Below are 45,940 nucleotides of genomic sequence, written 5' to 3'. Positions count from 1 at the left end.
TTTTTACTACCTTCAAACTGTGGCAGTAGGGGCACTTGAGCTGAATAGTTATCTCGCACATAACTCTCAGCTAACACCTCTGCTGCCATTTTTATCCCACCATCATACATTCTAGACCACAACCAGCACCTGATCGGGGAGTGGGCGTAGCTGATAGCCAGCATCCCGCAGTCCGACAAGTACGCCATCCTAACCTGGTACCGAGGTTGCCGCAAGGAGCTGGAGCTGATCCCCAACTGGATTGTAGAGTCACCCAAGTACGCCAACCTGGTGGGCTACCTGGAGGCCGAGCGCCAAAAGGGCGTGAAAGCTTTTGCTGCTGGCGGCATGACGGTGGATGCGGCAAGCCCGGTGCCGGCAGATGAGAACAGGCCCCTGAGCAAGTTTGAGCAGCAACTGCTCCAGGAGGTCCGGGAACTGAAGGAGGAGGTCTTTAGCTGGCCACGCCAGCTGGAGGTGCACAACAACGTAGGCGACACAAGGGATAAAATGAAACAGCTAAACGACCTGGAGGCAAGAGCTTTTGTGTAGATTTTTGTATCTTTGANGGGAACTGAAGGAGGAGGTCTTTAGCTGGCCACGCCAGCTGGAGGTGCACAACAACGTAGGCGACACAAGGGATAAAATGAAACAGCTAAACGACCTGGAGGCAAGAGCTTTTGTGTAGATTTTTGTATCTTTGACTATCCGAAAAGAAGCTCTCCTAAGGGGTTAGGTTTGCCGGGCATAGGATGATGAGGTTTAACTCAGAGAAGGAGCGGACACTAGTTGTCCGCTTTTTTTATTTCCTCAGAAGTAGGGGATAATTGGAAAAATGGTGCCCAATTTGGTGCCCAGTAAAATAAAAATGCCCTTTAGAGTTATCTAAAGGGCATTTCCGTGATCCCGTTTGGATTCGAACCAAAGACCTACTGCTTAGAAGGCAGTTGCTCTATCCAGCTGAGCTACGAGACCATTGTTTGCCGGAAGAGTAGAACTTCCTTTAAACGAAAAATTTCGGAATTACTTCCGAAATTTTCTTGTCGGGGTGGCAGGATTCGAACCTACGACCTCCACATCCCAAATGTGGCGCGATACCGGGCTACGCTACACCCCGAACTATGCTTTCAACTCCGGTAAGCAACTAAACTGTGTCGCTGTTAATGTTGAACGCGGTGCAAAAGTAAGAGAAGTTTTTTAATAACCAAAATTATTATTAAAAAATTTTTTCTTGCGGAGGGGGGGGGATTCGAACCCCCGGTACCCTTACGAGTACGGCAGTTTAGCAAACTGCTGGTTTCAGCCACTCACCCACCTCTCCGGTGCCCCTTTCTGCTAAAGGGTATGCAAACTTACAACAATCTCCACGAAACACAATAGCTTTTGCAAAAATTTAGTTCCAAAAACTTTGCTTTCCTGCTTCTATGGGGGCTTTATTTGAACTAACTTATTGATTCTATTTATCTTCCCTCTTAACTGAATGCCTAAATTTTTTTCATTTTTTTTCAAAAACAGCTTGCTGTGCGGGCAAGCACGTTACTAGTTTAGGTTCCATTACTCAATCCACAACAAAATTCAGCTTTTGCTGAAAGTACTGTTCCCAAAATCGCTCTTTAATAGTAGCAAACCGGCTAATGAGTAAAATAATTTTTATAGCCGTGTTTTAGTATCTTTGTTCCCGGAGCTTATAGCCGTTTCGCTATTGCCGATGATTGCAGGTTATTTATTAAGCTCATAGATTTCTTTCCAATTTGAAGCATCCATGACCTGGTACCAAACTATAACATTTCTGGAGATCCTGTTCGGTGCTCTGTTTTTAGGAGTCTATATTGGCTACTTGATGCGGGTGCGGAAGGTGGCTCTTTTTTTTAAACAACGACCGCACATCGTATGGTTTAAATTTGTTCTTCGGCATGTCTATGTGCTGCTGCTGGTAATTGCTATACTGGGGCCCTCTTTTGGAGCCATGAAAAAAGAGATCAAGACCATTGGCAAAGACCTTTATATTGCCGTGGACTTGTCCGAATCAATGAATGCTACCGATGTGCAGCCTTCCCGCATCGAAAAAGCCAGGCACGAAATGCAGCGTCTTATTTCCCGGTTTAATTCAGATAAGATCGGCATTATTGTGTTTTCTTCTGAAGCATTTCTGCATACACCGCTTACCTTCGACCAGGAGGCTTTGCAGCTTTATACCAGAACACTCCGAACCGACTTGCTTCCCTCTTCCGGTACTGACTTTACTCCTGTACTCCAACTGGCACTCGAAAAGTTCACGCAAAACCAAACAGCCGACACAGAGCAGCAGAAGGCACGCGTGCTGGTGCTGATCAGCGATGGAGAAGATTTTGGGGAAAGACGCCAGAGACTGATAGACGAGCTGCGGGAACAAAATATACGGGTGTTTGCCCTGGGCATTGGTACACCAGATGGTGGTCGGATTCCGGTACCAGGCGGTTATAAAAAAGATAATAACGGCCAGGTGGTATATACCAGACTTAACCCAGAAGCCTTGCTTCAGCTAGCCGACCAGACAGATGGCGAATATTTTGAGGTAGATGACCGAGTGAGTGAAGTTAACCGGCTTATCAGCAGCATTAACAACATAGAAGGCGAATTGCGCGAAAGTAAAACGGTAGACGTAACGGCCAATAAATACATTTACCCACTAGCGTTGGCTTTTTTCCTTATTCTGGTTGATATCCTGATACCTGTTAAGCTCATTAGTGTATGAAACCGTTGCTTTTGCTTTTATTTCTGATCAGCGTGTTTGGTGGAGGACTGCAGTCTATCGCCACAATAAACCGCTATGCAAAGGAGGCGGCACAAGCTTATCAGCAACAGGATTACACTTTGGCTATTGTAGCCTACGAGTATCTTCTCAACGATCTGGAGGTGCAGGACGACCAGATAGGACTTAACCTGGCGCACGCTTATTTCAAATCTAATTTGCTCGATCAGGCGCTGCAACAGTATCAGCAACTAGCTAATCACCCGTTTCAGCACATACGTGCCGTGGCGGCCTTGCAGACCGGCAACATTGCCGTTCGCAAAAACAAGTACAAGCAGGCGCTGCATTATTTCAAAAAAGCCCTCATTGCTGAGCCCGCTAACGAAAGTGCCCGTTACAATTACGAATTGCTGAAAAAATACCTGGCACTCCATCCGGAGGTTGTAGATGCAGAGGATGAGCCGTTGGATTCTGAGCCTGAAAATGCTGATACAACGGCAGATGAGACGCCGCCGGCTACGACAGAGGAACTGGCTCCAGCACCAAAGAAAAAACCCGATAGCCAGGGCACTGAGCAGGAGGAAATAGAGACGCAGGAGCAATCGGAGACAGGTGCTTCAGAAAAGAGGAGTCGATCTGAAAATTCGCCACAACAGAATACTTCTGATATAGCTGAGCAAACGAACAAAGAACAGGAACAGGCAGCCGGGCAGATTTCCGGGGATACTGAAGGGGTTAACATGGATAATAACCCGGAGCAGACGCAGAGTAGCTCCAGAACAAGTTCAGAGAGTACATCGGACGAGGATCAGCGTGCCCAGACGCGTCGTAGCCGGCTGCAGCAAATGAACATTAGCCCCGAAAAAGCGCAACTCCTCCTCGATGCCATGCAAAGTGTAGAACTGCAATACATCCAGCAATTACCCAAAAAGTCAACTAAAAAGCCCGACACCTCTAAACCAGACTGGTAGCAAACGTAAGCGCCCACTAGATGGATGGTAGGATTGGAAGTTAGTATCTCGCTGTTGCCGGTATAAAACTGCACTGGGATTGAGGGAAGTTAAGGTAGCAAGCCCTTAAGTGATTTAGTAGAAAACTACCTCCGGAAGGCTCTTTTCATTAGAGAAATTTATGCGTTGTGCTGATAGGCTTACTTTTAAACTTCAGAAATTTAAGGATGGGCGAGTTTTTAATTTCCCTTTAGTGGATCTGAGTAACAATTGTTCCAAACATTAAGCATAAAGCGCTCTTGGTCTGATTTCTGCCAAAAAGCCTCCGGAAGGTCAAAATCATTAGCATAATTTCAGATGATGCAAAAACAGTGAAGCCGGTAAAGAATTTCTCCTCTGCCGGCCTCACTGTTTTTTTATTTGATACTAGAATCTATCTTCTATTGTTTCGGCTATGGGTTTAGCCGGGGATGAAGTGAAAACATATCTGAAGTCAAACAGGCGCTTGGTTCTCAGCAATTCCTCGTTTTCTTTAAACTCAGACCAGCTGGTGAGCAATACCAGCTCATCCGACTGCTCTACCAACGACTCCAGCGAATCTACATACGAGATCGGCAGGTTGTAAGAAGCTTTGAACACTTCATTCGCCATAGGGTCGTAAGCTACAATGTTGGTATAGCCTTTCTCCAGCAGCTTCTCTATGATAAACTTGCTCGGTGTAAAACGCACGTCATCGGAGTTGCTCTTGAAGGAGAGTCCGAGAATACCAATGGTGCTGTCTTTGGAGGCAACAGCGGCTATTTTCTCAGCCATGTGCTCCTTTATTTCTTCGTTTATCTGCAGGTTAGCATCCAGTATTTTAGCGGTAAAGCCGTTTTCTTGTGCAATGCTGCTAAGAGCGGCTGTGTCTTTTGGCAAGCAGTAGCCGCCATAGCCACAACCAGGGTACACGTAGCTCGACATAGCTGCAGGCTGTCCATGCCAGCGCTTGTCTTCATGAAGAATTTTAAAGGCTCTGGCTACATCTATATCACCAATATGATCTGCTACCATCGCCATCTCGTTCGAGAAGCTAATAAGGGTAGAAAGCAGCGTGTTGGAGAGGTACTTGATGAACTCAGCAGAGTTGTAGTTTACATAATGGATCGGCGCCTGGAAAGGTTGGTAAATCTGGTTCAGAATTTCCTTGCTTTGCTCATCTTCCACGCCAATTACCACTCTGTCGGGATTCATAAAATCATCCCAGGCATAACCTTCTCTCAAAAACTCTGGGTTAGAGGCCAGTCCTACCGGTTTGTTGTATTCTCTGTTCAGTTGCTCCACATACGGCTTTACCTGGCGAGATATAGTAGAAGGCGGAACAGTAGATTTGGTTACAATTACTTTAAAAGAGCCATCGCTTGCTTCAAACACATTTTTTACGGCGTCCAGCAGGTAAGTCAGGTCTGCGCTGCCGTCTTCTTTGCCTGGAGTACCTACGCAAATAATAATGGCTTTGCTGTTGTTCACAGCCTCTTCAAGGGAGGCATTTACTATAAAATTATTTCCCAGTTCATCGCGCAATGCCTCATCTAGGTGCGGCTCGTAAAACGGAACTTCGTAATTTTTTATTTTCTCTAGCTTCTGCGCGTTTACATCAACGCCGTAAACTTTAAATCCTTTTTTGCTGAAACCTAATGCTGTTGTCAGACCTACAAATCCTAAACCTAATACTGTAATCATTGCAGCTTACCGTTAAAAGTGTGTAAAAATTCTAAATACCTTCTGATGCCTTCTTCAACTGATATTTTTGGGTTATAATCCAGGATTTCCCGTGCCTTGCTGATGTTCGGGCAGCGTCTGTTCGGGTTATCTGTCAGGTATTGCTGATCGGCCGATACGCTGAACTTAATTTCGCCCTGGTAATCGAAAATAGCTTTGCCTTCGCGGTTAAAGATTTCGGCAAACTCCCGCACCGATAGCTCCGGCTTGTCCATGCCAATGTTAAACACATCGAACTTGCCGTGCAGCAGCACCTTCAGGTAACCGGTAATGGCATCGGTAATGTAGCAGAAGGTGCGGGTAGGTGTTCCGTCAGAAAGAATTTCGAGGTCGCGGCCTTCTACTACGGCTTTGGCAAAGTCAGCAGGTAGTCGCTTATCGTTTATGTTCATGCCAGGGCCATAGTTGTTGAATGGCCGGGCAATGCCAATGGTCATGTTGTGTTTCTCAGAGAAGAGGTAGCAAAGCGTCTCGCCGAAACGTTTGGCCTCGTCGTAGCAGGCACGTGGGCCGATGCTGGCCACATTGCCTCTGTAGTCTTCGCTAGTTGGTATAAACTCCGGGAACGGATCGCCGTAAATTTCGCTGCTTGAGAAGAACAGGAAACCTTTAAGTTGTTTCTCAGCATAAAAATCGAGCAGGCGACGCAGGCCGGTAATGTTGGCATCTACCGTTTCGATGGGGTGCTGACGGTAGAAGGTAGGGGAGGCGATAGACGCCATGTGAATTACAATGTCGGCTTCTGCAGCACCCGGAATGTCGGCTACATTATCTGTGATAACGTTGAAATAACGCAGCTCCACTTTTCCCTTGTTATTTTCTACGAGGGTGTCGAGCCAATCTTTGGTGCCAGTCAGGAAATTATCGAGGCCAATAATGCGCTTTAATTGCAGTTCCTCTGCAAAGTGAGAGAAAAAGTGCATGAAATAATATCCCAGAAAGCCGCCGCATCCGGTAATCAGAATAGTTGAATTTCGCAGTTTATCCTTTTCCGTGGTCGACAGCCCTTCGTAGATGGCCACCATATCCTCCTGCAGAATGCGATTCACTGTTTTTGACGCTATAGTATCACTTGTCATTTTCTGTTTATAGTTGGTTGTTAATAGCTATTTGTTTTTTGGTAATGATTGAAAGGTTGTATTGCTGTAGGAGGTTATAGTTAAAAAACCATCTATCAATTACTAAATCAGGCCAGTGCAGTTTTCTCCTGCAGTTTCGGAAAGAACATCTCCAACTGCTCTCTGTAAAGGCGCATCACCTGCGATTCTTCGTTTATTTCGACATCATTAAAAGTAAGTGGCTCGTCACGCTTCACATCACGCTTCAGTACAGATCCTTCTGCTAAGCCAATTGGTAGCAGGTTCTCTTGCCGCGCCACTTCAGAATTTTCGCATTGCCCGTAAGTATCGTAGCCTCCCAGGCCATCTAATTGCTTTCCTGCTTTCAGATCGGTTTTGGCAAGGGTTATAACATCTACAACTGGTCCGGCAATAGGTGCCATCACTACATCGTTAAATACTACCATTTTGCCAATAGAATGCGGAATTTCAAAATAGCACAGGTGGTAAGGGGTGTAGAAGCTGTAGAGCGGCCCTTTGCCCAGTTTGCCGTAGTCGAGGTACTTCTGTGTCATCGGGTCGTCGGCGGTGGCATATACGAAAACGCCCGGTCCGGGTTTTGGACCGACCACATAATCTACAATTCCTCCCATCCGCTTGAGCTCCTCTACATCATACATAGAAGTCATGTCGTCTATATGACCATCGTAGTTAATGCCAATCATGCCGCGCTTGGCCACTCCCATACCAGTTGCGTTGGCTACGCAGGCTTGTTCAAACGAGATTTTGGTTCCATCGGCAAACGAGGTTACCATTTCGGGCGTCATGTCCCAGGTAGCAGCAAAACCAGCTTGTGTAGTTGGGTTTCGGTAGTAGTCCTGGAGGCCTTTAATATTGCCGCACAGCAATGGGGTAAGGCCAATGCTTTTTACAAAGCGCACCAGGTTCATGATCACACCTGGTTGGTCACCGTCGCCACCGCTTATTAATACACCAGCCTTATCAGCATACACTTTTAATATAGGCCCGATAGTGGCATCTAGTTCGGCATTAAATAGCAATACATGCTTCTTATTCTCTATTGCTTTCATTACCACGTGCGTGGCATAGTGAATAGTGCCGGTCATTTCAACTATTATGTCGATGCCTGCTGCTTCACACACGATATCCGGGTTATCGGTAACGGCAAAGCCACCTGCCGACAAACATTTTTGCAGCGATTCGGCATCCTGGCAAACCTCTGGTGTGGTGCCGGCATGTTCAAAAGCATCTACAGCTTTGCTGATGGTCCTGTTCACGATAGCGGCTATTTCCATTCCGGGAGTATAGCGCATTACCTGGTTCACAACTCCTTTCGCCATAATGCCCGCACCAATAATTCCTACCCGGATTGGGTTTCCTTCTTTTTCGCGGGCCTGCAGATATTTATCTAATATAATCATGTTACTATTAAGGTTTAGCGGTGATCCTGTTCTGCCAAAGGAGCAAACCACCTGTATGTTAAGAAGTTAATGTTATCAGCTATTATTGTTGTGTGCAACGGCTTGGTAAGTGGTATAAACCGTGTTGCTGGTGATTGGTGCCGTATATCCGGTTGCTTAAGTGCAGATATTCACATTGGCTGTATATTAGAATCTTCAAATATATTTTTACCTGCATACGCTAATATTCGATTTCCGTTTACTGAATTTAGAAAATCCACTTTGAAAGGTAATCTGTCTTTAAATAACTGTTTGAAGATCAGAAGAATATTAATGATGAAAAGCTGTAGCTTCTTAATAACTTTAGCAACTACGTATTTATGCAGAAAGAAAAATGAGCTACCTGCCTCAGTAAGGAAGCTGACCAAGAAACCAGGTGCAACTGCAGAAGCAGGTGTTGAGTTTTTTAGGTAGAGCAGTAAGATTATTAAATTTTGGTAGCTAAACGTATTCATTGGCCAAAAGCGCAATATCTGGTTCATTGTATCAGCAAATTTTCGTGTTTCTAAGGTCCCAAGAATGCATTTGCCAATCTAAGTTAGGTTGTAAGAAGTAAGCGTATTTGGAAAAGAAAACAGTTGTATCGAATTGGATAACACGTCTGTTGATCCTATACTTAATTTGATACCTTGTACGGACATTCTCAAAATCTGTTATATTATTTTATTATAAATAAGCAATCAATAAATTGGATAAATATAATTCGAAGCAATTTGTAGTAAGCTCTAAAGGTATTATGAGCCGATGGAAAACAGAAATTTGAATCTAAACCTGATGAGAGGGAGGTCGTGAGTACAGGAAATGTTATAAAAGTGATTTAGCTTATTGATCTTAGGCTTTATTTGAAACCTTCTGTTTCTGCAAATTATATTTTTCGGCAGACCTTATCAGCTCAGCCTACTAATTGTACTTGTCAAATAATTCAGGTTGCTTCTAAAGCGAGGGCTAATATATTTCCATCAGTTCTTTTGAGCCAGATACCTTACATTTGTGTAAACAAGACATTATTTAGCCAATGCCCTTGCCAGTTTATGGCTGAAAGGGTATAAGAAACTAGCATGTATCTATGGAAATAGAAAGTCATTACCGTCAGTTGGAGGGGCTCTATCATACAGCCAATATACAAGACTTTTACAGCGGTAGCACAATACTGGTGAGTCGCGACCAGGCAGAAATCACTTTGCCAGCAGATTCAAAGTTCTTCCATGGGGCAGCGGCTGTTCATGGGTCAGTTTACTTTAAGTTGCTGGATGATGCTGCCTGGTTTGCCGCGGCCTCCATTGTACAGGATTATTTTATAGTGACAAGTTCTTTTCAAATCAACCTGCTTCGGCCAATTAAGGAAGGAATATTAAAGTCTAAAGGAAAAATTCGGTCGGCTTCGAGGCAGCTTATTATTGCGGATTCAGTTTTATATAACCAAAAAGGCAAAGAAGTGGCTTTTGGTACTGGTCAGTTCATGCGCACCAGCCAGCCTATTTCAGCGCTGGATGGCTATAAACAACTTTAAATTAAGATAAAAGTAAAGAGGGAGGCTGCTTTTGCAACCTCCCTCTTTACCAAACATAAAAATCACCAATTTATGTGAAATCTGATGTTTATTTGTTTATTTTACTATGCTACTGCTTTTCCATCTCCTTTCAGCCACCCTACTGTCTGTTCTGCAACAGGCTCCGGTAGTTCAGGTTTCATATACAATGGCAAATTATAATTTAACTCCTCATATAGCTTTCTAGCCTTTACATGCAGCGAAAAGCTATCGAATGAATTTTTAAAGGACATAAAGTTGGCGCCCTCTACAATGCCATGCTCACCTTTCAGGCGAAGGGCCTCCACCAGATTATCGTCTTTTACGTTGAAGGTTAGTTTTGCTAAACCATCTTTCATAAAAATACAATTTAAGGAGTTTCCATAGTCTTTGATCAGCAGGATATTGCCTACCGATAGCCCTTTGCGTAGTTTCTCTAATTCCTTCATGTTCAAATTAATATTCGTAATCAAACTCTTTATAAGGGCTCGAAGTAAAAAATTGCACGACAATAAAAATCATAGCTGTAACAGTTCTTCAAAGCTTTAAGAGTATATATATAAATTAATAGAATCCGAAGGTATTAGATATAGCACGGCAAAATGTGGGTGTGTCGCCGGTTTTGCTATAGCAAAGAGAGATTTTTTCTCTGAAGCTCTCTTGGTGTTTTATACTCTTAGTTGTTTTAAAATGTTTCTTTTCGGTGCTATTTTATTTTCATTTTTTTTCGGCTGTTTTCTGAAGAAGACTATATGAGCAAGAGAGTACATTGTAGCACCGATTTAAGTTTTATCTTACCAATAAATACTGTGCAAGGTCCTTTACTAAAAGGAAAATAAGATTTAAGCGTCTCCTTTACATTTTATAGGAGATTAAAAACATCTCTTCCATGTCACGTTTTCAAGCTTTTGTGCGGGCAAATAAATTACCAATAGTGCTTTTTAGGGGTTCCATTTCGAAATGCTTTTTTTAAAAGTCTGATATTTTAATACAATTTTAATATTTTATGAAGTTTTCACAGGAATGCTTAATAGCAGGATAATTCAATTTTTGATGCTTTGGCTAGCGAATTGTACTGCTTTTGTACCTGTTGTACAGTAATTTGTTCAAAATTGTAAATACCAGAAGGGGAAACATAATCGTTATGAAAAGGCAGTAGGGCAAGGGATTTTGAATTTTACTATCATTTTGCGCCTCAATTACCTTCACATTTTAGGGGTTACCAAATTTTTCTAATGAAATTACCCTTCTAGAGCCAATTTGGCTATTTTTGAGTTAGGGAGCCTGTTTAAATAGGATAGAGGGAGGCTAGATTAGGAGAAGTAAACCAACTGCTGAACCGTAACACAAACAATAGCCTTTCGTTAGGTAGTAACAGAACTTACTGCTTTTAGCACGTAAGGCACTGTGAACTCAACCCTAGATGATCTAGTACTTATACCATACATCTGTTGTTTTTGCTTACGTCTGTTTGTTAATAAGGTGGGATCCTGCTATTATCATACAACAAAACTTAGTTAAAGAGATTATGCAAATTAAAGAAGTTTATATCGTTTCAGCTGTCCGGACTCCTATAGGAAGTTTCGGAGGAGCGCTGGCTTCTCTTTCTGCCACGCAACTTGGAGCTGCTGCTATCAAAGGAGCACTCGAAAAAGCAGGCATAGATAAAGTGTTGGTGCAGGAAGTGATAATGGGGAATGTGCTGTCGGCTAACCTGGGGCAGGCTCCAGCACGGCAGGCAGCGATTTATGCCGGATTAGGGCATGAGGTGGAGTGTACAACAGTGAATAAGGTATGCGCTTCCGGGTCCAAAGCTATTATGTTTGCTGCACAGGCCATTATGCTTGGCCACAAAGACATTATTGTGGCAGGTGGCATGGAAAGTATGTCTAATGTGCCATTTTACCTCGACAAGGCCCGGTTTGGCTCTAAGCTTGGCCACGGCCAAATGATCGACGGCTTGATCAGAGATGGCCTTTGGGATGTGTACAATGATTTTCATATGGGCAGTGCTGCGGAAAACACAGCGCGTGAATTGAAAATTACCCGCGAGATGCAGGACGAGTATGCTATTAACTCTTACCGGAAGGTAGCTGAAGCTGCAAAAGCAGGTTACCTGAAAGACGAAATAGTGCCCGTAAAAGTGCCACAACGCGGAAAGGAAGCCCATGTAATCACAGAAGACGAAGAGTACCTGAAGGTAAATTTTGACAAAGTAGCCTCTTTAAAACCTGTTTTCGATAAGGCAGGCACTGTAACAGCTGCCAATGCCTCTACCTTAAACGATGGTGCCGCTGCAGTACTTTTAATGAGCAGAGAGAAAGCCGAAGAACTCGGCGTGAAACCAATCGCCCGCATACTAGGTTTTGCGGATGCAGAGCAGGACCCAGTTTGGTTTACCACCACACCGGCTTTGGCTATACCGAAAGCCCTAAAGAGTGCCGGAGTAGACCCTGCAGAGGTCGACTATTATGAGATAAACGAAGCATTCTCGGTCGTATCTATTGCAAATAATCAAAAACTTGGCCTGGAGGGCGGCAACGTAAATGTTTATGGCGGGGCTGTGTCGCTGGGGCACCCGCTGGGTGCCTCCGGAGCACGTATTTTGGTTACGCTTTGCAACGTGCTCGATAAAAAAGGCGGTAAGATAGGAGTAACAGGTATTTGCAACGGCGGTGGAGGTGCTTCTTCTATTGTAATAGAAAAAATATGAATTGCCCTTTGCGGCACACAATTTGTCAAAAGCCTTACATTATCCGTAAGGCTTCTTTTTTGCTTTTTCAGGTAAAAGAAACTGCTTATAGCCAGAACTTTGTTAGAAGGGGATAAGCAGGCAGCTGTAGGAAACCTGGTTGCCGATTCGCTACTTTTGCACCATTACCTATTTAAACCAAATGACACTAATACTCAGATTTCTTTCCATGTTCGCGGCTATGTGGCTTGTTTCAGGTGCCTTAGTTGCCCAAACGAAAGTTGTCACCTACCACAACGACGACCGTTCTTCTGTTAAAGAAGTTTATTATATAACCCCAGATTCTCTTATTGTTGGTAGCTACAACCGCTTTTACTCTTCAGGTGAGCGCGAGGCTGTGGCTAAATTTGTGGATGGGAAGAAAGACAGCACCTTTACTGAGTTTTACCCAAACGGGCGGGTAAGGCTGCAGGTAACGTATAAAGACGATGTAAAGCAGGGGCCATTCCGTTCTTATCACCCAGATGGAAAACTGCTGCAGGAGGGAAGTTTTGAAAACGATCAGCAGAGTAATGTCCTCAAAACCTATTTCCCGGATGGCACGCTGCGGCAGGAATCGGCTTTTGTGAACGGATTTCCGGAAGGTGTGGTGAAAGAGTATTACCAGTCTGGGAAGCTGAAATCGGAAATTACCTACAGCAACAGCAAGCAAAACGGCCTTGCTAAAACATTTTATCCTAACGGACAGCTAGAGACAGAGGCAAACTACCGCAATGGCATGCTGGAAGGTTCATATAAAACTTACTTCGATAACGGACAACTGGAAACTGTTGTGGAGAATGTGGCAGGGCAAAAGCAGGGGAGTTACAAAAGCTACTTCCGGTCCGGCAAGCTAAGCACCGAAGGCAGTTTTATGGCCGGTAAAATGCATGGACAGGCCAAAGCTTATTATGAGAGTGGCAAACCCAGAAGCATCATTGAATACCGCAACGGGGCTATACACGGAGCTGCCCAATACTTTTACGAAAAAGGTAACCTTCGGGAAGAAGGGATTTACAGCAACAACGGCGACGACCGCAAAGTGGTGCGCTATTACCCGTCCGGTAACGTGCAGTCAGAGGAGCAGTTTAAGAACAAACTCCGGACTGGTAACTGGAAAACCTATTTCGACGCTCCTGGCAGAAAGGTGAGTCAATCCGAAACATACGCTAACGATCGCCTAACAGGAGAAAAATTATCATTTCACGAAAACGGGCAAGTGAAGGAGAAGTACAAGTATGACAACGGCAAGATTATCGGTCCAAGCTTTACCTATCATCCTTCCGGTAAGCTAAAATCTGAAACTGCCTACAAAGACGGCCTCCGGTTCGGTCCTTTCAAGCAATTATTTGAAAGTGGCAAAACTGAAATCACCGGCCAGCACCGCAACAACAAAGCCACCGGCAACTGGAAATATTTCGATGAGCAGGGGAAACTGCTGAAGACTGTTGTGTTTAGAAATGGGGAGATAGTGGAGACGAAGGAGAAGTAAGCAATTTTCCTGATGTTCCTGACACTAAATATTCTAATGAAATAAACATTCTGGAGGTTTTTAGGAGAAAACTTTGAGGGTAGGAGGTCACTCCCCTGCGTGAGTTATTGTAATCATAAGACAGGCTCTGTTTCTGAATTAATGTAAATTTAAGTACTATTACGGATTAAGAGAATTTATTAATATTGCTTTGCCTGTAATGAACGATCTTTTATTCAGAGAATGATAGCCACAACTATCGGCAATAAAATTATTTTCGTCAATATGAATACTTATTAGTTTATAATTATATTTTCACGCTTATTACACAAATCCTATACTTCTGCAGGAGGTATACTTAATAGATTAACACAGAAAGCATGCTCATTAATAAGGTTTCGGACCAGATAAAGAAAAGTAAATTCATAAGCCGCGATTTAAGTTGGTTACGTTTTAATTACAGAGTGCTGGATCAGGGGCGCGATACAGACAAGAACTTTTTCGACAGGCTGAAATTTATTGCTATTACCTCTTCTAATCTGGATGAATTCTTTATGATAAGGGTTGGTAGTTTATATAATTATCTCGATTACGGAAAAGAGCGCACCGATTACTCCGGGCTCCGCGAAATACCTTTCCGCAAGAAGCTGCTCGACTACGCGCACCGTTTCGTAAACGACCAGTACCTAACCTTTAACAGTGAGTTAAAACCACTTTTCGGGAAGTTCGGCTTCGACATTCTTCGAGTGGAAGAACTGAATGAGGCGGAGCAGAAAAAGGCTGATACCTATTTTAAAAATACGATATTTCCGCTGCTTACGCCCATGGTGTACGATAACTACCATGGCTTTCCACTGCTGATGAACCAGTTGCTCACTTTTGGGGTGGTCACGCGCACCAAAGATGAGCAGAAGGAGCAAGACCGGGTAACCTTTGTGCAGATACCCCAGAACCTGGCCCGGTTTTATGAGATAAACCGAAAAGATAAACTTGTTTTTGTTCCTATCGAAGAGATCATTCGATGGAAAATCAAGAAACTGTTCCGGAATGTAGAAATAGTATCTGCTAACCTGTTCAGGATAACCCGTAACGGCGACTTTACTTTAGAAGAAAGCGACGACATAGATGCTGACTTTGTGCAGGAGATAAAGTCAAAACTGCGCACACGTAAAAAGGGGCGTGTGGTGCGCCTGGAGATAGAGCGTAACCCTTCGCCCTTTATGATGCGCCTGCTCAAAGAACGTTGGACGATCGATAATGCCAATGTGTTCACTATCAGTAGTATGATAGATCTGCGGAGCCTTTGGCAAATCATAAACCACCGGCAGTTCCGCGACAAACGACCTAAACAGCCTGCCTCGGTTATGCCCCTGAGTATGCCGAGCGATGGCGTAGACATGTTCGATTACCTGAAAGAGCATGATGTGTTGCTGCACCACCCGTACAACAGCATGGAACCAGTGGTGAACCTGCTGGAGCGTGCCGCTGAAGACCCTTATGTACTCGGCATTAAACAGACTATTTACCGCCTGGCCGACCAGTCGCGGGTATCGGCAGCTTTGCTGAAGGCGGCTGAAAATGGCAAGCACGTGTCGGTGCTGTTTGAGGTAAAGGCGCGTTTCGATGAAGAAAAGAACCTACGGGAGGGCGAAAGGCTGGAGAAAGCAGGCTGCTTTGTCATTTATGGCATAGGCAAGTACAAAACGCATACTAAAATGCTCATGATCATCCGGAAGGAAGGGGAGAAGGTAACGCGCTATGTGCACATTGGCAGTGGCAACTATAACGAGCAAACTGCCCGCCTCTACACCGATGTGAGTCTGCTTACAACGAACGAAGTGTATGCGCACGATGTGTCGGAGTTCTTTAATGTTATAACCGGGCACTCCCGTCCAAACCAGTACAAGAACCTTATTACTTCACCTAAAAATATGCGTGCTGAGCTGATTGAGCTCATCAGAACAGAGGCACGCAACGCAAAAAAGGGGTTGAAGAGCGGTATTGTTATTAAAATTAACTCCTTAGAAGATAGGGAAACCATAGAAGAGCTTTACAAGGCATCTAAAGCGGGTGTTACTATAAAGCTCATCGTGCGTGGCATCTGCTGCCTGCGCCCCGGCCGCGATGACCTGAGCGAAAATATTTCAGTTCGGTCTATTGTAGGCGAGAACCTGGAGCACAGCCGCATTTACTATTTCCACAACAACGGCGACTCCAAAGTGTACGGTGGCAGCGCCGATATAATGGTGCGCAGCTTCGACCGCCGTATAGAAGCCCTGTTTCTGATAGTGAACGAGGAACTGAAGCGGGAGGTCATCAACATACTGTACTACAACCTTCTCGATAACCAAAACTCCTACATTATGCGGGAAGACGGTACTTATACCAGAAAGCGGGTAACAGGGCAGGAGGAGATCGTGGATGTGCACAAAATGTTCTACACCAGAAACCTGCAAATAGAAGGAGAAGTAGAGCTGGTTTAACAGACGACCTTCTTCCAGAGCTGCGCTTCTTCTACTTCAACCTAAAGCAGCCAGTTAAAGAATTTTTATAGCTCTTTAACTGGCTGCTTTATTTGCCCCCGAACTCCTATTTAGTAACGTAACTCTTAGGCTGAGTTAAGCCTTTTAACCTCTGGAAGGGGTAATTCATTATAATAATTTAATTGGCAGTAGCCGCCTTTAGGGTAGAGGCTACAGAAATTTGTGGGAATATTTACACTTAAGGATACATATTTTCCTATATTTAAGTTATATTTAAATTCTATTTTACCTCGAAACAATCATCTATAACCAGGCGATCCGTTACAGCCTTGGTTCAAATTAACATAGCCTGTTTCTTTTCCGCTTGGAAAAAAGATAACCTGGCTTTTTCTTAAACCAGTGCCCGGTTATCTGCCGGAAGTGCCGGATTAAACATTTAGTTAACTATAAAAACTCCTCAATAAATTGATTATCAGTTTCATAAATCACCATCTGAACCGTATGCTGCTGCTGTCGGTTGGCCTCACCCTGAGCAGTAATTTTAGTAACTTCGCTTCGGCACAAGGCGATGCAGCCACAGTAGACGCCTTTGACAGCAACTATGTAAACTGGTTTAATCGAAATGCCCAGCAAGACAAAATACAGGGTGTTGGGGTGGATCGCGCCTATACTGAGCTGCTGGCCACACGCCAACCAAAGAAAAAAATTGTAGTAGCAGTAATAGACAGCGGGCTCGATATTGAGCACGAAGATCTGGCAGGCAGAATCTGGACAAACACAAAGGAGATTCCCGGCAACGGCATAGACGACGATAACAACGGGTATGTAGACGATGTGCATGGCTGGAGCTTTTTGGGCAACGCGCAAGGCGAAAACATACGCTACGAAACCTATGAGTATGTCAGAATATATCGTAAACTGGCCCCTGTTTACGAGCGATACCACTCTCCGGAAGAGGTGCCGGCAGACAAGCGGGCGGAGTATGCCACTTACCTGCGCTGCAAAAAGAATTATGAGAAAGAGATAGCCGAACAGCAGAAGACAAGGGAGAACCTGGCGCGCTTTGAGGAGGTGCTTAATGCCTGTGAAACCGTTGTTGGCCATTACTTGGGCAAAGAAGAGTTTACGGTGGCAGATATAAGGGCCATTTCTACCAGAGACCAAACCGTGATGCGTGCCAGAGGCTGGCTGCTGAGCCGTTACGACATGGGTTTCGAGAAAGAGTCTCTCCAGAAGTACAAAGAAAGAACAGAAAACTCACTAGAGAAGCAGCTGAACTTAGCGTACAACCCCCGCACCATTCTAGGCGATAACTACGAAGATATAAACGACACAGCCTACGGCAACAACGACGTAACCGGCCCCCGATCAGACCACGGTACTCCGGTGGCTGGTATTATCGGCGGTGTTCGGAACAATAACGTGGGCATAAACGGTATTGCCGAGCATGTAGAAATTATGGCACTTAGAGCAGTACCGGAAGGCGACGAATATGATAAGGATATTGCTCTGGCTATCAGGTATGCAGTAGACAATGGCGCCAATATTATTAACATGAGCTTTGGCAAGGAGTTCTCGCCTCATAAAAAATACGTAGATGAGGCCATAAAACATGCGGAAGCCAATAATGTACTAATGGTGCACGCTGCCGGTAACAGCTCCTATAATATAGATGAAATAGTACATTACCCGACCCGGAACTGCGACGATGGCAATACTGTAAAAAGTTGGCTTGAAGTAGGAGCTTCCTCTATGCACTCAGACAAGAAGATGACAGCCGAATTTACCAATTACGGTAAGCAATCGGTAGACCTGTTTGCTCCCGGCGTAGACATTGTTTCGTTGGCACCTGGCAATAAATACTCTAAAGTAGATGGTACCAGCTTCTCGAGCCCGGTCGTGTCGGGGGTGGCGGCGCTGGTATGGTCTTATTACCCGGAATTAACGGCCGTGGAGTTGAAAGATGTGCTGGTTAATTCCTGCTCCAACTATGGCAAACAGAAAGTTTACTTGCCAGGTAGAGAGTCTTCTAAAAAGAAAAAGACCAAATTCTCCAACCTATCCAGAACAGGAGGTATCGTGAATGCTTACGAAGCCCTTAAGATGGCAGAGAAGGTGGCGAATGAAAAGGCACGTGGCGCTTAGAACAACTGTTTTTTGAATATCCCAAAAATTGCATCAAACATTTCCTTTCAACCTTATAAAACAGTTAACATGAATTGGTACAAAATGGTATTAAGTAAGTACGCAGAGTTTAGCGGTCGTTCCAGACGCAGCGAGTATTGGTACTTTATGTTGTTTAACGTTATTATTTCTATGGTACTGGCCTTAGTCGATATGGCAGTTGGCTCGTTCGGTATTTTAGGAGGACTCTACTCGCTGTTTATATTCATTCCGAGCCTTGCCCTAACTGTAAGAAGATTGCATGATACCGGCAGAAGCGGCTGGTGGATGCTAATTTCGCTGATTCCGTTTATTGGCTGGATCGTATTACTTGTTTTTACAGTGTCTGACAGCCAGTACGGCGATAACCAGTATGGGCCGAATCCAAAAACGAACTACGAGTTTGGCATGTAAGAACTTTCTATATGCAGAAAAACCTCACATGCCCAGCGGGATGTGAGTTTTTTTATGCTTCTTTTATACACGCCATCGCAACACCCTACCTCCCAATAGGCTCCTTCAACCTCCAGAAGGCCATTTTCATTAGCAGAATTTGGATTGGCACTTCCTCCGATTAATGGTTAGCTTTAGGCAATCAAATATTGCTTTATGAATGTAAACCATACACTGGCTTGTCTGGTAGTGGCAAGTGGCTTACTGCTTTCTTCCTGCTCCACCAACCCTTATGCCGCTACCAATAAATCCTATAAGAAGCAGGTGAAGGCTTATGCCCGTTCGCTGAGGCAAGTCCCGGTCACTACGCCAGGCGAAGAAGCACTCCAGCAGGGCGACTATTGGGTGGGCACCACTAATTTCAACCTGCGTAAACCAAATTTTGTAGTTATTCACCATACCGAGCAAGATTCTACCGCCCAAACCCTTAAGACCTTTACACAACCCAAAACTCAGGTAAGCGCGCACTATGTAATCGGGCGCGACGGGAAAGTGTACCACATGCTTAATGATTACCTGCGGGCCTGGCATGGTGGCATGGGCAAGTGGGGCAATAATTCCGATCTCAATTCCTCCTCTATCGGCATAGAGCTCGATAATAACGGCATAGATCCTTTTCCGGAAGTTCAGATTAACAGCCTGCTGCAGGTCCTGGCTCTGCTGAAAAAGAACTACAACATACCAGATGCCAACTTTATTGGCCACGCCGATATCGCTCCCGTTCGGAAAGTGGACCCTAGCATACAGTTTCCGTGGAAAAGGCTGGCAGAGAACGGATTTGGCCTGTGGTACGATGAGGACCTGCTACTTCCCACCTTAATATTAGAGAGTATCCCCACTTCCGACTCTACAGTGGTGCTGGTAGAAAAGCACGTATACGACAGCATCCCTGCCTCTTTTAACCCACAAGAAGCGCTGCGAATTATCGGTTACGATACACAAGATATGGCTGCAGCTACCAGAGCTTTTAAAATCCACTTTATTCAGCGCGACGTGGAGAGTCCGCTTTCGGAGACGGACCGACGGGTTTTATATAATCTTTACAAAAAATATTTGTAGCGGCCGCAGTCTACAAGTTTCAGGTAACCATCTGAACCTTACCTAGTACGAAGGCAAGTGCAGCTCAGAAGGCGGTACAAAAGAGGATGGGGTAGGCAAATCTTCTAAAAAATTTGTACTTATAATTTGACTCCTGTTAATGTCTGTGTATATTTGCACTCCCAATAACGGTAACGTGGCCGAGTGGCTAGGCTCAGCTCTGCAAAAGCTGCTACAGCGGTTCGAATCCGCTCGTTACCTCATTCTTACAACAGCTCCTTAGATTATGGTCTAAGGGGCTGTTTGTTTTTAGCCACTTCCCGGCTGTTCCTGCCTTAAATATAACACTACCCCGGCATCTCCTCCTTATCGCTGCCAACCTCTAATCGCCCATAGTTCAAAAAGGCTCCGGAAGGTCATTTTCACTGGAATAATTGCTGCGTATTCTGGCAACTATAAATAGTCCGAATTGATTTTTGTGGTAATGCTTTATATAAAATTGATTATCAGGAAACTAAATTCTATTAGCAGATATTTCATTCCAGCCTAATCTTTTGCCCTCCTAATTGCGTAGAAAACCCTACTATCTGAATAAGGTTTAGCCATCATCCTAACGAATGAAAGCATCGGTAGTGCCTGCGCTACCACACAGAACTCAAACAAACCAGAAAGCTTTTCAGCATGCTCCTACGCAGAAGGCAAGGCCTGCGCCTAGGTAATTCCCGTTCCTACATAATCCTAATTCAGAAAAACTAGTAGCATCACACCGTTTCATCATCATGAAGATTATAGATTTACGCATCATGCGTGGGCCAAATTACTGGTCAGTCGTTCATTCTAAGCTTATTGTTATTAAACTTGCCCTCACCCAATTGCAGGGTACCCTTACAGATACGTGGCCTCACTTGCCATACCGCCTGCAGAAATTGCTTCCGGGTATGGCGCATTTCAAATCGGAAGAAGGCGAAGAACAGAGTTTTTATAAAGCAGTGGAACAAGGCATGCCTGCCGGGCAATTAGTGCAGTACGTGGCATTGGAACTACAGCGAATGGCTGGCATGGAAACGAGGTTCGGCTTTTGCAAGCCTGCTCACGATCCGGAGCAGGTGTTTGTGGTGTTTGAGTATCAGGAGGAAAGGGCAGGAGAGTATGCCGCCTACGCGGCGGTAAGACTGGTGCAGGCGGTAATAAATGGCGAAGCCTACAAACTTGCGCCAGACATTGCCAGGCTCCACCAGATCCGCGAAGACGAATATTTTGGGCCAAGTACCTATTCTATTGTATCGGAAGCTGTGAGCCGGGGCATCCCTTACATCAGGCTCAATTGCCACTCGCTTATACAACTGGGCTATGGCGTAAACCAGGAGCGCCTGCAGGCCACCATGACCTCGGGCACCGCCTGCTTTGCCGTAGAAATTGCCGGTGATAAAAAAGCTACGAAAGACATGCTGCAGCAGGCAGGCATTCCGGTAGCCAAAGGAGCTACCGTATACTCCTACGATGAACTTAAAAAAGTGCTGGGTTGGCTCCAATTCCCAATTGTAACCAAACCGCTCGATGGCAACCACGGCAAAGGAGCCACCATCAACATTACCAATTTAAAGGATGCGATAAAAGGCTTCGATGATGCCCGCAAATTCTCGGATGGGGTGATGGTGGAGGAATTTATTCGGGGTAATGATTTCAGGCTCCTGGTGATTAACGGAAAATTTGTGGCTGCTGCCAGGCGCACACCGGCTATGGTTACAGGCGATGGTGCTTCTACCATCAAACAGTTGGTAGACCGAGAGAACAAAGACCCTCGCAGAGGAATTGGCCACGAAAAGGTGCTGACGCAAATTGCTATTGACAAGCAGACCCGCCGTATTTTACGTGGCAAAGGACTTACCTCCCAGAGTGTGCTGCAGAAGGGGGAGGTGCTCTACCTGAAAAGTACAGCCAACATTAGCACCGGCGGCACTGCCACCGACGTAACAGACCTGGTAGACCCTTACAACATCTTAATGGCTGAACGGATAGCAGGCCTAATTGGTCTCGATATTTGCGGTATTGACGTAATGACTACCGATATTGCCATTCCGCTGAACGAGACAAGAGGAGCGGTGTTAGAGGTAAATGCGGCGCCTGGGTTCCGGATGCATACCTCGCCTACCTACGGCCTGCCACGCAATGTAGCGGAGCCGGTTATCGACATGCTTTTTTCGCACGGAAAGCCTTCTCGGATTCCAATTATTGCCGTAACGGGTACAAATGGTAAAACCACTACCACCCGCTTGGTGGCGCACATGGTTCGAAGCAAGGGTTATCAGGTTGGCTACACCACCACCGACGGCATTTATATACAAGATAAGTTGCTCGAGAAAGGCGACACCACCGGCTCTTACAGCACCGAGTTTGTGCTAAAAGATCCAACGGTAAACTTTGCTGTGCTTGAGTGTGCCCGTGGCGGTTTGCTACGATCTGGCTTGGGCTTCCAGCAATGCGATATCGGCATTGTGACCAATGTAAGTTCCGATCACCTGGGGCTAAACGACATCCATACGTTAGAAGAGTTGGCTCGTGTAAAAGCAGTTATACCGAAGAGTGTGAGCAAAGAAGGTTTTGCCATTCTAAATGCCGATGATGACTTGGTGTACGCTATGGCCAAAGAAGTGCACTGTAAGGTTGCCTTCTTTAGCATGGATGAAAACAACCCACGCATACTCAAGCATATTGCCAAAGGCGGGCTGGCCGCCGTGTTCGAAAACGGATACATCTCCATTTTCAAGAACAGCTACAAAATTAGAATAGACCGGGTGGCTGACGTGCCGCTGACTTTTGGTGGTCGTGCCAAGTTTAACATCGAGAACGTGTTGGCAGCTGCACTGGCAGGCTACATTTCGCACTTCGATATAGAAGACATTAAAACTGCGCTCCGCACTTTTGTGCCATCACCGGCAAAAACACCAGGCCGCATGAACCTGTTTAAATTTCCAAACTTTGAGGTGCTCGTAGATTACGCCCACAACGTAGGAGGCCTGAAAGCGATTGGTGAGTTTATGCAAAACTTGAGCGTAAGCCGAAAAACAGGCATAGTAGCGGGAGTAGGCGACAGGCGTCCGCAGGATATTTATGAACTAGGAAAAGTGGCAGGAGAGGTGTTCGACGAAATCATCATCCGGCTCGACAATGACTTGCGTGGCAAAACCCCCGATGAAATTGTGAACCAACTCATGCTAGGCATAGAAGAAGTGGCACCCCACAAACCAGTAAAAGTAATACCGGAAGAAATGCGAGCTATTGCCTATGCGCTCGAAAATGCCAAAGAAGGCGCTATAATTGCCATTTTTACCGAAGACGTAGCAGAATCGGTAAAAATGGTAGAGAACTTTAAGGTGTTGGAAGATAGAAAAATAATGTTGGAACAGGAAGCTCCTTCCTGATCAGAAAGATATCAATGTGAATGATGGACTAAGGCCCTTTCCGATGGAATGGGCTTTTTTAGTTTTTAAACCTAATGAAACAATATAACGCAGGGGGACTCGGATTTTGTTCAAAGTAATGCTATTTCTGCCAAACTAACTTCAGCCGAACGCTTCCCAACTTATGAATATGAGAAGTGGAAGTATGCGTTACAAGCTAATTCGTTGATTGATTTTGGACTTTTTGCCTGCAACGTTTGCCAATAAGCTTATAGGCCAAAGCTTCTTATCTTCGTTTAGAATAAAAAAAAGCCTCTGCTAATCCGATAGCAGAGGCTTTTTTTATTTAGTTCTGTTCGTGCTATTTCAGCACAAAAGAAGTTTTTCCTATTAAGAAACCGTCGGCGTATAGCTCCACGGTGTGTTCTCCTTTTTTATATTCGGCATCTTTGTCGTACACAAAGCTTACCTCTTGCTGCGTGTTGTCAAAAACAAGATCGCGTTTGGCTGTGTAGTACATGTCTTTGTCCTCGATCTGGAAGGAGCCGGATCCGGTGCTAAGGTTATACAGAGCGGCACCATCTGGCTCAATCATGCGCATGTAAACTGTTTTGGGTTCTTTAGATGCAACATCGTTCTTGCCAAACCGGAAGGCTATTCTTATTTTGTCTACTTGCCTGGCCCGGAATTCATTCGATTTATCCTCTTTGTCTTTGCCGCGCTGGTTAATAATATTGACCGCTATTTCCTGAGCTTCCAGCCTGGAGGCCAGTTTCACTTTTTCCGAAAGGTTCTGGTTCGTGGACTTAATAGTGGTTAAGCTGTCGCTGAGTTTGTTCTGAGTTGTTTTAAGCGTGGTGTTTTCGGTGAAGAGTACTTCGTTTTCCTGCTTCAGGCGTGCAATTTCCTGGTCCTTCACTTTCAGCTGCTTCTCAAAAACATCTGCTCTTTCTCTGAACTTACGCTGGTCGGCCAGCGTGAAGCTGCTTTTTCTGAAGCCACGAAGTTGGTTCAGGTCCGACATAATAACAGTAATACGTGCCTCCAGAGAGTCATTTTCCAGACCCATGGCTTGCAATTCCTGGCTCTGCCGCTCAAAGTCAGCTTTCAGGGCCTCGTAAACTTTAATCTGATTTTCTAACTCGCTGTTTTTAATGCGTATAACTTCTGCCTGCTCTTCTGTTTTCTCTTTTTTCTGATAGTTACTATAGAGCAGAATACCGTTAATACTCACAAGGATCACGAAAAGTCCGCCAATAAGCAGCTTTCTGTTACCTCTGTTTTCGGGAGTGTTAGTTGCCATAGAAAATGGTTTTAGTTTTGTTTAATGCTAACGTTCCAATGTAGGTTAATGGATTACCGCCAGATTTGAGCAAGTATCAAATATACGCGTTTTGCTTTATTAAATATATATGATAACTCAAGATTTTAACGCCAGTTACTGGCAGAGTCGCTATAAGGTTTCACAAACTGGCTGGGATGCTGCCAGCATAACGACACCACTTAAAGATTATTTTGCCCAGCTTACAGATAAGCACTTGCGAATACTTATCCCGGGCTGCGGCAATGCATGGGAAGCTGAATATTTGTTTTCAGCCGGGTTCGAAAACGTTTATGTAGCTGATTTTGCAGAGGCTCCTCTGCAGAACTTTGCCGCCAGGGTGCCTGCTTTTCCGAAGGAGCAACTCCTGCAGCAGAATTTCTTTGACCTGCATGGGGAATACGACCTGATAGTAGAACAAACATTTTTCTGCGCCATAGCACCAGCCCTGCGACCTGCTTATGCTAAAAAGTGTGCCGAACTGCTGGTGCCGGGCGGCAAGTTGGTCGGGCTACTGTTCGATACTGAATTTGAGATGCCCGGACCTCCTTTTGGCGGAAACAGAGAAGAGTACCAAAATTATTTTGCACCATATTTTAGCTTTAAACATTTCGACATAGCTTTTAACTCCATTTTGCCACGGCAAGGAAAGGAGCTGTTTATTTGTTTGGAGAAACGAAGGCTATAGGAGAATCCGCAGATTCGTCTTATTTTGTACCTTTAACACCTCTATACTAGCTCCACAACACAAACTATTTTATGATGTTCGAAATTCCTAAATTACAACATACTGCTTCAGGTAACTTTTTCCTGCTGGCTGGTCCATGTGCCATAGAAGGTGAAGACATGGCCCTACAGATTGCCGAACGGCTAAAAGAGATTACCGACAAACTCCGGATTCCGCTTGTATTCAAAGGGTCTTACCGCAAGGCCAACCGATCTCGCCTCGACTCCTTTCAGGGCATCGGCGACGAAAAGGCGCTTCGCATTTTACAAAAAGTAGGTGAGACCTTCGAAGTTCCGACTGTTACCGACATTCACGAAACCCACGAAGCAGCTATGGCAGCAGCATATGTAGATGTGCTTCAGATTCCTGCATTCCTATGCCGCCAGACCGATTTGCTGGTAGCAGCCGCTGAAACAGGCAAGGTGGTGAACATCAAGAAAGGCCAGTTTCTTTCTGGTGCCGCCATGCGCTTTGCAGTAGATAAGGTAAGAGAGTCCGGCAACGAAAAAATTATTCTGACCGACCGTGGTAACAGCTTTGGTTACTCCGACCTGGTAGTTGATTTCCGGAACCTGCCCGAAATGCAGGCCAACCAGGTACCTGTAGTAATGGACGTAACGCACTCGCTGCAGCAGCCTAACCAAAGCTCAGGTGTAACCGGCGGCAAACCAGCCCTCATAGAAACAATTGCCAAAGCGGCCATTGCTGTAGGCGCAGATGGTCTTTTTATAGAAACGCACCCACAGCCGGGCATCGCCAAATCAGACGGTGCCAACATGCTGCCCCTCGATCAGCTGGAAGGGCTTATGCAGAAACTGATTCGTATACGGCAGGCAATTATGTAGAACAGAAGGGCAGGAAAGGGAAGTAAGGCACCTTTAGCAGAAGCTCACCTCGCAGTGTCTGGTTTGGCCTGCGAGGTGAGCCCTTAACCAAAATAATGCTTTAAAGCTCCTGGAGGCCATTTTTATTAGCGTAATTTGAATGACGGTAGCAAGTTAAAAGCTAAGCGTAAAATGCTCTTTAGGTTGCGTGGTACGAAAAAAAACGAGGCCAATGTAAAACAAGTCTACTGTCTGGAGCACCTGTGGGTGATTTTTGATAGCCTGCCAGGCCCGCTTCATTTCTTTAGACCAGTATAAGTCATCAATCACAAACACGCTTAGCTCGTGGTGTTTCTGCAGACAGGCTTCAAAATACCGCATCGTGGGCTCATAGCGATGATTTCCATCAAAAAAAGCAAAGTCCAGCTGCTCGATTTGTTGAAGCTGCTTCTCTAGGGTTTCGTCAAGGTTACCAATTACCTGCTGTACATGTGTCAGGCCTAGTTCTTTAAAGTTATTGCCAGCAGCCTGGGCAATGGCAGGACATCCTTCAAAAGTGAACAAACTGGCCCTTCTACGGGCCTCAGCCAGATAAGCAGTGGTAATACCTAGGGAGGTTCCTAGGTCGAAAATGGTTTTCGGCTGAAAATGATTGACCAGCCGGTAAAGCAGCTGCCCATATTTAGCAGGTTTGGCGGAGGTTCGGGCAATGTCTTTTACTCTGCGTTCATTTTTTAAACCTGTTCTGGAGCCGGCTCCAAAGTCTGTCACCAATAACTTCTGATCGCTGTCGAGGAGCAGCTGTCGCAGTGTCTCTACGTGGTCGTAGGCGGTAAAATGCCCGTCGTGGCAAATAACATTGTGGTAGAGATCAAAAACAAAGGGCGAATGAACACCGTGCAATTTAAAGGCCCGAAGCCTGTAGAGCAGGTACTCAGCAGCAAAACGGAAAGGGAGCACTTTTTATTTTTAGGACTTAAGACATAGGATACAAGACACAGGATGGTGCCCTGATGGAAATAATGTTTCGTTAGTTACTTTACCATACTTTACAGAAAGTCTAGTATTTATAATCTAATTTCTAATTCAACTTGTAAGGCACAATCAGCACAAAATCGGGTATGGTAACATGGAACTGCTTGCCGTCCACCATGCGCTCCATCAGGTAAGTGCCACGCATCTTGCCCATTCCGGTCTTTAGGTTGCAGCCCGACACGTACTCGTGCGACTCGCCCGGCTCTAGGGTAGGCTGCTGACCAACTACACCTTCTCCTTCCACTTCTCGTACAACACCTGCAGAGTCGTGGATAAACCAGTGCCGCCGAAGCAGCTTTACCGTGAATTCGCTGTTATTTTCTATACTGATCTTATAGGCAAATACATAGTGCTGCTGAACCGGACTGGAATAATCTGGAAGGTAATTGGTAGTGACCGTAACTTTTACGCCTTCTGTTGTTTTTGCATCCATGTTTCAGAGTTTTTTGTATACTTGGAACCGTTTCTGATTGGTATTAGCTAATACCAGCTAAAGATTCCGAAATCGCAACCCACAATTCGAACCAACTCATGACCGTAAAGATAGAAGAAAGCTGGCAAAAAGTGCTACATGATGAATTTGAAAAGCCATATTTCAAGAATCTTGTCGCTTTTGTTAAAGACGAGTACACTTCCCAAAAAGTTTATCCTCCTGGTAATCAGATTTTCAATGCGTTTGAGATGTGTCCCTTCGACCAGGTAAAAGTAGTTATTCTGGGCCAGGACCCTTACCACGGCCCTAACCAGGCAAACGGACTTGCTTTTTCTGTGAAAGACGAAGTGCGCATGCCTCCTTCGCTAATTAATATCTTTAAAGAAATTAAAAGCGATCTTGGCAAAGACCTGCCAGCCACCGGAAACCTGGAGCGCTGGGCTAAGCAAGGGGTACTGCTCCTGAACGCCACGCTCACTGTGCGAGCCAGCCAGGCAGGTTCACATCAGAAAAAAGGCTGGGAGCAGTTTACCGATGCCGTGGTACAGCAGGTCAACGAGCAGAAAGAGCACGTGGTGTTTATGCTGTGGGGCGCCTATGCCCAGAAGAAAGGTGCATTCATCAATACAGCCAAGCACCTGGTACTGCAGTCGGCACACCCCTCGCCATTTGCCGCCGACAGGGGCTTTTTTGGTAACCGCCACTTTAGCAAAGCCAATGCTTACCTGCAGTCTAAAGGCAAGGAGCCAATAGAGTGGTAAGTTTTTGTAGAGATGGAAGAATGTCTGAATCAGAAGATGCAGAGTGAATTTTTATGCCGCAGAGCCTGGCTTACTTTTTAATCGCCCCTTCAGCAAGCAGCAATTATTCTAATAAAACCGGCCTTCCAGAGGCTTTTATCAGATATTAGATGCCAGACCTTTATGTAGCTGAGAGTTGAAAGTGAATGTATACTCTTCACACAACAATTCTGACATTTCACAATTAACCGCAGCCATCTCAGATTATGCTAATGAAAAAGCCCTTCCAGAGGTAAAATGCCTTTGGAAGGGCTTGGGGTTTATTATTTCATTTCTCTGTGTTTCCGCTTCATGATCTCCTGCACAGGTATGCCTTCTATTTTACTATCGAGCCAGGATATAATGTCGAGGTAGAGAAAAGGCCGGCGTTCGTATGGGTCGGCCGCTATAATGAGTAACTTCTCCCGCAAATTAATGAAAGCATCTTTGAGCTCATGCGGCGCAATGTTGCCCAGGTTGCGCAGGAACCGGAAAATCTCGATCTGCATTTGCTGCTGGTCGTTCATTTTGCCTAAAAATCGATACACAGACCGAATCTGGTACTCCAGCACCTCATCTTCGCCCGCTTCGTAGTGGGCTATCAGGTTTAGAATGCGGGCAAAGCACTGCAAATCTTCGCGAAGGCCAACATCCCTGAAGTTAATGATTTTGTTCAGGTACTGAATACAGGTGCTGTTGTCGCCACTGCCAAAGTAAAGGCTGGCAATTTTATAGTAAAAGATAAGCCGCCGGTAAGGGTCGAGCTGCGACTGGAAGTGCTTGAGGTTTTCGAGTATCTCCGGCACCAACTTCACACCTTCAGAAAAAGTGCCCCGCATAAAGTGGGTATTGATTCGGTCGGCGTAAATGTACTGGAACAGCAGTAATTCTGTATTGGAACTGCGGCGCCGGTTCTCATCGGCAGCAAAGGCTTCCAGCTTCTTCAGTACCTCTGTAAATTTGCTGTAATACAACATATTATAAAGCGCGGCCAGGAGGTTGTGCAGCCCTTTTATATACTGCGTACTCTGCCTGTCTTGCATGCCGGGGTTAGCTTCGAAGAGATCTACCCACTTCTGTGCATACCGATAACAAGCCCTAAAGTCCTGAATGATGTAGTAATACCACACATGCGACTGATAGTAATAGAGCTTTTCAAAAAAACCTGCACCACGCATGTCGGTGTCGGGGAGGGTGGCATGAAAGAAAGCCGTGATCTGGTCGTGTTCCTCCTTGTTACGGGCATGACCTACTTTAATGTACAGCCCGTAAAGCCGCAGCGAGGCATTCGACAGCGCGTGCATCTGCGATACGTGGCGTGCCGTATCCATGGCCTCGTCGGAAAGCGCCTCTGCACGGCCCTTAAGACTACGGGTAATGTACTGCGACTCTATGAGCTTCTCAAAGTCAAGCGCCCGAAGTGCAATGTGCAGCATCTCGGCCTGGCGGGCAGCTGTTTTTACCTTCTCCAGCATTTTCAGGCTCTGTTGGTAAAAGCCTTTGTTATATAGCACCCGCGCATAATCGAGCTGCTCATGCAGCTGAATGTCCTGGTTTTGGTTGGCCTGGTAAACGCGGAGGCTGGAAAGTAACTGCTTGTACAGGTTGGCTTTGAGGTTTGCGAGCTGCACCTTTTTAATGGCAGGTACCTGCTTCAGAATCTTTTCTTCATCAAATTTATCCTGACTCTCAATGGCATCAAAAAGTTGAAGAAATTTTAGTCCATCGCTGGAGCCTTGCCTATTGGTAAACAGGCGAAAGTGCCGCTTCTCAGATCGGGTTAAAGATTTAACTAATTGAAAAACCGGATCGGTATTGGCGTTAGGCATTGTATATTTTGGTAAGTTAACTTATTTATTATCAATAATATGTAATAAATAAAATTCTGATTAGAAATAGTAGATAAACTTAATAATTGTTTTTAGAGCAACAGATAAACTCTGTTCTTGTGAGAAGAAAAATAGACTATTTCTGCTTTAATGACCAAAGTAACAATGTCGGTTCAAAAAATACAAATATTTGATACTACGCTGCGCGACGGGGAACAAGTGCCTGGCTGCAAGCTGAATATGGAAGAGAAGTTGGTTATTGCAAGTCAGCTGGAATTGCTAGGTGTAGATGTGATAGAAGCAGGCTTCCCTGTTTCGAGCCCCGGCGATTTTGAAGCCGTCAGAGCAATTGCGAGGCAAACCAAAAACGCTACGGTCTGCGGACTGACTCGTGCCGTGGAAAACGACATAAGAGTTGCCGCGGATGCGCTGAAGGGTGCCGCGAGACCAAGAATACATACAGGCATAGGCACTTCTGAACTCCATGTTAAGTATAAGCTGCGCACCTCGCAGGAAAATGTAATAGAACGTGCCGTAGCAGCCGTTAAACTGGCTAAATCTTTTGTGGAAGACGTTGAGTTTTATGCGGAAGATGCAGGCCGTACCGATAATGTATTTCTGGCAAGGGTTTGCGAAGAAGCCATAAAAGCAGGTGCTACCGTCCTCAACATTCCGGATACAACAGGTTATTGCCTGCCGGAAGAATACGGCGCTAAAATTAAATATTTGGTTGAGAACGTGAGAGGTGTAGACAAGGTAACTCTTTCTACCCACTGCCACAACGACCTTGGCCTGGCCACTGCAAATTCTATTGCCGGCGTAATAAACGGTGCTCGCCAAATAGAGTGTACAATAAACGGAGTAGGGGAGAGAGCCGGGAACACAGCGCTGGAAGAAGTTGTTATGATCCTGCGTCAGCACCCGTACCTTAACCTCGATACTAATGTTAATACCAAGTTACTTACCCTGACTTCGGCCATGGTATCTGATATGATGCGGATGCCGGTGCAGGCGAACAAGGCCATTGTCGGATCAAATGCTTTCTCACACTCCAGCGGAATTCATCAGGATGGTGTAATCAAGCACCGCGAGACTTATGAAATCATTGATCCGAAAGAGGTAGGTGTAAGCGACTCTTCTATTGTGCTGACGGCAAGGTCAGGACGGGCTGCGCTGGCATATCGTTTGCAGAAATTAGGTTACGCTTTTGATAAGCCAACACTGGATAAGGCCTATGCCTCGTTCCTGCAGATGGCTGACCAGAAAAAAGAAGTTGTAGACGCAGACCTGCACGAGATTGTTGAACAGGAGAATTTGGTAGCTGCTAATTAATTTATGGCAAAATCATTATTTGATAAAATTTGGGATGCGCACGTCGTGAAGTCGATCCCGGGTGGTGGCTTGGATGTGTTTTACATCGACAAGCATTTAATTCACGAAGTAACGAGTCCACAGGCTTTTGATGAACTCGAAGCGCGTAACCTGCCGCTCTACCGCAAAGAGCAGATTGTGGCTACCGCTGATCATAACGTACCAACAAAAAATCAGCATCTGCCAATAGAGGAACCTCTTAGCAGAATGCAGGTAGATAAACTTACCGAAAACTGCCGGAAATTTGGCGTTGAGCTTTTCGGTCTTGGTCACCAGAACCAGGGCATTGTGCACGTAATTGGTCCGGAGTTGGGCATCACGCAGCCAGGCATGACCATGGTTTGCGGCGACAGCCACACATCTACACACGGTGCATTTGGAGCTATCGCTTTTGGTATCGGAACCAGCCAGGTAACGCAGGTTATGGCCTCCCAGTGTCTGCTGCTGAGCCGCCCCAAGCGCATGCGTATTACGGTAGATGGTGAACTAAGAAAAGGTGTAACAGCGAAAGACGTTATCCTGTACATTATTGCGCAGTTAGGAACCGGTGGTGCCACAGGCTATTTTGTAGAGTATGCCGGCAGCGCCATCCGCTCGTTGAGCATGGAAGGCCGTATGACGGTTTGCAACATGAGTATTGAAATGGGTGCCCGTGGCGGTATGATCGCCCCCGACGAAACCACTTTTGAATATGTTAAAGGTCGTAAATTTGCACCGAAAGGCGAAGATTGGGACAAAGCACTGGCTTACTGGAAAACGCTGTACTCAGAAGAAGGTGCCACCTTTGAAGCTGATCTCACTTACTTTGCAGAAGATATAGCCCCCATGATCACCTACGGTACAAACCCTGGTATGGGAATTGCCTTAAATGCATCTATTCCAGATAATGTACCTGTAAGTGAAAAGGTTAGCTTTGATAAGTCACTTAAATACATGGGCTTTCAGCCAGGCGAGTCTTTGCTTGGAAAAGAAATTAACTATGTGTTTATTGGCAGCTGCACGAACTCCCGCATTGAAGATCTGCGTACAGTAGCAGCTTATGTAAAAGGCAAACACAAAGCCTTGAACGTAGAAGCCATTATTGTGCCGGGCTCTAAATTGGTAGAGAAGCAGGCTAAAGAAGAAGGGCTGGACCAAATACTGGCCGAAGCCGGATTTGAACTACGTGAGCCTGGCTGCAGTGCCTGCCTGGCCATGAACGAAGATAAAATTCCGGCCGGTGCTTATTGTGTTTCGACTTCTAACCGTAATTTTGAAGGTCGGCAGGGGCCTGGTGCCCGCACCTTGCTGGCAAGTCCTCTGGTGGCAGCTATTACGGCTGTAGAAGGTAAAATTGTGGATATAACCCAATATCTGAATTAATGGATAAGTTTGAAGTGTTACGCTCGGCAGCTGTTCCTCTGCCGATCGAAAATATAGATACAGATCAGATCATTCCGGCGCGTTTCCTGAAAGCTACCTCACGCGAGGGCTTTGGTGAAAACCTGTTCCGCGACTGGCGCTACGACAGTGAAGGCAATCCGATTGAGAGCTTTGTACTAAACGACAAGCGCTATTCTGGTAAAATATTAGTGGCTGGTAAAAACTTCGGTTGCGGATCTAGCCGCGAGCATGCTGCCTGGGCCATTTATGATGCCGGTTTTAAAGTGGTTATATCGAGCTACTTTGCTGATATTTTCCGTGGTAATGCCCTTAACAATGGCTTGTTACCCTTACAGGTGTCTGACGAAATGCTGCAGCGCCTGTTCGTGCAGATAGAGAAAGACCCGAAAACCGAGCTGATCGTAGACCTGCCGGCGCAGGAGTTTTACGTGCCGCTCTGGGAAGAGCGTGTCTCTTTTGAGATAGACCCTTACAAGAAAGAATGCCTGATTAATGGCTACGACGATATTGACTTTTTAGTGAATCAGAAAGAGGCTATAGAAGCTTACGAGAATAACAGGCCATGGGCATATTAAGAAAAAAGATTGCGGTACTTCCTGGCGATGGAATCGGACCGGAAGTGTGTGACGAGGCTATTAAGGTGCTGGAAGCAGTTGCCGACAGATTTGGTCACCAGTTTGAATTTGAAACACATTTGATGGGAGCCTGCGCCATAGATGCTACAGGCGAGCCCTTGCCAGAAAAAACACTGCAAGGTTGTTTTGAGGCAGACGCTATTTTACTTGGTGCAATCGGTGACCCTAAGTATGATAATAACCCGGCTGCCAAAGTGCGTCCGGAGCAGGGGCTGCTAAAATTGCGTAAGTCGCTGGGGCTGTTCGCTAATATTCGACCGGTTACCGCATACGATGTATTGTTGGAGCACTCTCCGCTTAAAAACGAGCGTGTTGCCGGAGCCGATATGCTGATCTACCGTGAACTGACTGGTGGTATCTATTTTGGCGACAAAGGCCGGACAGAAGATGGTGAAGGCGCTTTTGATCATTGCACCTACGACCGCAGCGAGATTGTTCGCATTACGCATCTGGCGTTTCAGGCAGCAACCACTCGCCGTAACAAGCTTACCCTTGTAGATAAAGCTAATGTACTGGAAACATCTAGGCTGTGGCGTGAAGTGGTAAAAGAAATTGCTCCTGAGTACCCAAGTGTAGAACTCGATTTTCTGTTCGTGGACAATGCTGCTATGCAGATTATCCTGAATCCGAAGCAGTTCGATGTTATCCTGACGGAGAACATGTTTGGTGATATATTATCTGATGAGGCTTCAGTAATAGCAGGCTCTCTTGGTTTGCTGCCTTCTGCCTCTGTAGGTAATACTGTAGCCCTTTTTGAGCCTATTCACGGGTCTTTCCCACAAGGAGCAGGCAAGAAGATTGCTAACCCGATTGCAACCATTCTGTCGGCTGCCATGATGCTTGAGCACTTTGGCCTGCAAGAAGAAGCTGATCTGGTAAAGAAAGCAGTGCATAACGCTCTCGACAAAAAGGTACTGACACCGGAGCTAAATGCCGCATCGCCTTACACCACAGAACAGGTAGGTAACTTCATAGCCTACTTTGTGATGCATGGTATAGAAGTTATGCCAGATAAAAACAATATAGAAGTAGGCTTAAGCACTATAATATAGAGTCAAGATTTTGTGATTTACTTTTTACAAGTAAGTTAATTTAGTTTGAGTACGATTGTAGATGTAGTTTTTTCCAAACCAAAAAAGACGCGTTCTTATGAGCGCGTCCTTTTTTTGTACCTATAAGTAAATATTTTCTGATCCTCTCCCATCGAAAACGCATACTTAAAGCTTTGTAAGGATTTTCAATAAGTATATTTAAAAGCAATAGTTTCTTCTTAGGAGCATTCTATAGGTCAACAGCCCTCCCATTAATCCGCAAGCTCTGCCAGGCTAATCAATATAGTCTCGATAAGTGCATTCACCCTTTCAAGCAGTGTATAGCTTTCTTTTTTAGTATGCTTCTACATACAAATTAATCTTCCCTAATGTCCTAGGTAACATCAATCATTTAAATTGTTAATTATTTATAAATTATAATAAAAAGTTTTTTATATTCAATAATTAAAATTAGTATTGTAATATATTTAGCTTAATTATTATTATAATATTAACTAAAATAAGGACAAGCTATGCTTCAGTATTTAAAGAACAAATTAAGAACTTCTCTTAGTAGTAATAAATACAAACCACCTCAGCCGCAGGGTGAGTTTTCAGCTCGAATAATTCACAGGCACCGTACTTTTTGGAAATCTGCTGATGCTGAATATGTCCGAAATTTACCTATGGATGCCAATATGCCGTTGGCGCAATGGAAAGCTGAACCGCATTGGCAGCGTACACTCAGCAATAAAAATAACTCACGGGAATTTGCTAAGATGCATGGTTGTCTTGTGCCGGAACTTTATTGGAAAGGTCGCGATCTGGAACAACTCGACTTTAAAATAATGCCAGAGCAGTATGTAATCAGACCTACAATTGGCCACTCCTGTAATTTGGTCTTCTTGATGAATAAAGGTTTTAATTTAATGGATAAAACCTACTACTCAGAAACGCAGCTCAGAGCTGAATTAGATAAAGCTTTGCGAAAAAATCCTTATATGGAATTCTTAATTGAAGAGTTTGTGAGAAGCGAAAGTGGCGAGTACAAAATTCCGGACGATTACAAGATTTCTATGTTCAACGGAGAAGTAGCCCTGATAGATGTTATTAACCGTGTAAGCCCTAAAGAAGGCTTATCTAGCTGCTATGACGAGAATTGGAACATGATCGAGAACATAAGTCAATTCTATAAACAGGCACCTTACCAAAAGCCTCCTGCCTGTCTGGAAGAGATGATAACATTTGCTAAAACATTAAGTAAGTCTTATGAAATATATGTAAGAATTGATTTCTATGCTACAGATAAGGGTGCTGTTTTTGGGGAGTTTACCCCGACACCCGCTGCTGGAGCTGGTTTTACTCCCAAAGCAGAACAAGTACTCGCAGGTTATTGGGACAAATATTGCAATGGTTCTATATGATCTCAGACTATACAATATTTAAGCGTTTAGCAGTGGTAAGTGTGAGGCTTTAGATGCTATTAGGCTCGAACAAATAGAATATAACATTCTGTCTTATGACAAGCTGAAAAACAGCTTGTCAATTACCATGTGCAAAATATCCATAAGCCTAATAAAACTGACTCTATACAATGTTGGTTTGATAGCAAAGAAAAATAAGGGGGCCAGCTACAATTAAGTAGCTGGCCCCCTTATTTTAAACAGTAATCATGATTGTTCTATTCTATGGTGTTGAACAACCTGTTCCACCGAATCTTGCTGAAGAAGCTTCCTTCTACGTTTGTAGACATCCAGATAAGTACTGCCTTGCCTACAATATGGTCAGCCGGTACATATCCCCAAAAGCGGGAGTCAAGTGAGTTGTGGCGGTTATCGCCCATCATAAAATAATAGTTCTGCTTAAACGTGTATTCTGTCTTCTCCTGCCCATCTATAAAGAGCTTTCCATCGCGTATCTCCGCATTTTGGTTATCCTCATAAGATAGGATCACTTTCTCATAAAAGGGTAAAGACTCCGGCGTAATGGCTACCGTTACGCCTTCTTTTGGAACATACACAGGGCCAAAGTTATCGTGGTTCCACTTGTATTTGCTAGGCACATGAGGAAAAACTTGTGGCTCAGCATCACCAGGCTCTGCACTCATCAGAATCACCTTATTAACAAAGTCCAGAGATTCTATTTCCTTAGCAAGTTCTGGTGTCGCATCTACTAAATAACCACCCTGCGCCATCTGTACATCGTTGAGGTTTATGTTGCGGTCCTGGAAGAACTTTTGCGACAGGTGGTTTTTAGCCATAATCAGGTATTTGTACTGCATCTGCGCAGGATTCTCCACCGCCTGGCCGTTTACATACACCTGCATGTTGCGAACTTCTATGGAGTCGCCGGCAACGGCAATGCAACGCTTAATGTAATTAGTGCGCAGGTCGGCAGGATGTTCCTCCTCCGGCGGGTAATTAAATACCACCACATCGTTTCGTTTTACTTCTGAAAAGCCTGGCAGCCTATATGATTTTAGCTGAATCAGTTCAGAGTAGGAGGGGATAGTGGTGCCCCAGATAGTTTGGTGTGTAAGTGGTACCTGCAACGGTGTTTTTGGCGTGCGGGGGCCATAGTGCAGCTTGCTTACAAAAAGAAAATCTCCTACCAGCAGCGATTTTTCCATAGAAGGAGTCGGTATGGTATAGGCTTCGAAGGTAGCCCAGCGTATTAAGCTGGCGGCCACCACTGCAAACAGAATGGCATCACCCCATTCGCGGGCAACACTTTTTTTCTTTTTGGGCTCTTTTTTAGTTGGTTTTGTCTCCCAGAATTTAACTTTCATGCTTTGCACTAATGTTACAGGTTCAGCATGTCTTTCATGCCATAGATGCCTTTGCGGTCTTTAAGCCATTCTGCAGCCATAAGCGCTCCACCGGCAAAGCCGGTGCGGCTATGAGCAATATGGCCCAGTTCTATCTTATCGATAGAGGAGCTGTATTCAACAATGTGTGTGCCTACTACATCCGGTTCACGCTCCGAAATAATGTTTACTTTGTTGTCAATCTCCTCATCGCTCGACCAGCCTTGCAGATTCGGATAATTTGCAAGAATACCTTCGGCTGTTGTAATACCGGTGCCACTTGGTTTGTCTACTTTCTGTAGGTGATGTACTTCCCTTATAGCTACCTGGTATTCAGGATAATCTTTCATCTTACTGGCAATATACTCATTAAAATGAAAAAACAGGTTGACCCCAACGCTGTAGTTGGAGGCATAGAAAAAGGCGCCATTGCTTTGCTTACATAGCGCAGAAGCTTCCTCAAATCTGGAGAGCCAGCCAGTAGAGCCTGAAACAATGGGAATGTTGTGCTGCAGGCAGTAGGATATATTATTGAATGCTGATTCAGGGTGGGTAAACTCTATGGCAACATCGGTGTTGGCGCCAGTAAAATTCGCCAGCTCATGGGTGTTGTGTTGGTCAATAATACCAGCTATTTCGTGCCCTTTGTCGAGTGCCATTTGCTCAATGGTTTTACCCATCTTACCATAGCCAATCAATAGAATCTTCATCTTATCTTGAGTATAATGTTAAGGTGAGGCCTGGGGTAAGGCCGTGTTGTATAGGTGTGTTTAAGAGACCAGGTTGAACTCGTAGCGATAAGTCATCACTTATGTCGAAATCTTTAAGGTGGGCATGTACATGTGCTTCTGCAATGTTCAAGCCCCAAACTCCAATAGCTAGCAGCACATTCAAATCGCGCCACCTGCGGTACTGGTCGCGAGCACGTTTCAGATTTGCTCTGCCATTTGGGTTATTTGTGCCAAAAATCTGATGATTAATGTACTTATCTGTACGATCCTCATTTGATCGCTCTATAAGGGCAGTTCTGAATTCTTGATAGTTATTATTATGATCTATGAGAAAATAGCCGATAGTACCCAAGCCTGCGTACAGGATCGGAATTTTCCAATAGCTTTTGTTGTAAGCCTGGCCTAAGCCCGGAAGAATGGCTGAGTAGAAGGCAGCCTTGGCTGGCCGGTCCCAACGGTCGAGGAAGAAGCCTTTCTCTTTAGATGTATCTGCGGCTGCAACGGCATCCGGAACATTAACCAATACTGAATCGGGACCTTGTGTAATAACTTGAGCCCGAGCAGAAGAACTGCACACCAGGAGGCAACATAATAGCGCAGCAAAGCAGCAGATAAGCCTCATACTGTATTAGTAGTTTAGAATTTCCAGGATACGGTTCAGTTCCTCAACCGATACAAACGGGATTTTAATCTCTCCTTTTCCTTCGTTGTTAGCTTTTACCATGATTTTAGTTCCGAACTGAGTTGACAAGCGAGATTCTACCTGCTTTACTTCCTCCTCATACTTGTTGAACTGGAGCTTTTGCTGCGGATCAGGCTTTTTGTTCGCATTCTGCAGGTTTCGTACCAGTTCCTCCACCTTTCGTACCGAAAGCTCATCGGCTACCACCTTTTTAAACACATCGAGCTGTTTTTCAATGGTGTCTATGTTGATGAGAGCACGGGCATGGCCCATGGTGATTACATTGTCGCGCAACGCGATCTGTATATCTGGCGGAAGCTTGAGCAGGCGCAGGTAATTGGTAACGGTTGTCCGTTTCTTGCCAACACGGTCACCCAGCTCTTCCTGTTTCAGGCTACACTCCGTGAGCAGACGCTGATAGGAGAGGGCAATTTCTATGGCATTCAGGCTTTCGCGCTGAATGTTTTCGATCAGGGCCATCTCCAGCATCTGCTGGTCGTCGGCCTTGCGGATATAGGCTGGAATAGTCGTCAGCCCGGCAATTTTGGCAGCCTGATAACGTCTCTCACCCGAAATCAGCTGGTAGCTGTTCTGGTCGAGCTGGCGCACCGTAATTGGCTGTATAATGCCTTGTATTTTAATAGATTCAGCCAGTTCTTCCAGCGCCGCCTGATCAAAATGCGTGCGGGGCTGAAATGGGTTTGTCTGGATCTGATCAATGGATATGTCTGCGATGGTGTTGACAGAGTTTAAAGTGGTAGAATCAATTTTGCCGGTGTACTTGTTTCCCTCCAGAAGAGAGTTAAGGCCCCGGCCAAGGCCTCCTTTACGTTTTGCTGTTGAATTTTTGTTATCAGACATGTAAGCAATATGTTATTTCGCCAGCGCTACGCTGTTCTTCTCTGCAATCTCGCGGGCCAGGTTCAGGTAACTCAGGGCTCCTTTGCTTTCTGCATCATGCAGAATAGCCGGAATGCCAAAGCTTGGCGACTCGCTCAACTTCACGTTTCTTGGAATGATAGTTTCAAATACCATCTGTTGGAAGTGCGTTTTTACTTCTTCCACCACCTGGTTCGAAAGGCGCAGGCGCACATCGTACATTGTAAGTAAAATGCCTTCAATGGCCAAATCTGTGTTCAGGCGCGACTGTATAATTTTAATCGTATTCAGGAGCTTGCCTAAGCCCTCCAAGGCAAAATATTCGCACTGCACCGGTATAGCGACGGAGTCGGCAGCCGTTAGCGAGTTAACTGTAATCAGACCAAGCGATGGAGAACAGTCTATGATAATAAAATCGTAGCTATTGCGTAGTGGAGCAAGCACCTCACGCATTTTTTCCTCCCGATCTGGCAGGTTAATCATTTCTACTTCGGCCCCTACCAAATCTATGTGGGAAGGGATCAGGTGCAGAAACTCCAGGTTAGGCGACACCAGAATGATGTCTTCTACTTTTGCTTCTTCTACCATGCACTCGTAGATGCTGGCCGTAATGCTGGCCGGGTCAAATCCAAGGCCAGAGGTGGCGTTGGCCTGCGGGTCTGCATCTACCAATAATGTTTTATATTCTAAGGCTGCCAGGCTTGCTGCCAGGTTAATGGCAGTGGTGGTTTTGCCTACACCACCTTTTTGGTTAGCAACCGCAATTATTTTTCCCATTCTAAAATTATAGGTTTATTGTTTGGCCTATCTCCATCAAAATTACTTCCTTGCCCGCCATTTGCGCTACTTCTTTCACTTCATCCTCATCTATTTTGATATAAGGGAATGTATCGTAGTGCATGCCAATAAATTTATCTACCTGCACAAAATCGGCTGCTACCAAAGCATCATGTATGTCCATGGTAAAGTTGTCTCCGATCGGGAGCAGAGCAAAGTCCAGATCAAATTGTTCCGGAATTAGCTTCATATCGTAGGTTAAGGCTGTGTCGCCGGCAAAATAAAATGCCTGGTTTTCGGTTTCTATTACAAAGCCTGCTGCACTTCCAGCATACGAACCGTCTGGCAGGGAGCTGGAGTGGATGGCATTGACCATTTTTACAGTGCCAAAAGGCAAAGTTACTTTCCCGCCGGTGTTCATGGGGTGCGTTTTTTCAACACCTTTGGCACTGAACCAGTTCACAATTTCAAAGGTGGCAATCAGTGTGGCGTTGTTATTTTTAGCAATCTGTTCGGCATCGTGCGCATGGTCCTGGTGTCCGTGCGAAAGCAGAATATAATCAGCCTTAATACTGTCAACATCAATGCCTTTGGCTAATTCATTTGGCGAAATAAAAGGGTCGAACAATACATTATGTTCGCCTAGTTTAAATAAAAAGCAAGACTGGCCGTAATACGTGATCTCTATCATAAGACTGAAAAATGCTTTAATATCTACACAACATACCTTAAACTTCCACAAAGATACATTATTTTAGCCAACTAAGATGTTCGCAATGCAAAGACCCTTTATATTTTTGATCCTGTTTCTACTGGTGCTTTTGTCGTGTAGCGATGGCACTAATGACGGAACGGACAAAAAAGTTTTTAAGTATAACCAGCCCGGAGCGCTCTCCTCGCTCGATCCTGCTTTTGCCCGGAACCAGGCCAACATCTGGGCAACTACGCAGCTGTACAATGGACTGGTGGAGCTGGATGGGGAGCTGAAAATCGGTCCGGCCATCGCTCACTCCTGGGAGGTGTCGGAAGACGGCCGCACCTATACCTTCTTCCTCCGCGACAGCGTATTTTTTCACGATCATGAGGTATTTCCGGAAGGCAAAGGACGAGGCGTGACTGCCAAAGACTTTGAATATAGTTTTAAACGCATAGTTGACCCTGCCACCGCCAGCACCGGAGCCTGGATTTTTAACGACAAGGTGCTTACTGATGCCACCGGAGCTATTGCAGACACAGCCTTTCTGGCTGTGAACGACAGCACCTTTAAAGTATACCTAAACGAGCCTTTTATTGCCTTCCTGGAAATTCTGACTATGCCCTATGCCTATGTGGTGCCGCAGGAGGCTGTTGCGCGGTATGGCAAAGATTTCAGGGCACACCCCGTGGGTACAGGGCCTTTTGTTTTTAAGCTCTGGGACGAAGGAAACGCTATTGTGCTGCATAAAAACCTAAACTACTGGCGGCGCGACGAGCAGGGGCAGCAGCTGCCTTACCTCGATGCCGTGCAGATTTCCTTTATTACCGACCGCAAATCGGAATTCCTCACTTTTGTGCAGGGCAAGCTCGACTTCCTATCAAGTATAACAGAAGGCTCCCGCGATATGATCCTAAACAACGATGGCAGCGTGCAGGAAGATTTTGCTGGAAAGTTCAGAGTGCAGAAGGTGCCATATTTAAATACCGAGTACATAGGCTTTCAATTAGATCCGGCTAATCTGAAGGACCCAAACCCGGCCCTGCAGGACAAGCGGGTTCGGCAGGCGCTGAGTTATGCCATCAACAAGCAGGAAATGCTGGCCTATTTTCGGAACAATATTGGTATACCGGGCCACTCGGGCATTGTGCCGCCTTCTTTGCCAAGTTACAACGATAGCCTGGTGCGCGGTTACCAATACGAACCGAAAAAAGCGCTGGAATTGCTGCAGGCAGCGGGTTACTCAGGCCAAAACCCCTTGCAACTGCGCCTTAGCACGGTGTCGGAGCACAAAGAGCTGGCAGAGTACATGCAAAAGAAGTGGGCAGAGGTAGGAGTGCGGGTGCAGATAGACATTAATCAGGCACCGGCTCACCAGGAGACGGTAGACAACGGGCGGGCTCCTTTCTTTATGAAGTCCTGGCTCGGAGATTATCCCGATGCTGAGAATTACCTGGCGCTATTCTACAGCAAGAACTTTTCGCCAGCCGGTCCGAACAAAACACACTTTAAAAATGCCGAATTCGACCGGCTTTATGAGCAGGCTAAACTGGAGCGCGATGCCAAAAAACGGTGGGTGCTGTACCAGCAGATGGACCAGATTGTGGTAGAGGAAGCGCCGGTGATTGTGCTTTACTATGATGAGGTGGTGCGCCTGACGCAAAACAATGTGCAGGGGCTGGTGCCTAACCCTATGAACACCCTGAACCTGGAGCGAGTGCGGAAGGAGTAGTGGCTGGTTGTTGATTGTTTGTTGTTAATTGGTGAATGGCTATGTTGTTATAGGGTTAATTTGGAGAAGAGCCGGTAAGACCTCGCAGCTCCTGCGAGTGTCTTGTGGGCAAAGCAGAATAACAGTCCAAAAACATTTCTAGAGGAATAGTCCCGCATCTACCCTTGTGGTCCAACATAGAAAAAACCATCTGAAGGGCAAATTCATTAGAATAATCTGGCTTGACCGTAGATTAAACTCATTACTAGTAGAAAGTACATCTCCTGAAAACCTGAGTAATCAGCGTATTTTCCTGGATCGTTAATTCAGACAGAAAAGCAGCTATTCAAATATAATCGTCTTATTGCGGTACACGAACACCTGCTCGTTGAACACCAGCCGCAGCGACTTTGCCAGCACAATTTTCTCCACATCTCTGCCGGCCTGGGCCATTTCTTTGGCGCTTTGTGTGTGGTCTACCGGTATCACGCTTTGGGCTATAATGGGGCCCTGGTCCAGTTGGTCGTTTACAAAGTGGGCTGTGGCGCCAATAATTTTTACACCACGCTCATAGGCCTGCGCATACGGACTTGCCCCTACAAAAGCAGGTAAGAAGGAGTGGTGAATATTGATAATTCGGTTAGAGAAATGGGCTACAAAATCAGCTGAGAGAATACGCATGTACTTGGCCAGAACCACAAACTCTGGATCGTAGTGCTGCACGGCCTCTAGTATTTCCTGCTCATGCATTTCCCGGCTCTTGCCCTCATGGCTGATGAAATGAAACGGAATATCAAACTTGCGGGTCAGGTCCTCCAGCACATCGTAATTGCTTATTACTGCCAGTATATGTGCATTCAGTTCATTAAACGCATGCCGGATGAGCAGGTCGCTCAGGCAATGATGCTCTTTGGTCGCAAGCAGCACAATGTTTTTCTTTCTCTTGTCCGTTAACTTAATCTCCACACCTTCTGGTAACACCTTGGTCAGGTCCTGCAGCAGGGTTTCCCGGTCGAACTGGCCCGAGAACTCGGTTCGCATAAAAAAGTAATTAAACCCTCTCTCAACAAACTCGCCATTACTGATAATGTTGAGGTTGTAGTGATACAGAATTCCTGTGATTTTGAATACCAAACCAGGCTGGTCAGGACAATTAATTAAAAGTACATGCGACACCATTGGTTGCTTTTCTGTTAAATATGGCCGTTAAATTAAATAATACTGCTGAATAACTGCTGTCTTTGTTGCAAAAAATGTAACAGATACGAGCCGCAGAGATAATTGCATGAAAGGATGTACATAATTTGTAGCACACTCCGATAACCAGCTACCCCTAACCCTATGTCTGTATATGCGCTAAAATGCTCAGGAAGGCCATTTTCATTAGAATAATTAGCTTCGGCAAGCTGTTAGACAATTTTAGAACAAAGAAGTTACAACCGACCTGCTGCTCCATGCAACGCTTACGGGCTTGTAAGGGTCCTATAGATAAGTACTAAACATTGGGTTTGGTACTTTGACTCTAAAATCTGTAGCAGATGAAAAAGAAGAAACTTACAACTGCCTTACTGAGTGTAGCCAGCGCCGCGTTTTTGCTATGCTCCGGATGCCAGGAAGATACTATTCCTGTTGATGCCGAAACTGATACTTCAGTAACTATGCGTCCGCTAACGGTGCAGGAAGCTAAAACTGTAGAAAGCTCCAACAAATTTGCCTTTACCTCATTTGCACAGCTAAGCAAGGAAGAAGGCAACAAAAATATGTTTATTTCGCCCTTAAGCATCAGCATGGCCCTGACTATGGCGTACAACGGTGCAGGAGCCTCTACAAAAGAAGCCATGCGGCAGACCTTAGGCTTTGAACTACCTACTGACGAGGAAATTAACCAATCGTTTAAAAGTGTTTCGGAGCTTTTGGGAAATATCGATAAAAAAGTGCAGTTTACTGCTGCCAATTCTCTATGGCATAAACAACAGGTAAAGCTGCAGGCGCCCTTTGTGGAAACAAATCGCACTTATTTCGATGCCACTGTGCAGGGCCTGGATTTTAGCTCTCCTGCTGCCAAAACCCAGATAAACAACTGGGTGAAAGAAAAAACAAATGGTAAGATCGAAGACATCGTAGAAGAGATCCGTCCGGAGCATGTCTTGTTTCTGATCAATGCCATTTATTTTAAAGGCACCTGGACCTACCAATTCGACAAAAAGCTGACGCAACCCGCACCTTTTCATTTGGCAAGCGGCGGCACCAGGAACCACGACTTTATGCACCTGAAAAAAGGAAAGTACCTTTTATATCAGGACAGCCAGAAACAACTGATCGACCTGCCATACGGGAACAAGCAGTTCAGCATGACGCTTCTGGTGCCGAAGGGGCAACAAACCGTTGACAACCTGGTGCAGGAACTGAATGGAGCAAACTTAGATAACTGGCTGAACGGAGCAGATACAGCTAGTCTGGACTTGTACCTGCCTAAGTTTAAGCTGGAATACGAAAAAGAACTGAAGGAGACGCTAAGTCAGTTAGGAATGGGCATTGCCTTTACAAACCAGGCAGACTTTAGCCGTATGTTGGAGGGGCATTCTAATCTGGCCATTTCTGAAGTGAAGCACAAAACCTTTGTGGAAGTAAATGAAGAAGGAACGGAGGCTGCCGCTGCAACTTCTGTAGGCATAGAACTCACTTCTTTACCGCCTTCTGTTCGTGTAGACAGGCCTTTTATTTTCCTGATCCGCGAAAAGTCTTCTAATGCCATTTTGTTTATCGGCAAACTCATGCAACCGGAGTAAATTTTACGGTTGAGACCTAGGCTCTCTAAGGCAAGAATCACCTCCGGAAGGGTATTTCCATTAGAAGAATTGGCAGAGCTGCGTTTTGGATGTATTGTCAGAGGAGCGTGGACCAAGAGTTCCTTTTACCATTATACAGCAGCCAGTCTACAGTACCAGTTGCTTACTTTGCAGATGGGCAGACTCGATTCTGCATAGGCAGTTTATTTTCCATTCCTCTAGCGAAACCCCGGCTTCTTATTCCGATTTCCTAAGTTTTTGAGCCAATTTTTAAA

38 protein-coding genes and 4 tRNA genes are annotated in these 45,940 nt (G+C 45.3%); 22 read left to right on the top strand and 20 right to left on the bottom strand.

The window, feature by feature from the left end; all coding sequences use genetic code 11:
* Positions 1-188, bottom strand: a 188-nt coding sequence (locus ACMA1I_RS14550; RefSeq protein WP_337069109.1) for a hypothetical protein, incomplete at its 3' end; no start/stop codon positions are given.
* A gap of 82 nt (positions 189-270) precedes the next feature.
* On the opposite strand from ACMA1I_RS14550, the gene ACMA1I_RS14545 reads away from it, so the two are divergent.
* Positions 271-531: a hypothetical protein gene (locus ACMA1I_RS14545; protein ID WP_337069108.1), complete on the top strand. Its 261-nt coding sequence runs from the start codon at positions 271-273 to the stop codon at positions 529-531.
* A gap of 349 nt (positions 532-880) precedes the next feature.
* On the opposite strand, the gene ACMA1I_RS14540 is transcribed toward ACMA1I_RS14545, so the two are convergent.
* From ACMA1I_RS14540 to ACMA1I_RS14530, 3 genes are all read right to left on the bottom strand, one after another.
* Positions 881-954: transfer RNA gene (locus ACMA1I_RS14540), tRNA-Arg, on the bottom strand.
* 68 nt (positions 955-1,022) lie between these two features.
* A tRNA-Pro gene (locus ACMA1I_RS14535) sits at positions 1,023-1,096 on the bottom strand.
* Positions 1,097-1,213: 117 nt separating this feature from the next.
* Positions 1,214-1,300 (bottom strand) — tRNA-Ser (locus ACMA1I_RS14530).
* Between the two features lie 441 nt (positions 1,301-1,741).
* On the opposite strand from ACMA1I_RS14530, the gene ACMA1I_RS14525 reads away from it, so the two are divergent.
* Positions 1,742-2,713: a vWA domain-containing protein gene (locus tag ACMA1I_RS14525; protein ID WP_337069104.1), complete on the top strand. Its 972-nt coding sequence runs from the start codon at positions 1,742-1,744 to the stop codon at positions 2,711-2,713.
* Positions 2,710-3,681, top strand: a complete 972-nt coding sequence (locus ACMA1I_RS14520; protein ID WP_337069103.1) for an aerotolerance protein — start codon at positions 2,710-2,712, stop codon at positions 3,679-3,681. The genes ACMA1I_RS14525 and ACMA1I_RS14520 overlap by 4 nt, the downstream gene beginning before the upstream one ends.
* Positions 3,682-4,086: 405 nt before the next feature.
* Here the strand turns inward: ACMA1I_RS14520 and ACMA1I_RS14515 are convergent, their stop codons facing one another.
* From ACMA1I_RS14515 to ACMA1I_RS14500, 4 genes are all read right to left on the bottom strand, one after another.
* On the bottom strand, positions 4,087-5,382 hold the full coding sequence (locus ACMA1I_RS14515; protein WP_337069102.1) for a UDP-glucose/GDP-mannose dehydrogenase family protein: 1,296 nt from the start codon (positions 5,380-5,382) through the stop codon (positions 4,087-4,089).
* Complete coding sequence (locus ACMA1I_RS14510) at positions 5,379-6,500, bottom strand: NAD-dependent epimerase/dehydratase family protein (RefSeq protein ID WP_337069101.1); 1,122 nt, start codon at positions 6,498-6,500, stop codon at positions 5,379-5,381. Before ACMA1I_RS14510 ends, ACMA1I_RS14515 begins: the two co-directional genes overlap by 4 nt.
* 107 nt (positions 6,501-6,607) lie before the next feature.
* Positions 6,608-7,921, bottom strand: coding sequence for an NAD(P)H-dependent oxidoreductase (locus tag ACMA1I_RS14505; protein WP_337069100.1), 1,314 nt, complete (start codon positions 7,919-7,921; stop codon positions 6,608-6,610).
* A gap of 170 nt (positions 7,922-8,091) precedes the next feature.
* On the bottom strand, positions 8,092-8,442 hold the full coding sequence (locus tag ACMA1I_RS14500) for a hypothetical protein (RefSeq protein WP_337069099.1): 351 nt from the start codon (positions 8,440-8,442) through the stop codon (positions 8,092-8,094).
* A gap of 584 nt (positions 8,443-9,026) precedes the next feature.
* Here ACMA1I_RS14500 and ACMA1I_RS14495 point away from each other — a divergent pair.
* Complete coding sequence (locus tag ACMA1I_RS14495) at positions 9,027-9,470, top strand: PaaI family thioesterase (RefSeq protein WP_337069097.1); 444 nt, start codon at positions 9,027-9,029, stop codon at positions 9,468-9,470.
* A 104-nt stretch (positions 9,471-9,574) separates the two neighbouring features.
* Here ACMA1I_RS14495 and ACMA1I_RS14490 read toward each other — a convergent pair whose 3' ends face one another.
* On the bottom strand, positions 9,575-9,937 hold the full coding sequence (locus ACMA1I_RS14490) for a hypothetical protein (protein ID WP_337069096.1): 363 nt from the start codon (positions 9,935-9,937) through the stop codon (positions 9,575-9,577).
* Positions 9,938-11,016: 1,079 nt separating this feature from the next.
* On the opposite strand from ACMA1I_RS14490, the gene ACMA1I_RS14485 reads away from it, so the two are divergent.
* From ACMA1I_RS14485 to cphA, 8 genes are all read left to right on the top strand, one after another.
* Positions 11,017-12,201: an acetyl-CoA C-acyltransferase gene (locus ACMA1I_RS14485; protein WP_337069095.1), complete on the top strand. Its 1,185-nt coding sequence runs from the start codon at positions 11,017-11,019 to the stop codon at positions 12,199-12,201.
* A 181-nt stretch (positions 12,202-12,382) separates the two neighbouring features.
* Complete coding sequence (locus ACMA1I_RS14480; protein WP_337069094.1) at positions 12,383-13,711, top strand: toxin-antitoxin system YwqK family antitoxin; 1,329 nt, start codon at positions 12,383-12,385, stop codon at positions 13,709-13,711.
* A gap of 359 nt (positions 13,712-14,070) precedes the next feature.
* Complete coding sequence (ppk1, locus tag ACMA1I_RS14475; RefSeq protein ID WP_337069093.1) at positions 14,071-16,173, top strand: polyphosphate kinase 1; 2,103 nt, start codon at positions 14,071-14,073, stop codon at positions 16,171-16,173.
* 465 nt (positions 16,174-16,638) lie between these two features.
* Entirely contained in the window at positions 16,639-18,318 is a 1,680-nt protein-coding gene (locus ACMA1I_RS14470) for a S8 family peptidase (protein ID WP_337069092.1), read from the top strand.
* Between the two features lie 69 nt (positions 18,319-18,387).
* A complete protein-coding gene (locus ACMA1I_RS14465; protein WP_337069091.1) occupies positions 18,388-18,750 on the top strand; it encodes a DUF805 domain-containing protein in 363 nt (120 codons plus the stop codon).
* A gap of 195 nt (positions 18,751-18,945) precedes the next feature.
* Positions 18,946-19,848, top strand: a complete 903-nt coding sequence (locus ACMA1I_RS14460) for an N-acetylmuramoyl-L-alanine amidase (RefSeq protein ID WP_337069090.1) — start codon at positions 18,946-18,948, stop codon at positions 19,846-19,848.
* Between the two features lie 169 nt (positions 19,849-20,017).
* Positions 20,018-20,088: transfer RNA gene (locus ACMA1I_RS14455), tRNA-Cys, on the top strand.
* Between the two features lie 518 nt (positions 20,089-20,606).
* A complete protein-coding gene (cphA, locus tag ACMA1I_RS14450; RefSeq protein ID WP_337069089.1) occupies positions 20,607-23,249 on the top strand; it encodes a cyanophycin synthetase in 2,643 nt (880 codons plus the stop codon).
* 340 nt (positions 23,250-23,589) lie between these two features.
* Here cphA and ACMA1I_RS14445 read toward each other — a convergent pair whose 3' ends face one another.
* Complete coding sequence (locus ACMA1I_RS14445) at positions 23,590-24,531, bottom strand: hypothetical protein (RefSeq protein WP_337069088.1); 942 nt, start codon at positions 24,529-24,531, stop codon at positions 23,590-23,592.
* A gap of 109 nt (positions 24,532-24,640) precedes the next feature.
* Here ACMA1I_RS14445 and ACMA1I_RS14440 point away from each other — a divergent pair, with 109 nt between their 5' ends.
* The gene (locus tag ACMA1I_RS14440; RefSeq protein WP_337069087.1) at positions 24,641-25,237 is read left to right on the top strand and encodes a methyltransferase domain-containing protein; all 597 of its coding nucleotides are present in this window, start codon (positions 24,641-24,643) and stop codon (positions 25,235-25,237) included.
* 74 nt (positions 25,238-25,311) lie between these two features.
* Positions 25,312-26,121 carry a 3-deoxy-8-phosphooctulonate synthase gene (gene kdsA / locus ACMA1I_RS14435; RefSeq protein ID WP_337069107.1) on the top strand — a complete coding sequence of 270 codons (810 nt, stop codon included), beginning with the start codon at positions 25,312-25,314 and terminating at the stop codon, positions 26,119-26,121.
* A 153-nt stretch (positions 26,122-26,274) separates the two neighbouring features.
* Here the strand turns inward: kdsA and ACMA1I_RS14430 are convergent, their stop codons facing one another.
* Together ACMA1I_RS14430 and apaG are read right to left on the bottom strand one after the other, a co-directional pair.
* Positions 26,275-27,060 carry an O-methyltransferase gene (locus tag ACMA1I_RS14430; RefSeq protein WP_337069086.1) on the bottom strand — a complete coding sequence of 262 codons (786 nt, stop codon included), beginning with the start codon at positions 27,058-27,060 and terminating at the stop codon, positions 26,275-26,277.
* A 121-nt stretch (positions 27,061-27,181) separates the two neighbouring features.
* Positions 27,182-27,568: a Co2+/Mg2+ efflux protein ApaG gene (gene apaG, locus ACMA1I_RS14425; protein WP_147923393.1), complete on the bottom strand. Its 387-nt coding sequence runs from the start codon at positions 27,566-27,568 to the stop codon at positions 27,182-27,184.
* 98 nt (positions 27,569-27,666) lie between these two features.
* Here apaG and ung point away from each other — a divergent pair, with 98 nt between their 5' ends.
* Positions 27,667-28,329 carry a uracil-DNA glycosylase gene (gene ung / locus ACMA1I_RS14420; RefSeq protein ID WP_337069085.1) on the top strand — a complete coding sequence of 221 codons (663 nt, stop codon included), beginning with the start codon at positions 27,667-27,669 and terminating at the stop codon, positions 28,327-28,329.
* Between the two features lie 302 nt (positions 28,330-28,631).
* Here ung and ACMA1I_RS14415 read toward each other — a convergent pair whose 3' ends face one another.
* The gene (locus ACMA1I_RS14415; protein ID WP_337069084.1) at positions 28,632-30,176 is read right to left on the bottom strand and encodes a hypothetical protein; all 1,545 of its coding nucleotides are present in this window, start codon (positions 30,174-30,176) and stop codon (positions 28,632-28,634) included.
* Between the two features lie 165 nt (positions 30,177-30,341).
* Between ACMA1I_RS14415 and ACMA1I_RS14410 the strand changes: the two genes are divergently transcribed.
* The 5 genes from ACMA1I_RS14410 (at position 30,342) to ACMA1I_RS14390 (ending at position 36,020) form a co-directional block, all read left to right on the top strand.
* Entirely contained in the window at positions 30,342-31,508 is a 1,167-nt protein-coding gene (locus ACMA1I_RS14410; protein WP_337069106.1) for a 2-isopropylmalate synthase, read from the top strand.
* Positions 31,509-31,511: 3 nt separating this feature from the next.
* Positions 31,512-32,909: a 3-isopropylmalate dehydratase large subunit gene (gene leuC, locus ACMA1I_RS14405; RefSeq protein WP_337069083.1), complete on the top strand. Its 1,398-nt coding sequence runs from the start codon at positions 31,512-31,514 to the stop codon at positions 32,907-32,909.
* The gene (gene leuD, locus ACMA1I_RS14400) at positions 32,909-33,505 is read left to right on the top strand and encodes a 3-isopropylmalate dehydratase small subunit (protein ID WP_337069082.1); all 597 of its coding nucleotides are present in this window, start codon (positions 32,909-32,911) and stop codon (positions 33,503-33,505) included. The genes leuC and leuD overlap by 1 nt, the downstream gene beginning before the upstream one ends.
* Entirely contained in the window at positions 33,493-34,617 is a 1,125-nt protein-coding gene (leuB, locus tag ACMA1I_RS14395; protein ID WP_337069081.1) for a 3-isopropylmalate dehydrogenase, read from the top strand. The genes leuD and leuB overlap by 13 nt, the downstream gene beginning before the upstream one ends.
* Positions 34,618-35,129: 512 nt before the next feature.
* On the top strand, positions 35,130-36,020 hold the full coding sequence (locus ACMA1I_RS14390; RefSeq protein ID WP_337069080.1) for an ATP-grasp fold amidoligase family protein: 891 nt from the start codon (positions 35,130-35,132) through the stop codon (positions 36,018-36,020).
* A 257-nt stretch (positions 36,021-36,277) separates the two neighbouring features.
* Here ACMA1I_RS14390 and lepB read toward each other — a convergent pair whose 3' ends face one another.
* Genes lepB through ACMA1I_RS14360 form a run of 6 tightly spaced genes read right to left on the bottom strand, consistent with a single transcriptional unit; the run spans position 36,278 to position 41,159 of the window.
* The gene (lepB, locus tag ACMA1I_RS14385) at positions 36,278-37,384 is read right to left on the bottom strand and encodes a signal peptidase I (protein ID WP_337069079.1); all 1,107 of its coding nucleotides are present in this window, start codon (positions 37,382-37,384) and stop codon (positions 36,278-36,280) included.
* Between the two features lie 14 nt (positions 37,385-37,398).
* Positions 37,399-38,112, bottom strand: a complete 714-nt coding sequence (dapB, locus tag ACMA1I_RS14380) for a 4-hydroxy-tetrahydrodipicolinate reductase (RefSeq protein WP_337069078.1) — start codon at positions 38,110-38,112, stop codon at positions 37,399-37,401.
* A 1-nt stretch (position 38,113) separates the two neighbouring features.
* The gene (locus tag ACMA1I_RS14375) at positions 38,114-38,755 is read right to left on the bottom strand and encodes a DUF5683 domain-containing protein (RefSeq protein ID WP_337069077.1); all 642 of its coding nucleotides are present in this window, start codon (positions 38,753-38,755) and stop codon (positions 38,114-38,116) included.
* A 6-nt stretch (positions 38,756-38,761) separates the two neighbouring features.
* Positions 38,762-39,676 (bottom strand): ParB/RepB/Spo0J family partition protein, encoded by a 915-nt coding sequence (locus ACMA1I_RS14370; protein ID WP_337069076.1) that lies wholly within the window; start codon positions 39,674-39,676, stop codon positions 38,762-38,764.
* 12 nt (positions 39,677-39,688) lie between these two features.
* The gene (locus ACMA1I_RS14365; RefSeq protein ID WP_337069075.1) at positions 39,689-40,471 is read right to left on the bottom strand and encodes an AAA family ATPase; all 783 of its coding nucleotides are present in this window, start codon (positions 40,469-40,471) and stop codon (positions 39,689-39,691) included.
* Positions 40,472-40,478: 7 nt separating this feature from the next.
* Positions 40,479-41,159, bottom strand: a complete 681-nt coding sequence (locus ACMA1I_RS14360; RefSeq protein ID WP_337069105.1) for a metal-dependent hydrolase — start codon at positions 41,157-41,159, stop codon at positions 40,479-40,481.
* 88 nt (positions 41,160-41,247) lie between these two features.
* Here ACMA1I_RS14360 and ACMA1I_RS14355 point away from each other — a divergent pair, with 88 nt between their 5' ends.
* Positions 41,248-42,897, top strand: coding sequence for an ABC transporter substrate-binding protein (locus tag ACMA1I_RS14355; protein WP_337069074.1), 1,650 nt, complete (start codon positions 41,248-41,250; stop codon positions 42,895-42,897).
* Between the two features lie 321 nt (positions 42,898-43,218).
* On the opposite strand, the gene purU is transcribed toward ACMA1I_RS14355, so the two are convergent.
* The gene (gene purU, locus ACMA1I_RS14350; RefSeq protein ID WP_337069073.1) at positions 43,219-44,055 is read right to left on the bottom strand and encodes a formyltetrahydrofolate deformylase; all 837 of its coding nucleotides are present in this window, start codon (positions 44,053-44,055) and stop codon (positions 43,219-43,221) included.
* Between the two features lie 359 nt (positions 44,056-44,414).
* Here purU and ACMA1I_RS14345 point away from each other — a divergent pair, with 359 nt between their 5' ends.
* Complete coding sequence (locus ACMA1I_RS14345) at positions 44,415-45,665, top strand: serpin family protein (RefSeq protein WP_337069072.1); 1,251 nt, start codon at positions 44,415-44,417, stop codon at positions 45,663-45,665.
* Positions 45,666-45,940: the final 275 nt, after the last annotated feature.

Origin of the sequence: Pontibacter sp. 13R65 (assembly GCF_047525655.1) — a bacterium.
GTDB lineage: Bacteria > Bacteroidota > Bacteroidia > Cytophagales > Hymenobacteraceae > Pontibacter.
This window is presented reverse-complemented; position numbering and strand designations above follow the sequence as displayed.

Bases quoted from the DNA above. Each gene is read 5' to 3' on its own strand.
- ACMA1I_RS14525 (WP_337069104.1), top strand. From the start codon at position 1,742: ATGACCTGGTACCAAACTATAACATTTCTGGAGATCCTGTTCGGTGCT.
- ACMA1I_RS14520 (WP_337069103.1), top strand. From the start codon at position 2,710: ATGAAACCGTTGCTTTTGCTTTTATTTCTGATCAGCGTGTTTGGTGGA.
- ACMA1I_RS14515 (WP_337069102.1), bottom strand. From the start codon at position 5,382: ATGATTACAGTATTAGGTTTAGGATTTGTAGGTCTGACAACAGCATTA.
- ACMA1I_RS14510 (WP_337069101.1), bottom strand. From the start codon at position 6,500: ATGACAAGTGATACTATAGCGTCAAAAACAGTGAATCGCATTCTGCAG.
- ACMA1I_RS14505 (WP_337069100.1), bottom strand. From the start codon at position 7,921: ATGATTATATTAGATAAATATCTGCAGGCCCGCGAAAAAGAAGGAAAC.
- ACMA1I_RS14500 (WP_337069099.1), bottom strand. From the start codon at position 8,442: ATGAACCAGATATTGCGCTTTTGGCCAATGAATACGTTTAGCTACCAA.
- ACMA1I_RS14495 (WP_337069097.1), top strand. From the start codon at position 9,027: ATGGAAATAGAAAGTCATTACCGTCAGTTGGAGGGGCTCTATCATACA.
- ACMA1I_RS14490 (WP_337069096.1), bottom strand. From the start codon at position 9,937: ATGAAGGAATTAGAGAAACTACGCAAAGGGCTATCGGTAGGCAATATC.
- ACMA1I_RS14485 (WP_337069095.1), top strand. From the start codon at position 11,017: ATGCAAATTAAAGAAGTTTATATCGTTTCAGCTGTCCGGACTCCTATA.
- ACMA1I_RS14480 (WP_337069094.1), top strand. From the start codon at position 12,383: ATGACACTAATACTCAGATTTCTTTCCATGTTCGCGGCTATGTGGCTT.
- ppk1 (WP_337069093.1), top strand. From the start codon at position 14,071: ATGCTCATTAATAAGGTTTCGGACCAGATAAAGAAAAGTAAATTCATA.
- ACMA1I_RS14465 (WP_337069091.1), top strand. From the start codon at position 18,388: ATGAATTGGTACAAAATGGTATTAAGTAAGTACGCAGAGTTTAGCGGT.
- ACMA1I_RS14460 (WP_337069090.1), top strand. From the start codon at position 18,946: ATGAATGTAAACCATACACTGGCTTGTCTGGTAGTGGCAAGTGGCTTA.
- cphA (WP_337069089.1), top strand. From the start codon at position 20,607: ATGAAGATTATAGATTTACGCATCATGCGTGGGCCAAATTACTGGTCA.
- ACMA1I_RS14445 (WP_337069088.1), bottom strand. From the start codon at position 24,531: ATGGCAACTAACACTCCCGAAAACAGAGGTAACAGAAAGCTGCTTATT.
- ACMA1I_RS14440 (WP_337069087.1), top strand. From the start codon at position 24,641: ATGATAACTCAAGATTTTAACGCCAGTTACTGGCAGAGTCGCTATAAG.
- kdsA (WP_337069107.1), top strand. From the start codon at position 25,312: ATGTTCGAAATTCCTAAATTACAACATACTGCTTCAGGTAACTTTTTC.
- apaG (WP_147923393.1), bottom strand. From the start codon at position 27,568: ATGGATGCAAAAACAACAGAAGGCGTAAAAGTTACGGTCACTACCAAT.
- ung (WP_337069085.1), top strand. From the start codon at position 27,667: ATGACCGTAAAGATAGAAGAAAGCTGGCAAAAAGTGCTACATGATGAA.
- ACMA1I_RS14415 (WP_337069084.1), bottom strand. From the start codon at position 30,176: ATGCCTAACGCCAATACCGATCCGGTTTTTCAATTAGTTAAATCTTTA.
- ACMA1I_RS14410 (WP_337069106.1), top strand. From the start codon at position 30,342: ATGTCGGTTCAAAAAATACAAATATTTGATACTACGCTGCGCGACGGG.
- leuC (WP_337069083.1), top strand. From the start codon at position 31,512: ATGGCAAAATCATTATTTGATAAAATTTGGGATGCGCACGTCGTGAAG.
- leuD (WP_337069082.1), top strand. From the start codon at position 32,909: ATGGATAAGTTTGAAGTGTTACGCTCGGCAGCTGTTCCTCTGCCGATC.
- leuB (WP_337069081.1), top strand. From the start codon at position 33,493: ATGGGCATATTAAGAAAAAAGATTGCGGTACTTCCTGGCGATGGAATC.
- ACMA1I_RS14390 (WP_337069080.1), top strand. From the start codon at position 35,130: ATGCTTCAGTATTTAAAGAACAAATTAAGAACTTCTCTTAGTAGTAAT.
- lepB (WP_337069079.1), bottom strand. From the start codon at position 37,384: ATGAAAGTTAAATTCTGGGAGACAAAACCAACTAAAAAAGAGCCCAAA.
- dapB (WP_337069078.1), bottom strand. From the start codon at position 38,112: ATGAAGATTCTATTGATTGGCTATGGTAAGATGGGTAAAACCATTGAG.
- ACMA1I_RS14375 (WP_337069077.1), bottom strand. From the start codon at position 38,755: ATGAGGCTTATCTGCTGCTTTGCTGCGCTATTATGTTGCCTCCTGGTG.
- ACMA1I_RS14370 (WP_337069076.1), bottom strand. From the start codon at position 39,676: ATGTCTGATAACAAAAATTCAACAGCAAAACGTAAAGGAGGCCTTGGC.
- ACMA1I_RS14365 (WP_337069075.1), bottom strand. From the start codon at position 40,471: ATGGGAAAAATAATTGCGGTTGCTAACCAAAAAGGTGGTGTAGGCAAA.
- ACMA1I_RS14355 (WP_337069074.1), top strand. From the start codon at position 41,248: ATGCAAAGACCCTTTATATTTTTGATCCTGTTTCTACTGGTGCTTTTG.
- purU (WP_337069073.1), bottom strand. From the start codon at position 44,055: ATGGTGTCGCATGTACTTTTAATTAATTGTCCTGACCAGCCTGGTTTG.
- ACMA1I_RS14345 (WP_337069072.1), top strand. From the start codon at position 44,415: ATGAAAAAGAAGAAACTTACAACTGCCTTACTGAGTGTAGCCAGCGCC.